The sequence below is a fragment of the Chthoniobacter flavus Ellin428 genome (assembly GCF_000173075.1).
GTDB classification, from domain to species: Bacteria; Verrucomicrobiota; Verrucomicrobiia; order Chthoniobacterales; family Chthoniobacteraceae; genus Chthoniobacter; species Chthoniobacter flavus.
Genome location: NZ_ABVL01000030.1, coordinates 1 through 56,406 on the forward strand (window position 1 = coordinate 1; position 56,406 = coordinate 56,406).

Annotated in this window: 51 protein-coding genes, 2 tRNA genes and 5 pseudogenes (1 of these 58 only partly in view); 34 read left to right on the top strand and 24 right to left on the bottom strand. The window is 60.3% G+C overall.

The window, feature by feature from the left end:
- The first annotated feature begins 189 nt into the window (after window positions 1-189).
- From CFE428DRAFT_RS34645 to nirD, 15 genes and pseudogenes are all read left to right on the top strand, one after another.
- The gene (locus tag CFE428DRAFT_RS34645) at window positions 190-1,233 is read left to right on the top strand and encodes a transposase (protein WP_006983160.1); all 1,044 of its coding nucleotides are present in this window, start codon (window positions 190-192) and stop codon (window positions 1,231-1,233) included.
- Window positions 1,234-1,266: 33 nt separating this feature from the next.
- On the top strand, window positions 1,267-1,449 hold the full coding sequence (locus tag CFE428DRAFT_RS28420) for a hypothetical protein (RefSeq protein WP_006983161.1): 183 nt from the start codon (window positions 1,267-1,269) through the stop codon (window positions 1,447-1,449).
- A gap of 235 nt (window positions 1,450-1,684) precedes the next feature.
- Window positions 1,685-1,873 (top strand): annotated as a pseudogene (locus CFE428DRAFT_RS41430) (helix-turn-helix domain-containing protein); the annotation flags it as partial.
- A gap of 176 nt (window positions 1,874-2,049) precedes the next feature.
- Window positions 2,050-2,649: a sigma-70 family RNA polymerase sigma factor gene (locus CFE428DRAFT_RS28425; RefSeq protein ID WP_157447664.1), complete on the top strand. Its 600-nt coding sequence runs from the start codon at window positions 2,050-2,052 to the stop codon at window positions 2,647-2,649.
- 96 nt (window positions 2,650-2,745) lie between these two features.
- Window positions 2,746-3,672: a class I SAM-dependent methyltransferase gene (locus CFE428DRAFT_RS34650; RefSeq protein ID WP_006983164.1), complete on the top strand. Its 927-nt coding sequence runs from the start codon at window positions 2,746-2,748 to the stop codon at window positions 3,670-3,672.
- A 288-nt stretch (window positions 3,673-3,960) separates the two neighbouring features.
- Window positions 3,961-5,064 carry a hypothetical protein gene (locus CFE428DRAFT_RS28435; protein ID WP_006983165.1) on the top strand — a complete coding sequence of 368 codons (1,104 nt, stop codon included), beginning with the start codon at window positions 3,961-3,963 and terminating at the stop codon, window positions 5,062-5,064.
- A 324-nt stretch (window positions 5,065-5,388) separates the two neighbouring features.
- Window positions 5,389-7,542, top strand: coding sequence for a patatin-like phospholipase domain-containing protein (locus tag CFE428DRAFT_RS28440; RefSeq protein ID WP_006983166.1), 2,154 nt, complete (start codon window positions 5,389-5,391; stop codon window positions 7,540-7,542).
- 85 nt (window positions 7,543-7,627) lie between these two features.
- Window positions 7,628-9,247, top strand: a complete 1,620-nt coding sequence (locus CFE428DRAFT_RS28445; RefSeq protein ID WP_042725992.1) for a patatin-like phospholipase family protein — start codon at window positions 7,628-7,630, stop codon at window positions 9,245-9,247.
- A gap of 220 nt (window positions 9,248-9,467) precedes the next feature.
- On the top strand, window positions 9,468-11,165 hold the full coding sequence (locus tag CFE428DRAFT_RS28450) for an esterase/lipase family protein (RefSeq protein WP_006983168.1): 1,698 nt from the start codon (window positions 9,468-9,470) through the stop codon (window positions 11,163-11,165).
- Window positions 11,166-11,905: 740 nt separating this feature from the next.
- The gene (locus CFE428DRAFT_RS28455) at window positions 11,906-12,985 is read left to right on the top strand and encodes a hypothetical protein (RefSeq protein WP_006983169.1); all 1,080 of its coding nucleotides are present in this window, start codon (window positions 11,906-11,908) and stop codon (window positions 12,983-12,985) included.
- A gap of 16 nt (window positions 12,986-13,001) precedes the next feature.
- Entirely contained in the window at window positions 13,002-15,221 is a 2,220-nt protein-coding gene (locus CFE428DRAFT_RS28460; protein WP_006983170.1) for a molybdopterin oxidoreductase family protein, read from the top strand.
- Window positions 15,218-15,919, top strand: a complete 702-nt coding sequence (locus CFE428DRAFT_RS28465; protein ID WP_006983171.1) for a 4Fe-4S dicluster domain-containing protein — start codon at window positions 15,218-15,220, stop codon at window positions 15,917-15,919. The genes CFE428DRAFT_RS28460 and CFE428DRAFT_RS28465 overlap by 4 nt, the downstream gene beginning before the upstream one ends.
- Before the next feature lie 9 nt (window positions 15,920-15,928).
- A complete protein-coding gene (locus CFE428DRAFT_RS28470) occupies window positions 15,929-16,414 on the top strand; it encodes a QcrA and Rieske domain-containing protein (RefSeq protein ID WP_006983172.1) in 486 nt (161 codons plus the stop codon).
- Between the two features lie 51 nt (window positions 16,415-16,465).
- Window positions 16,466-18,973: a nitrite reductase large subunit NirB gene (gene nirB, locus CFE428DRAFT_RS28475; protein ID WP_006983173.1), complete on the top strand. Its 2,508-nt coding sequence runs from the start codon at window positions 16,466-16,468 to the stop codon at window positions 18,971-18,973.
- A gap of 5 nt (window positions 18,974-18,978) precedes the next feature.
- The gene (gene nirD, locus CFE428DRAFT_RS28480; RefSeq protein ID WP_006983174.1) at window positions 18,979-19,287 is read left to right on the top strand and encodes a nitrite reductase small subunit NirD; all 309 of its coding nucleotides are present in this window, start codon (window positions 18,979-18,981) and stop codon (window positions 19,285-19,287) included.
- Between the two features lie 39 nt (window positions 19,288-19,326).
- On the opposite strand, the gene CFE428DRAFT_RS28485 is transcribed toward nirD, so the two are convergent.
- On the bottom strand, window positions 19,327-19,914 hold the full coding sequence (locus CFE428DRAFT_RS28485) for a DUF4202 domain-containing protein (protein ID WP_042725993.1): 588 nt from the start codon (window positions 19,912-19,914) through the stop codon (window positions 19,327-19,329).
- A gap of 265 nt (window positions 19,915-20,179) precedes the next feature.
- Here CFE428DRAFT_RS28485 and CFE428DRAFT_RS28490 point away from each other — a divergent pair, with 265 nt between their 5' ends.
- Window positions 20,180-21,091, top strand: coding sequence for a hypothetical protein (locus CFE428DRAFT_RS28490; protein WP_006983176.1), 912 nt, complete (start codon window positions 20,180-20,182; stop codon window positions 21,089-21,091).
- A gap of 363 nt (window positions 21,092-21,454) precedes the next feature.
- On the opposite strand, the gene CFE428DRAFT_RS28495 is transcribed toward CFE428DRAFT_RS28490, so the two are convergent.
- The 5 genes from CFE428DRAFT_RS28495 to CFE428DRAFT_RS28515 all read right to left on the bottom strand — a co-directional run bounded on the left by CFE428DRAFT_RS28495 (window position 21,455) and on the right by CFE428DRAFT_RS28515 (window position 23,851).
- The gene (locus CFE428DRAFT_RS28495; RefSeq protein WP_006983178.1) at window positions 21,455-22,021 is read right to left on the bottom strand and encodes a hypothetical protein; all 567 of its coding nucleotides are present in this window, start codon (window positions 22,019-22,021) and stop codon (window positions 21,455-21,457) included.
- The gene (locus CFE428DRAFT_RS28500; protein ID WP_006983179.1) at window positions 22,018-22,284 is read right to left on the bottom strand and encodes a LexA family protein; all 267 of its coding nucleotides are present in this window, start codon (window positions 22,282-22,284) and stop codon (window positions 22,018-22,020) included. The genes CFE428DRAFT_RS28495 and CFE428DRAFT_RS28500 overlap by 4 nt, the downstream gene beginning before the upstream one ends.
- Window positions 22,285-22,297: 13 nt before the next feature.
- Window positions 22,298-22,510 (bottom strand): hypothetical protein, encoded by a 213-nt coding sequence (locus tag CFE428DRAFT_RS28505; RefSeq protein WP_131989455.1) that lies wholly within the window; start codon window positions 22,508-22,510, stop codon window positions 22,298-22,300.
- A gap of 627 nt (window positions 22,511-23,137) precedes the next feature.
- A tRNA-Glu gene (locus CFE428DRAFT_RS28510) sits at window positions 23,138-23,213 on the bottom strand.
- A gap of 68 nt (window positions 23,214-23,281) precedes the next feature.
- A complete protein-coding gene (locus tag CFE428DRAFT_RS28515; protein ID WP_131989454.1) occupies window positions 23,282-23,851 on the bottom strand; it encodes a hypothetical protein in 570 nt (189 codons plus the stop codon).
- 23 nt (window positions 23,852-23,874) lie between these two features.
- Here CFE428DRAFT_RS28515 and pabB point away from each other — a divergent pair, with 23 nt between their 5' ends.
- The gene (gene pabB, locus CFE428DRAFT_RS28520) at window positions 23,875-25,164 is read left to right on the top strand and encodes an aminodeoxychorismate synthase component I (RefSeq protein WP_049975780.1); all 1,290 of its coding nucleotides are present in this window, start codon (window positions 23,875-23,877) and stop codon (window positions 25,162-25,164) included.
- Between the two features lie 153 nt (window positions 25,165-25,317).
- Here pabB and CFE428DRAFT_RS28525 read toward each other — a convergent pair whose 3' ends face one another.
- On the bottom strand, window positions 25,318-26,631 hold the full coding sequence (locus CFE428DRAFT_RS28525) for an acyltransferase family protein (protein WP_006983183.1): 1,314 nt from the start codon (window positions 26,629-26,631) through the stop codon (window positions 25,318-25,320).
- 206 nt (window positions 26,632-26,837) lie between these two features.
- On the opposite strand from CFE428DRAFT_RS28525, the pseudogene kaiC reads away from it, so the two are divergent.
- From kaiC to CFE428DRAFT_RS28545, 5 genes and pseudogenes are all read left to right on the top strand, one after another.
- Window positions 26,838-28,584 (top strand): annotated as a pseudogene (kaiC, locus tag CFE428DRAFT_RS28530) (circadian clock protein KaiC).
- A 138-nt stretch (window positions 28,585-28,722) separates the two neighbouring features.
- The gene (locus CFE428DRAFT_RS28535) at window positions 28,723-29,052 is read left to right on the top strand and encodes a circadian clock KaiB family protein (RefSeq protein WP_042726005.1); all 330 of its coding nucleotides are present in this window, start codon (window positions 28,723-28,725) and stop codon (window positions 29,050-29,052) included.
- 17 nt (window positions 29,053-29,069) lie between these two features.
- Complete coding sequence (locus tag CFE428DRAFT_RS28540) at window positions 29,070-29,495, top strand: circadian clock KaiB family protein (RefSeq protein ID WP_006983187.1); 426 nt, start codon at window positions 29,070-29,072, stop codon at window positions 29,493-29,495.
- Between the two features lie 374 nt (window positions 29,496-29,869).
- Window positions 29,870-29,962: pseudogene (locus CFE428DRAFT_RS41435) on the top strand (hypothetical protein); the annotation flags it as partial.
- A 43-nt stretch (window positions 29,963-30,005) separates the two neighbouring features.
- Complete coding sequence (locus tag CFE428DRAFT_RS28545; protein WP_006983188.1) at window positions 30,006-31,340, top strand: hybrid sensor histidine kinase/response regulator; 1,335 nt, start codon at window positions 30,006-30,008, stop codon at window positions 31,338-31,340.
- 114 nt (window positions 31,341-31,454) lie between these two features.
- Here the strand turns inward: CFE428DRAFT_RS28545 and CFE428DRAFT_RS28550 are convergent, their stop codons facing one another.
- The 7 genes and pseudogenes from CFE428DRAFT_RS28550 to CFE428DRAFT_RS28585 form a co-directional block, all read right to left on the bottom strand.
- On the bottom strand, window positions 31,455-32,318 hold the full coding sequence (locus tag CFE428DRAFT_RS28550) for a transporter (protein ID WP_006983189.1): 864 nt from the start codon (window positions 32,316-32,318) through the stop codon (window positions 31,455-31,457).
- 69 nt (window positions 32,319-32,387) lie between these two features.
- Window positions 32,388-33,185 carry a transporter gene (locus CFE428DRAFT_RS28555; RefSeq protein ID WP_006983190.1) on the bottom strand — a complete coding sequence of 266 codons (798 nt, stop codon included), beginning with the start codon at window positions 33,183-33,185 and terminating at the stop codon, window positions 32,388-32,390.
- A gap of 18 nt (window positions 33,186-33,203) precedes the next feature.
- Complete coding sequence (locus CFE428DRAFT_RS28560; RefSeq protein ID WP_006983191.1) at window positions 33,204-33,524, bottom strand: hypothetical protein; 321 nt, start codon at window positions 33,522-33,524, stop codon at window positions 33,204-33,206.
- Between the two features lie 28 nt (window positions 33,525-33,552).
- Window positions 33,553-34,008: a hypothetical protein gene (locus CFE428DRAFT_RS28565; protein ID WP_006983192.1), complete on the bottom strand. Its 456-nt coding sequence runs from the start codon at window positions 34,006-34,008 to the stop codon at window positions 33,553-33,555.
- An 18-nt stretch (window positions 34,009-34,026) separates the two neighbouring features.
- On the bottom strand, window positions 34,027-34,359 hold the full coding sequence (locus CFE428DRAFT_RS28570) for a PadR family transcriptional regulator (RefSeq protein WP_006983193.1): 333 nt from the start codon (window positions 34,357-34,359) through the stop codon (window positions 34,027-34,029).
- Between the two features lie 429 nt (window positions 34,360-34,788).
- Window positions 34,789-35,028 (bottom strand): hypothetical protein, encoded by a 240-nt coding sequence (locus tag CFE428DRAFT_RS28580; protein ID WP_006983194.1) that lies wholly within the window; start codon window positions 35,026-35,028, stop codon window positions 34,789-34,791.
- Window positions 35,029-35,034: 6 nt separating this feature from the next.
- Window positions 35,035-36,754 (bottom strand): annotated as a pseudogene (locus CFE428DRAFT_RS28585) (sodium:solute symporter family protein).
- A 265-nt stretch (window positions 36,755-37,019) separates the two neighbouring features.
- Here CFE428DRAFT_RS28585 and CFE428DRAFT_RS28590 point away from each other — a divergent pair.
- Entirely contained in the window at window positions 37,020-38,267 is a 1,248-nt protein-coding gene (locus CFE428DRAFT_RS28590) for a hypothetical protein (RefSeq protein ID WP_006983197.1), read from the top strand.
- 5 nt (window positions 38,268-38,272) lie between these two features.
- Here CFE428DRAFT_RS28590 and CFE428DRAFT_RS40110 read toward each other — a convergent pair whose 3' ends face one another.
- The 6 genes from CFE428DRAFT_RS40110 to CFE428DRAFT_RS28615 form a co-directional block, all read right to left on the bottom strand.
- Window positions 38,273-38,410 carry a hypothetical protein gene (locus CFE428DRAFT_RS40110; RefSeq protein WP_006983198.1) on the bottom strand — a complete coding sequence of 46 codons (138 nt, stop codon included), beginning with the start codon at window positions 38,408-38,410 and terminating at the stop codon, window positions 38,273-38,275.
- Between the two features lie 179 nt (window positions 38,411-38,589).
- Window positions 38,590-39,081: a response regulator gene (locus CFE428DRAFT_RS34655; RefSeq protein ID WP_006983199.1), complete on the bottom strand. Its 492-nt coding sequence runs from the start codon at window positions 39,079-39,081 to the stop codon at window positions 38,590-38,592.
- A 117-nt stretch (window positions 39,082-39,198) separates the two neighbouring features.
- The gene (locus CFE428DRAFT_RS28600; RefSeq protein WP_006983200.1) at window positions 39,199-39,912 is read right to left on the bottom strand and encodes a response regulator transcription factor; all 714 of its coding nucleotides are present in this window, start codon (window positions 39,910-39,912) and stop codon (window positions 39,199-39,201) included.
- On the bottom strand, window positions 39,909-40,931 hold the full coding sequence (locus tag CFE428DRAFT_RS28605) for a sensor histidine kinase (protein WP_006983201.1): 1,023 nt from the start codon (window positions 40,929-40,931) through the stop codon (window positions 39,909-39,911). Before CFE428DRAFT_RS28605 ends, CFE428DRAFT_RS28600 begins: the two co-directional genes overlap by 4 nt.
- Before the next feature lie 93 nt (window positions 40,932-41,024).
- On the bottom strand, window positions 41,025-42,263 hold the full coding sequence (locus CFE428DRAFT_RS28610) for an NnrS family protein (protein ID WP_006983202.1): 1,239 nt from the start codon (window positions 42,261-42,263) through the stop codon (window positions 41,025-41,027).
- Window positions 42,260-42,721, bottom strand: coding sequence for an RrF2 family transcriptional regulator (locus CFE428DRAFT_RS28615; protein WP_006983203.1), 462 nt, complete (start codon window positions 42,719-42,721; stop codon window positions 42,260-42,262). The genes CFE428DRAFT_RS28610 and CFE428DRAFT_RS28615 overlap by 4 nt, the downstream gene beginning before the upstream one ends.
- A 110-nt stretch (window positions 42,722-42,831) precedes the next feature.
- Between CFE428DRAFT_RS28615 and hmpA the strand changes: the two are divergent.
- The 4 genes and pseudogenes from hmpA to CFE428DRAFT_RS28630 all read left to right on the top strand — a co-directional run bounded on the left by hmpA (window position 42,832) and on the right by CFE428DRAFT_RS28630 (window position 46,234).
- Window positions 42,832-44,077 (top strand): annotated as a pseudogene (hmpA, locus tag CFE428DRAFT_RS28620) (NO-inducible flavohemoprotein).
- Window positions 44,078-44,438: 361 nt separating this feature from the next.
- A complete protein-coding gene (locus CFE428DRAFT_RS34660) occupies window positions 44,439-45,110 on the top strand; it encodes a hypothetical protein (protein WP_006983206.1) in 672 nt (223 codons plus the stop codon).
- The gene (locus CFE428DRAFT_RS34665) at window positions 45,107-45,400 is read left to right on the top strand and encodes a hypothetical protein (protein ID WP_006983207.1); all 294 of its coding nucleotides are present in this window, start codon (window positions 45,107-45,109) and stop codon (window positions 45,398-45,400) included. Before CFE428DRAFT_RS34660 ends, CFE428DRAFT_RS34665 begins: the two co-directional genes overlap by 4 nt.
- Window positions 45,401-45,415: 15 nt before the next feature.
- Window positions 45,416-46,234: a c-type cytochrome gene (locus CFE428DRAFT_RS28630; RefSeq protein WP_006983208.1), complete on the top strand. Its 819-nt coding sequence runs from the start codon at window positions 45,416-45,418 to the stop codon at window positions 46,232-46,234.
- A gap of 73 nt (window positions 46,235-46,307) precedes the next feature.
- Here CFE428DRAFT_RS28630 and CFE428DRAFT_RS28635 read toward each other — a convergent pair whose 3' ends face one another.
- Both CFE428DRAFT_RS28635 and CFE428DRAFT_RS28640 read right to left on the bottom strand, forming a co-directional pair.
- Entirely contained in the window at window positions 46,308-46,517 is a 210-nt protein-coding gene (locus CFE428DRAFT_RS28635; protein WP_006983209.1) for a hypothetical protein, read from the bottom strand.
- A gap of 80 nt (window positions 46,518-46,597) precedes the next feature.
- Window positions 46,598-46,671: transfer RNA gene (locus CFE428DRAFT_RS28640), tRNA-Pro, on the bottom strand.
- Window positions 46,672-47,323: 652 nt separating this feature from the next.
- Here CFE428DRAFT_RS28640 and CFE428DRAFT_RS28650 point away from each other — a divergent pair.
- Complete coding sequence (locus tag CFE428DRAFT_RS28650; protein WP_006983211.1) at window positions 47,324-47,758, top strand: hypothetical protein; 435 nt, start codon at window positions 47,324-47,326, stop codon at window positions 47,756-47,758.
- 234 nt (window positions 47,759-47,992) lie between these two features.
- Here the strand turns inward: CFE428DRAFT_RS28650 and CFE428DRAFT_RS34670 are convergent, their stop codons facing one another.
- Window positions 47,993-48,403, bottom strand: coding sequence for a type II secretion system protein (locus CFE428DRAFT_RS34670; protein ID WP_006983212.1), 411 nt, complete (start codon window positions 48,401-48,403; stop codon window positions 47,993-47,995).
- A 280-nt stretch (window positions 48,404-48,683) separates the two neighbouring features.
- On the opposite strand from CFE428DRAFT_RS34670, the gene CFE428DRAFT_RS39300 reads away from it, so the two are divergent.
- The gene (locus CFE428DRAFT_RS39300) at window positions 48,684-49,481 is read left to right on the top strand and encodes a sulfatase-like hydrolase/transferase (RefSeq protein ID WP_006983213.1); all 798 of its coding nucleotides are present in this window, start codon (window positions 48,684-48,686) and stop codon (window positions 49,479-49,481) included.
- Window positions 49,481-50,227, top strand: coding sequence for a sulfatase-like hydrolase/transferase (locus tag CFE428DRAFT_RS40660; RefSeq protein ID WP_202797524.1), 747 nt, complete (start codon window positions 49,481-49,483; stop codon window positions 50,225-50,227). The genes CFE428DRAFT_RS39300 and CFE428DRAFT_RS40660 overlap by 1 nt, the downstream gene beginning before the upstream one ends.
- 78 nt (window positions 50,228-50,305) lie before the next feature.
- Here CFE428DRAFT_RS40660 and CFE428DRAFT_RS28665 read toward each other — a convergent pair whose 3' ends face one another.
- Window positions 50,306-50,938, bottom strand: a complete 633-nt coding sequence (locus CFE428DRAFT_RS28665) for a hypothetical protein (protein WP_006983215.1) — start codon at window positions 50,936-50,938, stop codon at window positions 50,306-50,308.
- 193 nt (window positions 50,939-51,131) lie between these two features.
- Between CFE428DRAFT_RS28665 and CFE428DRAFT_RS28670 the strand changes: the two genes are divergently transcribed.
- The 4 genes from CFE428DRAFT_RS28670 to CFE428DRAFT_RS28685 all read left to right on the top strand — a co-directional run.
- Window positions 51,132-52,226 (top strand): beta-propeller fold lactonase family protein, encoded by a 1,095-nt coding sequence (locus CFE428DRAFT_RS28670; RefSeq protein ID WP_006983216.1) that lies wholly within the window; start codon window positions 51,132-51,134, stop codon window positions 52,224-52,226.
- A 265-nt stretch (window positions 52,227-52,491) separates the two neighbouring features.
- Complete coding sequence (locus tag CFE428DRAFT_RS28675; RefSeq protein ID WP_006983217.1) at window positions 52,492-54,858, top strand: alpha/beta hydrolase family protein; 2,367 nt, start codon at window positions 52,492-52,494, stop codon at window positions 54,856-54,858.
- 101 nt (window positions 54,859-54,959) lie between these two features.
- Entirely contained in the window at window positions 54,960-55,709 is a 750-nt protein-coding gene (locus tag CFE428DRAFT_RS28680; protein ID WP_006983218.1) for a LamG domain-containing protein, read from the top strand.
- 597 nt (window positions 55,710-56,306) lie between these two features.
- Window positions 56,307-56,406: the 5' end (the start) of an aspartate aminotransferase family protein gene (locus tag CFE428DRAFT_RS28685; RefSeq protein WP_006983219.1), read on the top strand. Its footprint extends 1,310 nt past the window's final position; 100 of the gene's 1,410 nt are visible here — the first part of the coding sequence; its start codon is at window positions 56,307-56,309; its stop codon lies beyond the right edge, outside the window.

The window sequence follows — 56,406 nt, forward strand, 5'->3', positions numbered from 1 at the left end:
CGAGGTTCCCAGCATCACCCCGCAGGCTTGGGCCAAGGCCCAGCGCCAAGCGCCCGACCTCAAGGCCGCATCATAAGTTGCATAGCGTGAAGCTATGCAATCTACGCGAGCCCGCCGATCGATTGCGTCGTCAACCAAATCCGCATGGAGCCACGGATACCGCTTACGATCCTTCGGTAAGGTCGTGGGATGGCGCGAAGCATTCGAATCCAGTATCCCGGAGCGTTTTACCACGTGATGGCCCGGGGAAATCGTCGGGAGGCGATTTATCGGGATGATGACGACCGGCGCTTTTTCCTCAAAACCCTGGGCGAAGCCTGTGGGCAGACGGGTTGGCGGGTGCATGCTTGGGTGCTGATGAGCAACCACTACCATCTTGTGCTGGAAACGCCGGAGCCCAATTTGGTGGCCGGGATGCAATGGCTGCAAAATACCTATACGCGGCGCTTTAATACCCGGCACCACCTGTGGGGCCGTCTGTTTGGAGATCGATACAAAGCGGTGATAGTCGAGGGGGCTGGATATTATTACGAGACGCTGCTCGACTATGTGCAGCTCAATCCGGTTCGGGCGGGGCTGATCAAGGTCCTGGCTGGACAGAGCGTCCTGGATTATTCTTGGAGCAGCGTGGCCGGTGGTCACGCTCTGGCCCCCAGGCAGCGGCCTGGCTGGCTGGCCAGCAAAGAGGCGTTGGCCGCCTTTGGCTTTGCCGATAGCGTGGCCGGCCGCCGTCGCTGGGTGGAGCGTCTCGACAAACGTGCGGAAAGCGAAGAGCGCGAGCGATGCGGAGTGCCCACGGCGGAAGCGGACCGGGATGCGCGGTGCAGCGACTTGCGCCGGGGCTGGTATTGGGGCAGCGAAGCGTTTGCGGAGCGGATATTGCAATGGGGAGACAAACTCTTGCGCCAGCCGCGCCATCGCAGCGCGAAGGCCAGTTTGGAGAAACGAGCGCACGGCGAACAGGAAGCGCGACGCTTGCTCTCCACCGGGTTGGCTGCGGCCGGACTGGGCGCGGCAGAACTGGCCCGCTTGCCCGGCAGCGATGCTCGCAAAGTAGCCATCGCGAGCGTCATCTGGGAACGCACTACGGTGAGCCTGTCCTGGCTGGCCACCGAATTGAATCTGCGCAGCCCCGCCAATGCCAGCCAGCAAATCCGCCGTCACCGCAGAGAACCACCTCCTTTGCCCAAACCATTGCGGCGCTGGGTCGACCTGTCAAAAAATGTCGCCTGACCCCTATTTCCTCTATTTCCCTATTTCCCCTACTTGGAAGACGCCACGGATCCGACCGGGCCGAAGGATGGTGATCCCAAAAACCATGTCGTCCGCGGCGGCGCCTACACCGCGAACGCCGCCGTCGGCGGGAACTGCCGTTCCGCCGTCCGTCGCCCGACCGAAGCGCTCATGATGAACGGCTTCCGCATGCTCGTGGCCATAGACAAGCCCTGACCAACTCGACGGACAGCCCTCCACGCGTGTGCGGCGCAAGTTCGTTTGCCTGCCAGCCTCAAAGGCTGCCAGCGCATCCGGGATTGCCGCCACGTCCCCTACGTCGCTAATCCTAAAAATATATACTCAGCTACTTACGACAATTCAGTTTTTGGGGTGGGCGCTAAGTGGGCAGTTTCGGAAGATGATCCCTGGAGGTTCTGTAAGTGTGATGTGACGAGACCTCACGCGATGGCGCATGCTGCTGGCCGGCCAGCGCCTGCGCGAATCTTCCGAAACCATTGCCCAAATCGCCGAGACTGTCGGCTATGAGTCCGAGCCTACCTTTTCCCGCGCATTCGCCCGCGAGATGGGTGTCGCGCCTGGAGCCTGGCGCACGAGGAACGACATTCGGCCGCCCCCGCAAGCTTCAGGTAATCGTTGATTTTCCCTGCGTCTTTTTCTCCTCTCATTCGTCATTTCTGATGAGCGGCTTGCTTTGCCTGGCCGTTCGTCGCCATGAACGAACTACAAAATACGCGCCAATCGGGATCGGAAACGGCCGCCGGGACTCGCCTCGACTGTGACTCCGTGCCGGTGAAACGTGAGTCCCATGACGCAATGAAAATCTCGGCTGAACAAATCTGGAATGAATTTTCCGGGCGACTCGGCCAGTTCATTCGCGGCAGAGTGAATGACCCAACGGTTGCGGAGGACATTTTGCACGAGGTATTCGCGAAGTACCAGGTGCGTTGTGACGAGTTTCGCGATCCGGCGAAGGTGCAGGGCTGGCTCTTTCTCGTGGCGCGCAACGCCGTAATCGATCACTACCGCTCGCGCAAGCCGACATCAGAAGTAACCGAGTCGCTGGCCGCGGAGCCGCCGCAGACCCTCGAAATCGCCGAACTGCATGCCGCCTTCCAGCAGCTCATCGATAGTTTGCCGGAGCCATACCGCGAGGTCATCGTGCTCGCAGAACTGGACGGTCTGACTCAAGCACAGCTCGCCAAGCGGTTGGGAATTTCCCTTTCCGCGGCCAAGTCACGGGTGCAGCGAGGGCGCGAGAAATTGAAGGAACTACTGCTCGACTTTTGTCAGCGAGAATTCCGCTGCTTTGGGAGGCATTCCCCCTGTCCGAACGGGCTCATTCCACCGCCGGAAGAGGCAAAAAAGATTCTCCAGCAAATGCGAGCGGAACGAAAAACCCGGTCGCGGGAGTGATCGCCGCGGATTGCCCTTTTTTTACCGAGCCAGACGAGCGTCTTCGGTGCGCTCGTGGCGGCCATACCAAATTCACCGAACAAAAAGCTACCGCTCATGTGCACGTCCAAGTCCTGTTCACGCGCTGAATTCGCCAAATCGAAATCCATTCACCGCATTCTCCTGGCATTGTTGCTGATTCTTCTCGGAGTGGGTGTTTCGCTCCATCTGCGCGCCAGTCACTTTGCCCACTGGTGGGTGCCGGCCGCAGTATTGCTGGTGCTTGGGCATGGGGTGATCCTGGGGGCGGTGGCATGGATGGTGTCGCGCCTGCGCCCACTGCATCCCGAGTCCGCCGCACAAACTCGAAAACATCCGCACGCACACCCGCATCCGTCCGAACACAGCAAGGTGCTGCACCGGCCCCGGCTCTACGATTGGCTGATGCGGGCGCACACCTTCGGCAATGAACGCCGTTTTAGAACCAGTATCCTCCAGATAGCGGAATTGCAGCCGGGTGAAACCGTGCTGGATGTGGGGTGCGGCACAGGCTCGTTGTTGATCGAAGCCGCCAGACAGATGGGTTCCGGCAGCCTGCTGCATGGCGTGGAGCCTTCGTCGGAGATGCTCGCGCATGCCCGGCACAAGGCAAAGGAGTTGATTTCCGAAACTCAATTTGTGCAGGGATCTGCCGACCAGATTCCGTTTCCTGGCAGGTCGTTCGACGTCGTTTTCTGCACCATGGTGCTCCACCATTTGCCCGCCTCCGTGCAAACCGGTGCCATCAAGGAAATGTGCCGCGTTGTCCGCCCTAACGGACGCATCGTCATCATCGATATGCAACCGCCCCGAACGGTTGCTGCCAAACTTTCGATCGTTACTCTCTTTCACAAATTCGGCACGGACGCGACCGCACCGGATTGGCAAAATATCGAACGGGTGCTGCAGCAACGAAACTTCCAGTCCGCGATTTTGCTCCCGATATGGAACGGAGCTGTGGGCGCCATGGTCGCACGGATGCAGACTTCCGAATCCAGGCCCTGATTGGGGCAATAAGCTGCGGGAACCCCGGCAAGGATTCCCGCTACGGGAAAAGGAAGTGGAAGCGCAACGGCTCGCCTCAGTGCACGCCGCCACCTTGCAGTTGCTTTTTTGCCATTTATTGGCGTGCGCTCCGTCTGGAAAGGCAGTATCTCTCGTGAACATCCCTGTGGACGTCTATCCGACAAGAGAAGAAGGTTCTCAGTTGCAAACAACCGCTGTTGGCGGCTTTTGCGTTCAAGGGGATCTGTCCATTGTTGCCGACTTCGAGGCTCAAGCCCTTCCGACGAGATGAAACAGATCAGGCCCATGGATGCGGTGGCGGCCCTCTATTCGGACGGCGATCACGCCCTTTCCGAAGCGATCATCGCCAGCCTCAGCCGCGCGATTTTCGTTGGCGGACATTTCAAACCGGCAGGCCCGGCCAAGAGGGCCCTGGCAAAGTTCAGCTACCGGGTTCTGAAATGGACCACGACGCGCCGGAAGGGCGATGCCGAAAAATACTGCGGGGGCGCCCACCACAACCCGATCCTGGAACGCACGGGGCATCCGTATGCCCGGGCTCTGCTGGACTCATCGCGCGAAGAACACGAGTCGCTCGTCGAGGGCGGCGATCCGATGAACGGCCCGTACATGCTGATTTCACCCGAGATCCGGAAGGCCAGCGATGCCTGGGATCGGATCTTTATGGATTCGGTGCAGAGCAGGGATGTGCAACTTCGATTCGCCTGGGAGACGCAGGCGACCTATGAGGTGGTCAAAAGCCGTCTGCAAAAGGGCGGGGTCGTTCGGGTGAAAGCGTTGGCCGCGGGCACCGGCTTGAGCACGATCATTGTCTATGACCGGCTGATCCGGGATGGGTGTGATCCAGCACGAATGATTTTCGAAATCACCGACCGGGACGAGGCCAGCATCGCCAAGGCCAGGCGGATCCTGACCAAGCTGGAGTCGACCCGTGGCCGCGCTCCCAGCGCGGAATCCGAGGGTGGAATCTCCGCGAGAAGCGAGGACATCTTTGCGGAATCGGCGGAAGAATTGGCCGTTCAGCCGAAGTACGACGTGGTGACGGCGGTGGGCATTCTGGAATATCTGCAAGGCTTCACCTGCGACACGACGGAGCGCTGTTACCGTCTCAAGCAACCCGAGGAGTCGGCGTCGGCGCCGATTTTTGCCACGAAGCTGGACGCCATGACCACGGATTCCGCGTCCCTCATCGTCAATACCTTCCGACCCGACCCCAGCACGCGCATTCTGGAGCTGTTTGGCCGGAGGTTCGATTACCGAACTCGGGAGAATCTGTCCGCGCTGCTGGCCGCCGCGCATTTTCGGGAGTCGCGCCTGGTGGGATCCGGGAACATCTACGACATTGAGGTTTACGAAAAGGCAGCGTCGTAAGCGACGCGCCATTTTGAAGCTCTCCGGGCGAAATTCGAGTGCGTCGGATTGGCTTTCGGCGGCACTTCCACGATGCCTTACAAAAGTATGACCCGCATCTCGGAAAGGCAGCGGAGAAGCCCGCGAATCAGGCAGATAACGCGAATGGGGAAGGGTTCCATTCGTGTCATCCGCGTGATTCGCAGGCTCTTCTTCTCTTGGCACAGAGTTTCAAAAAGATGTGGGTAATGCTGAGGGGGTGGCGGCGTTGGTGGGTTTAGAATTTGCCAGCCCGGGCCATTGGGGATTAGCCTCGGGACGCATTGAGGTTTTCCCTCAACCACCATGGTAACAGCGCCAAACCCGCCAGAAGCGAAGCCGGCTCCGTCAGCGGCGGATGCCAGTTCCACAACTCCGGGGATTTACCGGGTAGTCTCATTCCCGGGTGCGGGCCTGGACACCGTGCTGCAGATGGGCGTGATCCATGCGCTCCTGGTCACGCGGCGCAAGGCGCCGGACATGGTCGCCGGCATTTCCGTAGGCGCGATCACCGCCGCGGCCCTGGCCGAGGTTTTTCACGCCAGCGCGGGAGTGGGAGCGTCGGTCGAGGACGACGAGGAAGTGCGGGTGGCGCGTTTCAACGAGTTGCTCGAAGGGTTTCGCAACGCGCCTTCCACGGTCCTCAAGAGCTTCTTTCCAGACCCGCTGGAAACGAACGCCGCTCACGCGCTCAAGCCGGTGGAGTTGCCGCGCCATTTCAAGGAGGAGCGCGACAGCCGCCAGGAATCCGTGGCCGGGCGGACGGGCTTGATCCGCCTGTTCAATCGTCTCATCCGGCTGCGAGTCAGTGTGAAAGTATTCGCGCAATTGAGCCGCGTGCTGATGGGGTGGCGCGCCGTCAGCGAAGCGCCCTGGAGCCGGCGTTGGTTCATCCGCAGTCGTCTGGTGGTCCGGCTGTGGTGGATTGTTGCCCGAAACATTCTTTCCCTCAGCATGCCCACCAGCCTGCTGGTCAAGGTGGGGCTGAGCGCGATCCTGGGAGTCAATGGGCGCGCGCAGTCCAAGGGAGTGGAAGCCGGGGACATCATGTTCGATCGCTGGTTTTTGCTTCGCCAGTTTTGGGATTATGCCAGCCGGCTCTTCCTGGGAGTGGTCCCTCTGCTGTTGCTCCTGGCGATCGTGCCCGCGCTGCTCTTCCTGGCGCTCTCGGCGTGGTCCGCCATTCCACTGATCCCGCATGTGTCGATCGACGGAGGGGTGCTGTTTTTGCTCGTGCTCATCTGTGTGGTTGCGCTCGTAGCGTGGCTTTCCCTCTTGAGCCGGAAAACCGCTTTTGGCGACCTGCTGAAGCACTACCAGATCTTTGCCGAGCTGGGAGACTCCTACGCGTTAAAGGAGGCACTGGTGCAAAACTTCGACCCATCGTACTACGGCGAGTTTCGGTTTGATGCCAATGTCCGCCGGGCCTTGAAACAGGAGAAGCCCCTGCCGGGCGGATGCGCGAACAAAAAGCCGCTCAAGGCCTACGCCCACGACGTCCCACGCCAGCGCGGCATACGAGTGGTGCCGCTGGCGGCCAATTTGCGCACCGGCAAGCTGGAGGCCATTCCCGCGGGAACATCCATTGTCGATGCCCTGATGTGCGCCTGTGCCGCCGTGCCATTTTTCCGTGCACAAACCGTCAAGAACGGTGCGGAATCGACGACTTTCATTGATGGGACCAGCGTTTCGAATGATCCGATTGTCCCGCTATTCGAGGAGGCCTGCAAAATTCCGAGCAATCCTGCGGAACCTCGGCGGGATCGTCTGCGCATCATTTCGGTGCCGCTTTTGCCTTTAAGACAAGACAAGGATTCCGAGCGGAGGGAGCCCTATGCCGGCCTGGTGGAAGTTATGCTCCGGGCCAAGCGGCTGCTGCGCTTTCAGGACATGCTGGCGGACAAGGGCCTGATTGATCGCATCAACCGGGTGCTCAATGGGAGGCCCGCGACGATTTGCGATGAAAACTGCGAACCCGAGACCTTTCTTCCGACCAAGGTCCGCCTGGTGGCCCCCGACAATTTGCCGGATCTCGGCCTGCGCCTGATGCATGCGGGATCGGCCGGCGAACGACGCAAGCTCATCGACTCCGCCGTGGCCGATGGTTGCCGGGCGATGATGGAGCGTCTGGTGACCGATGCCTTGCCAGACACGCGGACGCTGGAGGAGCGGCGGTTTTTTCTGGAGCCCGATGAAGAGATGCCCGACGAGTGGCCGCATCGTGACGAAAGCAACACGTCCGCCCTTCGGGAGGCGGTCGAGAGCCTGCGAAAGTCCGCGAACACCGTCACCGGGTCCGATGGGAGGGAATACGTCTCCTGCCGGAAATTGATCGCCGCGTGGGGTGGAATGAAACCACTCCCGGGGAGGCGATCCCGTGGATGCGGCCCATCCCCATCCAGGGCCGGGGATTTCCGAGGTTTGCCGCTGCTGCATCACCCGTCACCAGCGAGCTGGTGAAAAAGGAGGCCAGGAGGAGGAGTTTCGACAACATGTGCGACTGCCGCGGAGCACACCGACCCCATTCCGTTCGGACCCGAAACCCGTGGAGGTCAAGAAAGGCCCCGCGGTCGTCTTCCTCTTCAGCGGTGGTGTTTTCCGTGGAGTCTTTCAAGTGGGATTCAGCAATGCCATGAGCGAACTGGGCATCCAGCCGGACGTGGTGGCGGGCGCTTCTGTCGGGACCATTATCGGGGCGTTGACCGGCCGGGTTTTTGAAAGACCGGCCGGGCAGGAGCTCGTGGACCGACAGCGCCAGACCCGGCGCCTTGCCGCGACTTTCCTCACCATCGACCGATTCGTGCTCACCGATCGATTTGCGGATTTCATCCGTCGATTTTCGATTCGCGCGGCGGCGGCCAATTTCTCACCGCGGGATCTGGATCTGGTTTTCCGGCGCTACGAGAAAGACAGCACGTTCACCTTTGGCCGTCGTGCCCGCCGGGTTTTTTCCGGGGTGGAGCGGTTGTTTCATCTCAGCCCTTTTGAGATGCTGCAGCTCGCGCAGATTATCCGGGCGGGCCACTGGCAGGCGGCGGCCAAACAGATCAAGAGGCTCATCCAGGAAATGGTCGATCGCTATGGGGTCGGGCTGGAATTGCTTGGCCCCGAACCGCTGCAACAGCTCATCGACGGCTTTGTTTTCGACCGGAAAACCGACCCGGGCGCCCGTCTCGATCACTTTGGTTTTCCCCTCATCGGCACCACGACGAATTTCACCGACGGCCGGCTCGAGATCCTCCGGCACACCAGCCCTTGGGACCCGCGGTTCACGCAAAGCTTGCTCGCCGGAAGCGCCTTCCCAATGGTCTTCCGTCCACGCTGGTCCTGGGAGGTCTATCGACGCCCCGACCATGTCGCACAGTACGCGGATGGCGGGATCATGGACAATCTCCCCCTTGGCGCCGTGGTCGAGTATCTTTGGGGCAAGGACTCCGCTTCACGCTATGAACGCCGCCCCGAGGTTCCCCATCTCATTCTGACCGCGACGCTCGAACCGGAGAAGGCGGACTGGAGCGGGAAAGAGGATCTCGAAAAGCTCTGCTGGACCGAGATTAGCGCCCGGGCAAAGCAACTGCGTTACAATGGCAAGATCGACAAATTCCAGCGCGGTCAGCGCGATATTCGGCGCATCATTAAACAGCGCGCCGCCGAGGGTGACCCTGATGTTTCTTCGCCCGATCTTCCGCTGAACCTGGACGTGCTCGCGGTGAAACCTCAGTGGCTTTGTGGTACCTTCGCCTTCCATCCGATGCTCGGGTTCAGTCGCAAGAGGCAGACGGAAAGCATCGCTCACGGATGCGCCTCCACGATCTGCGCGGTGGCCGATCATTTCGATCCCGAGAACACCGCTCACGCCATCAATGTCGATTTGCTGAGAAACTGGGCGAGAGGCCGGGGAATCGCCCTGGACCAACTCCCGGAACGGTCCAGCACAGCAGACCACGGAGCGCTCCGCTATGGTCCCGCCGAACTCTCCGCGGCCGAGCAGGAGGAGGGCGCCTGCTGGTTCCGCCGCGCGAATCCCGAGACCGGCCAGCGCCCCGTCTGCCCGTTCCATCCCCGGAGTTCCGCCTGCGGTGAAGGCGAAGAACTCGGCGACGAATTGCACAAGATCTACCTCGCCTGCGGGCGCAGAAAAACACACCAGGCACGCGGCGGCTGAGCCATTCTCAATCGTTAATCGTTAATCGTTAATCGTTAATCGTTAATCGTTAATCGTTAATCGTTAATCGTTAATCCCTCCAGCGTCAGGATTAAGGATCAAGGATTGAAAATTAAGGATTAAGGATTTGAGGATCGGGGTAATTCGCTGCCTTTTCCCCGCGCCTCCATTTCATCGACGGACACTTACTTTTTTGCCACAGTCTCCATCCATTGCGTCCATGAAAACGAGTTTCCGTCTTTGCCTTGCCGCAGTTTGTCTAGCCCTCGCGACGACCAGTTGTGAGAACTATTCCTCCGTCAGCGAGAGACGGCCAGGCTATCATTCGACCACTACCGCCGGTCATTTGATTACCAAGGCGCTCCGGCATTCGGTGAAACCATACGAGCCGCAGATGGGGCGCTACATCGACGCGGCGTCGGCGGCTGCGGCCGTCCTGGAGACAAATCCCGCGGATGCGCAGGCTCTCAAGGATTACAACTATGCGGTGGGCCGGCTGTTCGAGGTGCTTCACGAGTCGGGTTTGGAACCGTGGAAAGCTCCGGTGAAATGCCCAGGGGCCAGCGGAGAGTGGAGTTTCTCCGTCGTTACGGATGGAAAGCCGGAGCACGATCCGTCGCACTACCGCATTATTCCCGCCGACCGCTTCCAGTTCAAAGGCAAGCTGGTCAAGGATCGGACGATCAAAGAGGGGCTGGGCGCGCCGATGATCATCGCCAGCCAAGGCTTCGACCCGACGAAGTTCGACCCGTTCATCATGGGTAAGACGGTCTATTACGGAGTCACTGAAACGCTCCACTTCCAGGGCCGGAATTGCATCGCCTACTACCTCGATCCGCTGGCAACGGAAACTGTGAAGTTTGGCAATCACACCTATCCGGTCGCGGCGGATTTCACGGCACCGATCGGTCTGGCGCTCGCCGAGTTGAAGCCGCGGGGCAAGGAGATCCAGCACTTTTTGAAGCCCAAGGATTTCCTGGAATCGACCCGTCTGGCGAGATTGCAACCGTACGACCCGAAGAAGATTCCCATCCTCGTCATTCACGGTCTCGGAGATTCGCAAGCCACCTGGGCGCCCATGATCGAGGCGCTGCGCGGAGACCCGACCATTCGGCAGCATTACCAGATTTGGTTCTTTAGTTATCCGACCGGATACCCTTACCCTCTCATGGCGGCCATCCTCCGCGACAAGATGGATGCGATCGATGCCCGTTATCCCGATCACAAGCCGATTGTCGTCATCGGCCATAGCATGGGCGGAATGATCGCGCGGGAGTTGATGACGGATAGCGGCCTGGCCATTTGGAATTCCTTTTTTGATACCCCGCCGGACAAGACGCCTCTTTCGCCGGAGGCCCGCATGCTCCTGACCAAGACCCTCATTTTCCACCACCGCACGGATATCTCCCGGGTCATCTATGTCTCCGCTTCCCTCCGCGGCGCGTACCTCGCGACTGGATTCCTCGGCCGTCTGGGGGAGAGTATCATCGGCGCCCCTGCCGATTTAACCGGAGTCGGAAAAGAACTCGCCATGCTGTCAAAACCCCGGGCCACGGACGGCAAGAAGCTCAAACGCGCGCCGAACAGCATCGATGCACTGGATCCCAATAACCGCTTCGTGACCACGATCGACAAGATCCCTCTCGCCAAAGGCATCCCGTATCATTCGATCATCGGCGACCGGGGAAAGGGCGGCCATCTGGACAAGACCGAGCCGCAAAGCTCCGACGGCATCGTGCCGTACTGGAGCAGTCACCTCGACGGCGCGCAAAGCGAAGTGATTGTGCCCAGCGACCATTGGTCCAACCGCAGTCCCCAAGGGATCGCCGAGGTGCGGCGGATCTTGCTGGAACACCTGCAAAAGACGGGAACGGCGGTGGCACCGGCGAAACCAAACGCCAGCGTGGTCTCCCAATGACTTATGAAAGACAATTGGTGGTTGCGGAGTGGCGATGATGAGTTTTGGTCCATCGTTGATTTCGCCACGGCTTTTCCGGAGCAAACGTCCGGGCAATGAAATGATCCGGCAAATGGCTGGCGCGCGGGCGTGACGCCCGCGACATGACAGCCTCCTCTGCTCTCTGCCATTTGCCATCCGCCCCCCCGCTCTCCCCGCGTATCAAAACACCGCGGAGCGGACACAAGAGCGGCCAAGCGGCGGACTATCAACTCTCAACTTTCTGCCATCCGCCATCTGCCTCGTCGATTTCGCGGACCGTCGCGAACGGCCGCATGCGGCGATTTGTCCAATTTTCGTGGCTAAAAGAAGCCATAGGCCACACCCGTCGCGCGGCATTCGAGAAAACCGTCATCAGGGCTTTAAACCTTCGGGATTTTTTCCTCGACGACGACCATCCCACAAAATGCGGCTGTACATCTTCATTCTATGAGCCTCCAGTGTAGATTATGAATTCTGTTCATCATTGTCATTAGCACAATGATGAATTTCGATGCAGCGGAGCCGTTGCATTTGGCATGACGGAAGCTATACGGCCGCGTGATGAAATTTGCCGATCTCAAACGCGCCGGGCACTTCCCTACGCTGCTCGCTGCGTTCCAATGCCAAACCTCCCCGTCAAATCACCGGATGGCATGACCTCAACGCGCTCGAGGCGATTTCCAGCAATCGGGAATAACGGAGCGACACAGACTGTTTTGATGAGACTGCCCAACCGCAGTGCGGCCATCGCCGGCATGGTGCTGACGCTTGGGTCGGCCGCAGCGATTTTCCTCGGCTCCCACGGGCTTCGGGATTTTGATCCCGCTCTGACCGGCTACGCGATCGGCGCGCTCATGGCGGCGTTCGCAGTTGGGTATCGGTTCCTGATCTGGGCGCAGCGGCCGCCGGCGCGCATGTATTTCAAGCGTGGTCTCGAGTTGGTCTTCCGGCCCGCCGGTGCGGCGGCGCTGGCGGAGAAAGCGCCGCGCCAATCAATGCCGCTGCCCCATGGTGCAGGCACGCTCGGCTATGCGCTGGCCCGAAATTTCGTCGCGCAGGAGTTCATCCGGCGGCGCGGCGGGCTCCGTTGGATCATGCACCTGTGCCTCTCGGGTGGCTGCACGCTGGCCTTTGCCATCACGTTTCCGCTGGTGTTCGGCTGGATTCATTTTGAGTCGTTCGCGGACAACGCGGAGATGTATCGCGTGGCGGCATTCGGTGTGAACGTCGACAGCTTTAGCGTTCACAGCTTCAAGGCATTCGTGATGTTCAACCTGCTGAACATCTCCGCGTTGCTCGTGCTCGTCGGCCTTGTCCTGGCCGCTTTCCGGCGCCTGACCGATCCCGGCGAACGCGCCACGCAGAGCTTCGCTGAGGATATCGTGCCGCTGCTCCTCATATTGGCAGTCACCGCGACCGGACTCGCGCTCACGGTGAGCTACAAGTTCCTGGCCGGCCGGGATCACGCCATATGGGCGATCGTGCACATGGTGAGCGTCGTCTCGCTGCTGCTCTACATACCGTTCGGAAAACTCTTCCACATGTTCCAGCGCACGTGCTCGTTGTGCGTGAGCCGTTACAAAAGGGTGGGCGCCACCGGGCTCCGCGCGCACTGCCGTCGCTGCGGCGAGGATTACACGAGCGCGATGCACGTCGCCGATCTCAAGACCGTGCTTGATGAACTCGGCTTCGACTACCGTTTCTCCGGTCCGCAAGGCGAAGTCCACTATCAGGACATCTGTCCTGCCTGCCGTCGCGGCCTCCTGGCGCTCAACCAAGGCAGGACGATCGGTCGCTGACCCAATCCCTCCCTTCATGGCCAAACTCACTTTATCCGAGGAACAATATATCGAGCTTTACGGCCCGACGCCGAACCGCTCGCCAACCTACGATTTTCATGACGGCGAGCCGGACAAGCTCGTGAAAACCCATTGCTGCTTCTGTGGCGTGCAATGCGGCATTCAACTCAAGGTCAAATACAATAAGGTCATTGGGTTCGAACCGTGGGACGAATTTCCGGTCAACCAAGGCAAGCTCTGCCCGAAGGGCGTCCTGCGTTATATGCAGAATGACCACCCGGACCGGCTACTTTCGCCGCTCATCCGGACTGAGGACGGCTTTCGCGCAGCCGGCTGGTATGAATCGCTCAACAAGACGGCGGATTCGCTCAAAGCAATTCAGGACAAACACGGCAAGGACGCCGTCGCCTTCCTCGGCGGCGCCTCAATGACGAACGAAAAGGCCTATCTCAACGGCAAGTTCGCCCGCATTGCGCTCCAGACCGCAAATATCGATTACAACGGGCGTCTCTGCATGGTCAGCGCCGGCGCGGCGAATCGCATGGCCTTCGGCGTCGACCGCGCGGCGAATCCGTGGAGCGACATTTTGCTCGCCAAAACCATCATTCTCACCGGCACGAATCTCGCCGAGTGTTTCCCGATCCTCACCGACTATGTCTGGCGGGCCCGCGACAACGGCGCGAAAATCATCGTGATCGATCCCCGGATCACGCCGATCGGTCGCACGGCCGATCTTTTCCTGCCGGTGCGTCCGGGCCGCGACAGCGCGCTCGCCAATGGCATCCTGCACGTGATGATCGAGCGCGGTTGGACCGACGAGAAGTTCATCGCCGAGCATACGCACGACTTCGACAAAGTCCGCGAACTGGTAAAAAAATACACCCCCGAGGTGACCGAGAAACTTTCCGGCGTCCCGGCGAAAAACATCATCAAAGCGGCGGAGATGTGGGGTCCGGCGGAAACGTCGATGCTGCTGCACGCGCGCGGCATCGAGCACCACACCAAGGGGGTCGAGAACGTTCTCACCTACATCAACCTCGTGCTCGCCACCGGCCGCATCGGCAAACCTGGCTGCGGCTATGGCACCATCACCGGTCAGGGCAACGGCCAGGGCGGCCGCGAACACGGCCAGCGTTGCAATCAACTCCCCGGTGGACGCGACATCAACAAGCCGGAGCACCGGCAGTTCATCGCGGACTTCTGGAAAATCCCGGAACCCGAGCTGCCGAAGCAGGGTCTGACCGCGTGCGAAATCATCGACGCCATCGAGCGCGGTGAGATCAAGGGGCTGCTCTCGATCAGCATCAACCCGCTCGTCTCAATCCCCGACTCGAACCGCACGCGGGCTGCGCTGGAGAAACTCGAGTTCTTCGCGTGCATTGATTTCTTTCTCAGTGAGACGGCCCGTTACGCCGATGTGGTGCTGGCTGGCTCGCTGCAGGAGGAGGATGAAGGCACGGTCACGACCGGGGAGGGGCGTTGCGTGCGCCTGCGCAACTCCGTGCCCCCGCCCGTTGACGCCCGGGTGGACTGGTGGATCATTCGCGAACTCGCCAAGCGGCTGGGCAAAGAGAAGTGGTTCAATTATTCGAAGGCCGAGGAGATTTTCGACGAACTCGCGGCGGCGTCGAAGGGCGGGCCGATCGACTACAGCGGGATGACCTATGAGAAGATCGAAAACAACATGGGCATTTTCTGGCCGTGTCCAGCTCCCGAGCATCCCGGAACGCCGCGCCTGTTCGAGGGCGGAAAATTTCATCATCCCGACGGCAAGGCGAAGTTCCACGCTTACGAATATCGGCCTCCCGCCGAGGACGTGGACGTGGAGTACCCGATCTTTTTCACCACCGGTCGCGTAGTCTCGCAATACCTCAGCGGCACGCAGACGCGGCGCATTGGCGCACTGGTGGATCAGTATCCTGAACCGCTCTGCGAAATCCATCCCTTGCTCGCCACCAAACTCGGAATCGAAAATCGCGACATGGTGAAAGTGAGCACGCGCCGTGGCGAGATCACGCTGCCTGCGCTGGTAGTGCAGACCATCCGGCCCGACACGATTTTCATCCCCTATCATTGGGCGGGTAAGAAGGCTGCCAACCAAGTGACAAACCGCGTGCTCGACCCGATCTCGAAGATTCCCGAGTTCAAAGTCTGCGCCTGCCGTCTGGAGAAAGTCGCCGCCCCGCCGGCGAAGGCCAACGCGGCTTGGCCACCGGTCTCGTTGGAAAACAAATGAATACCGCGTTCCAAGGCAACGAATTCTTTCTCGATCCTTCGCGCTGCATCGGCTGCAAGGCTTGCGTGCAAGCGTGCGCGGAATGCGGCACGCATCGCGGGCAATCGATGATTCACCTGGAATACGTGCATCGTGCGACTGGCGTGCAGACCGCTCCAGTGGTCTGCATGCATTGCGAGGACCCGACTTGCGCGCGCGTCTGCCCGGCGGACGCGATCAAGCAGGATGACCACGGCATCGTCCACAGCGCCGCCAAACCGCGCTGCGTGGCGTGCTCGAACTGCGTCATCGCGTGCCCCTTCGGCGTGCCGAAGATGAAGGTCGAACTCGACCTGATGATGAAGTGTGACATGTGTTACGACCGCACGAGCGTCGGGAAGAAGCCGATGTGCGCAACCGTCTGCCCGAGCGGTGCACTCTACTACGGCCCGCGCGAAACGATCGGAAATCTCCGCCGCGAAACCCCCGTGAACGAATTCCAATTCGGCCGCCAGACGGTCCGCACGAAGGTCAACATCATGACCGCGCCGGACGTGAAGGCGCTTCCCTTCGAGGTGCTGGATTTCCTCCCGTGGGAAGGCAAGGACTTCGACCCCTTCGAACTCTCCCGCCCCGGCGCACCGGACGCCGCGAGCGCTGCCGTCTGGGACGATGCCGGCCTTGGCCCGCGCTGCTCCGGGAACTGCACCTGCCACTGATCACACACGATGTCCGACCAACCTCACTGGAAAGCCAACTTCCCCATCCGCCAGGCCGACGAGCATGAAGTCTCGCGCCGGCAGTTTTGCAAAGTCGCCTGCGGCTCGGCGCTCGCCGTCGGTGCAGGCTGGCTCGCCAGGGACAAACTCTTTCCCGTGCCCGCCGCTACGCAACCCAAACTCGTGGGGCGCATCGAGGAGGTGCCCGTCGGCGGCTACAAACTCTTCCGCTACCCGACTGAGCACCAGCCGTGCATCCTCGTGCGACTCAGCGAAAACCAGTTCGTCGCCTACAGCCAGAGTTGCACGCACCTCATGTGCCCCGTCAATTATCAGCACGAGAAGCGGCAGTTTTACTGCCCCTGCCACGAAGGATTCTTCAGCGCCGAAGATGGTCGCGTGCTCGCCGGACCGCCGCCGCGCCCGCTGCCGAGCTATCCCGTCGAAATCCGCGCCGGCGAAATCTGGGTTAATCCGGCAATCCGCGGCGCATAACTTTCCAGAACCTCGAAGCAACTCGAGTTAGCAACCGACCGAGATCTCCAAATGAACCAAAACAAAACCAAACTGGTAGTCGTGGGCAACGGCATGGCCGGCGCCCGCGTCGTCGAAGAGATATTGAAGCGCGCGTCCGACCGGTTCGAGATCGTGATGTTCGGTGCCGAGCCTTACGGCAATTACAACCGAATCCTGCTGAGCAACGTCCTCAACGGCAGCCAGGCCGCGTCGGAGATCTTCATGAATCCCCTCGCGTGGTATCGCGACAACGGCATCAAGCTTCACGCCGGTGTCCGAGCCACCCGCATCGACCGGCAGCGCAAGGTCGTCATCGGCGCGCCGCTCGAGAAAGACGCGTTGGCTTACGCGGCAGATGCAGCCGCAGTTCCTGACGCCGCGCTGATCGAGGAGCCTTACGATCACGTCATCATCGCCACCGGCTCGAGGCCTTTCGTTCCGCCGATGGAGGGGTTCGGCGGCCCCGGCACGTTCTTGTTCCGTACCCTTGACGATTGTGACCAGATTGCCAATTACGCGAAGACCTGCAAGGAGGCGGCGGTCATCGGTGGCGGGTTGCTCGGGTTGGAAGCGGCGCGCGGACTGCTCACCCACGGTGTGGAAGTCACCGTGCTCGAAGCCGCGCCGCAGTTGATGATCGCCCAACTCGACTTCGAATCGGGTAAGATGTTGCGCGACACCATGGAGGGAATGGGCATTCAGGTGATGTGCGAGAAAATCACGACCAAAATCGTCTACGACGATGGCCGCATCCGCCGCCTGGACTTCAAGGATGGTTCGACCCTCGAGACGGACATGGTCGTGGTGAGCGCCGGCATCCGGCCCATCACGGAGATCGCGGCCGCGTCGGGACTCACCGTGAACAAAGGCATCGTGTGCGACGACCAGATGCGCACCAGCGACCGCGATATTTTCGCCGTCGGCGAGTGTGTCGAACATCGCCACAAGCTCTATGGGCTGGTCGATCCGATCTGGGATCAGGCGAAGACCCTGGCCGATGTGATTACGGGCTTCAATCCGAAGGCCGAGTATCTGGGATCGAGGCTCGGCACCAAACTCAAAGTCATGGGCGTGGAACTGGCGTCGATGGGCGACACCAAGCCATCGCTTCCGGATGACGAAGTGATCGTTTACAGCGAGCCATCGCGCGGCGTTTATAAGAAGATGATCGTCCGGGAAAATCAGATCGCCGGCGCGATTCTGCTGGGCGAAACGGACACTGCGGGAGTGTTGATGCAAATGTTCATGACCGGTGCCGCGGTGCCTTCCCGCCGGGCGGATTTACTGTTCGGCACTTCCAGCGGCATGCCCGTCCTCAGCGTGTTTGACCTTCCCGACCATGCACAGATTTGTAACTGCAACGGCATCAGCAAGGGCGAGATCAAGGAGGCCATCGTAATTGGCAAGTGTCATTCCGTTTCCAAGGTGGGCGCCTGCACCAAAGCTGGGTTGGGCTGCGGCTCGTGCAAGGTGCTCGTCGCCCAACTCATCGAGGCCTACGCCGGCGAGGTCGACGACGATCCGACCGAAGATTATTACGTTCCCGGCGTGCCGCTGGAAAAAGCGCAACTCGTCGCGGAGATCAAAAGGCGCGGCCTCAAGTCGGTCAGCGCCGTTTTCCGCGAACTGGCCGGTGACAAGGAAGATCCCGGCAGCAAAGTCGGCCTCGCCTCGCTGCTGAAAACGCTTTGGCCCGGAGAGTACGACGACGAGCGCGACGCCCGCTTCGTCAACGATCGCGTTCACGCGAACATTCAGAAGGACGGCACGTTTTCAGTGGTTCCGCGCATCTACGGCGGCGTGACATCGCCTGCGGAATTGCGCCGCATTGCCGAGGTCGCGGAAAAATACAACGTGCCGATGGTGAAATTCACCGGCGGCCAGCGCCTAGACCTGCTCGGCGTGAAAAAGGACGACCTGCCGAAGATGTGGAAGGATCTCGGCATCCCCAGCGGGCACGCCTACACGAAGGCGTTCCGCACTTGCAAGAGCTGCGTCGGCACGGACTTCTGCCGTTACGGGGTGGGGGATTCCATCAAGCTTGCCCAGGAAATCGAGCACCGCTTCCAGGGAATCGAATCGCCGCACAAAATGAAACTGGCTACTGCGGGCTGCCCGCGGAATTGCTCCGAGGCTTATGTAAAGGATCTCGGCGCGGTCGCCATTGAGGGCGGCAAATGGGAAATTTATATCGGCGGTGCCGCTGGCGGCAGCGTCCGCAAAGGCGACCTGCTGTGCACCGTCGCAACCCACGCGGATGTGCTCAAATACATGGGCCGGTTCATGCAGTATTACCGCGAACACGGAAAGTACCTCGAACGGACCTACGGCTTCGTCGAGCGCATCGGCATCGAGCCCTTGAAGATGATTCTCGTCGAAGACAGCGAAGGCATTTGCGCGCGTCTGGATGCGGAAATCCAAAAAGCCGTGGATGCTTACAAGGATCCGTGGAAAGAAGCCGAGTTGCCCGCCTATCCCGGCCAATTCAACGGCCCTGAACTGGCTCACGCGCTGGAACTCGCAGAGAACAACGGCTGATTCCCATGAGCACCACCACCATCAATCTCGGCAGCATCGAAAACATTGCGCTCGGCCATGGTCGCTGCTACCTCGTCGGCGACGAAGAAATCGCCGTCTTCCGCCAGCGCAGCGGTCACCTCTTCGCCATCCAGAACCGCTGTCCGCACCGCAACGGCACCCTTTCGGAAGGCGTGATCGGCGCCGGCAAAGTCATCTGCCCGCTGCACTCGCACAAGTTCGACCTGGCCAGCGGAGCCGGCAGCGAGGCTGACGAGTGCGTGAAGGTTTACACCGTGCGCGAACTGGATGGAGATATCGTTCTGACCGTGTGAGCCTCCGGTTCATCGGCGCGCCGGCGGAGGCAACCGGACTCAAGCCAGGGCGCGTTGGAGCAATTCCTTCTCGCGTTCGGAGAATTGCAGCGCGAGGGCCTGTTCCCGTGCTGCGGGTGACATCTTCTTCCACGTCTTTTGCAGGATGCTGACCATTTTTTCGCCCTCGGTTTTGTCGATCAGTTCGGTGAGCTGATGTTGCAACGTCACCAGACAAAGCGCGTCTTCGAGCACCTGGCATTCGGGATCGTGCGCCAGATTCTTTTTTAGATTCAGCTCCTGGACGCGTTCCACCAAGTCTTCCGTATAGCCGACTTCGCGAAGTATCCCGGCGGATTTCGCCGCGTGGAACTGTTTCAATTCCGCGCGCCACTGTAGGTAGCCAGCGCGCGTCATCGGGTAGGATTTTCGCGGTATTACCCATCGGCAAATGTGTTGGCAGCGCGCAGCCAGCAGCAAAGCTTCGGAGGGCGATGAGCACAAACGCCGCACCCAATCAGTGATCCATTTCGAGTAGAGCAATTCGTATGGCAGCGAAGCGCCATCGAAGATCACTAGGTGTGGATCGCACGCGTTTTCGTGATCGAATCTGCGCAACGCTTCGTCAAATCGAGGGCCGTAGTTCATTGCATCGGCCTACGCAATTTAGAGAGGCAGGACGAGCGCTTTCGCGGTCAATGAACCGCACCCAGCCGGGCAGCAGCCTTGGTGAAGCTCAAAGCATCACCAACGGCGAGGAAATATCGAAAATGGCGAAGTTCCATGTAGAGGTCATTATGCCGCAAAGGCATGACCGCTCAACCAATTCGGTATTGGGGATGAACGAGAAGTGGGCGGACAATGCACCGTTCGAAAACTTCGAACCTCTTCCTGTCCCCAGTCCAACCAACTTATGTCCATCTACGACTCTTCAGCTCCGACCCGCCGCCACTTTCTACGCCAACTCGGCTTCGTTACAGCCGCGTTTACTCTCCACGGTGCCTTCGCTCAACAACTCGGACTTCCCGCCGTGGTGCCCAAGGGCCAGCGTGTCTTCTATGTCTCACATAGCCTGATGTGGTATGTGCCGCAGCCCCTTGCCGAAATGGCCGTAGCAGCGGGGATTCGGGGCCATGAAGTGACAGGCGTCCAAGCTATCGGTGCATCCAGAACGTTGCAGCACTGGGACAAGCCCGAACCGAATCAGGCCAAACAAGCCCTGCTAACGGGCAATGTGGACGTGTTCGTGATGTCGCCCATTCAATTTCCCGACGAGGGCGTCGAGAACTTCGTGAGGCTGGGATTGCAGCACAATCCCAACATGCGGTTTGTCGTTCAGCTTTCCTGGGGCGGAGGTGATACGGACAACCAAGATTTTCCCAGGGGGGCGTGGGAAAATGTGGACCGCAACAAAACTCCTGAGCAACTCCAGAGACTCTACGAGCGCAACATTCAAGCGGGGCAAGCACAGGCCGATGAGATCAACAGAAAGTATGGCAAAAACAGGCGGATAATGACTCTGGTGCCAACCGCTCAGGCCCTAGTGGTTTTGCGAACCAAGATATTCAGAAAAGAGATGCCTGGCTTAAATAGTCAAAGCGAACTCTTCGTAAACCCGGCCCACCCTTCACCGCCACTGGAGGCGCTCAATACATACTTGCACTTTGCTGTCCTCTACGGCCAGAGCCCCATTGGATTACCTGTCACGGACAAGCTGAAAAAAGCCAACCGACCAGCGTGGGATGAAAAGTTCGCCAGGAACTTGCAAGAGATCGCGTGGCAGACGGCAGCAAACTATTCCTACAGTGGTATTCATTCCCATTAGCGGAAGGGGCACTCAGGAAACAACACCTCGTCCCGATTCGAGACGGCGACTCAGATGCCTGCAGACGGCATAGAGCTGGCCAGCTTCATGATCGCATCACGATGCCGCTCTAGACATCCATACGGGTGCGGGCGGGTGGTGTGATTCAGATCCGAGATTCTGAAAGAGATTCGATATAGAACTGGCCATCGGTCGCCTGAAGAAGCGCACAACGAATGCGCCAACCCTCGAACATTTGCAGGGCCGCGTGGCGCTCCAAGCGGCGACCACGCCGCGCGCACAGACGAGGTTCTGGCGCTCGCTCACGCCGCTGCAACGGCCGAGCTGTTGAAAGGGAAGTAGATCCCGCCAAACTGCCGCTCATTACGCTCCTCCGAGTTCTTCAGCCAATTGGCGGACGACATCGGAAATGAAATCGTGAAAGCCCCAGCCGATGCCAGCGGTTCGCTCCTCAATGCGAGCCAGCCGATCTGCAAATTGCGGATACAGGGGCCGCGCCTCGCCGCGCAGGAGGACGGCCAACTCTTCCAGGGCTGATTCGATGCTGCTGTAAAACCGCTGGTCAATATTCCCAAACTGGGCGGTGAATTCCGCGCCATTCTCGACATACGTCATCAGCAATTCCGCCGTGCCGGCGGTGTTGCCGGTGGCCTTGCGGTAGTCGCGGATGGCCTTGCGAGCCTCGCCCAGCTTGAGTTCCCCCATGAGGCGCCGGCGGGGAAAGAATTGCTCCACGATCTTCTGCCGATATTTCTCCACGGCCAGGCCGCCGCTTTCTTCGGCCTGACATCGAGCGAGGAGGAAGTGACGATTCTCAGCAGCCGCTTCGTAAAGGTCTTTCACCAAAGCCAGCAACGCGGGCTTCTCCCACGTGGCGAGATGCTGGCGGATGGCGCTCCATTCGCCGGGTTTCTTGCCGGTGGTTTTCATGTTTGGCCTGAGGTGGGTTGAACGCGTAGCAATGAGGGCAAGGATTCAGGCGCGATGGCCAGAGTGATGCTGCGAGCCTGTCCCGCCACTCGGCGGATGAAGCCGCGCCGCTCCAGCGTGAGCACCATCGAATGCACGCTCGGCGGTGTGATCTGGAAAAACCGCTGCATATCCGCTTCCGCCGGGGTGCAGCCGTTCACTAGACTGTATTGGTGAATGTAGGCAAGGAACTGTCCTTGACGTTCGGTAAAAGTGAGGTTCATCGTTTCCGCGAGCCTAATCAGGTTCGTTGAGGGGATTATTGATGTGAGGAATCACCTTCGTCCAGAACAGCGGGACGAGGAATTGATCGAGTTCTTGCTCGTGCTTGGTGGTCCATTGATCGCCGCCGAAAAAGCGGGCGGCTTCGGTGAAGCGGGCGAATAGTTCGGGAGCCAGGGAAAGGACACGGTGAACTCGTCGATCTCCGTGCTGAGCCCTGGAGGGCACGAGCGCTGTCGGCGAGAGCTTGCATTTCAGACACCTCTCCTCGGGGTTGCGCATGCGCCGCTCCTGGTAACGACGTCGCCAGGGCGCTTGAATTCACGCATCTCGCATGAAATTCGGTGCGCGGTTTCGGCGGATGTATTGGCAAAAAAGTGTCGGTAATCAGGGCCAACTCCTGACTATGGATTCGCTCGTGAAGCGGGCATCAACGCAGGTGAAAGGCCCATAGGTACCCAAACACCGCGGAGCGGACACAACAGCGGCCAAGCGGTGGTCTATCAACTATCAACCATCGACTTTCTGCTCTCCGCCCCCCTCCTCCCCGATAGCGATTAATAGTGATTCACAGATCACTGGATAAGACCGTCAATCTTGATGATCCGAATCGAAGGAGATCGGTGCAAAACAGCCAGAAGGTTGCATTTTTAAAGCGCGTTGTCGATGAGTACCAAGGCATGCGCCAATGAGTAACGCTTGCCGCCGCGCTGCGCGGTCTGGCAGCGCATACGGGATTGCCGCCACGTCCCATACGGCTCTGCGGAGTGCGCCTCCGGCGAATTGGAGTGACGCTTCGCGTTAAGCAGTCGAACTGCGTTCTCATCCCGTCTGCTCGCCAGCCGCTGCGCGGTCTGGCAGCGCATACGGGATTCGAACCCGTGTACCAGCCTTGAGAGGGCTGTGTCCTAGGCCTCTAGACGAATGCGCCGTGGGTGAGGGGCCGGAAAGTAGACATACTTCCCCGACTGCACAACTGCTATTTCCGCGGTTGGCGGATTATTGCTTGCGGAAGGTGGCGGGATCGATCGTCGGGGCGATCCGCGTCTGGAAGAAGCGGCCGGTATACTGAGATCTGAGCGCAGCGACCTCTTCCTTGGCCAGTTTCGGGTTGAACTTCGCCATGCGGTCGACGAGGCCGTTGTAGTAATCGATGAAGAGTTTGCGCTGTTCGAAATCAGTAGGGGCGGCGAGGGCCTGCTTGTAGATGGCCTGGAGCTCCGGGTCACGCGCGGCCTTTGTCTTGGCCTGCTGGAGAGCGATCTTTTTCTTCAGCTTATCCTCCTCCGCGGCGGTCTTGTCGCCCAAGGACTTGGCCGCTTTCGTCGCGGCATCTCCCGTGGCGGTAGCGGCCGGGTTCGTGGGTTTTTCCAAGGACTGCTGCGGGGCTTCCGGAATGAGCGGCAGGGAGGTGGCGGGCGCGGGAGCAGGGGCGGGGTTCACCTGGGGAAGCTGCGGCGCGGCTGAGGGCGCCAGGCCGAACGCACTGTCCGGGTCGGCAGCGGTGAGGCGGCCGGCGGCGGAAAGCGCGAAAAGCGTGGCAAGCAGGGGTGTCGTCAGTTTCTTCATGGCGATGAAAGGGGCACGGTAGCGTGAATTTTTCATTTGAAAAGAGCGGCATTCTCCCGCAAGCGGAGGACATGCCGATTCTTGCCCGCGCGCCACGGCCTTTGGCGCTGGATCTCACGCCCGCCGAAGTGGCCGCTGCCTGCGGGCATCTGCCCGGGCGCGTCTTCTTCGATACGGCGCTGGAGGGGGGCGAGGCGGATCGTCTTTCGATCGTGACGGCCGAACCGCGCGAGGTCATTCGTGGCGATGGCGGCAATTGGGGGGCGTTGCAGGAAGCGGTGGGGCGCCGCGCGGGGGGGCCGCATTGCGACGATGGATTGCCGGCCGGCTTGGCCGCCGGTTTCGCGGAATACGACGGCACCTACTGTTTTGGCATTTACGAGGACGTGCTCATTTTCCGCCACGCGGAACAGCGCTGGTACGAGGTGGGCGATTTCGCTTCGCGTTTGCGTCCCGGTGACGACGTACCGCAAGGGAGTGGCCCGGTTTTCGTTCCGCAAATGGCCCGCGAGACCTATTGCCAACGCGTCGCGCGCGCGCAGGAGTATATCGCGGCCGGCGATATCTATCAGGTCAACCTCGCGCATCGCTTCGTCGCGGATTGGGAGGGAGACGCCTTCGCTTTGTACGAATCGCTCCGCCATTACTCGCCCGCGCCTTACGGGGCGTTCCTCGACCTCGATGGCCGGGCGATCCTTTCCACGTCACCGGAATCGTTCCTGAAAATTTCCGGTCGCGCCATCCGCACGCGTCCCATCAAGGGTACGCGCCCGCGCCGGGGGGAGGCGACCGCGGATGCGCTTTCGGCGTACGATCTGCGCTGTTCACCGAAGGAAACTGCCGAGTTGGTGATGATCACCGACCTGGAGCGGAACGACCTGGGGACGATCTGCGAATACGGCAGCGTGCAGGTGAAGGAACTGCTCAAGCTCGAGAGCTACGAGCACGTGTTTCATTTGGTTTCCACGGTCGAGGGGCGTCTGCGCGAGGAGATCGATCATGTCGCTGCTCTCCGCGCTTGTTTTCCGGGTGGCTCGATCACCGGCGCCCCCAAGAAGCGCGCCTGCGAAATCATCGCTGAACTCGAGCCGGAGCCGCGCGGCATTTACACCGGAGCGCTTGGCTGGTTTGGGTTCAACGGTGAGAGCCAGTTCAATATCGCCATCCGCTCGGTCATCGTGGAGAGCGGCAGCGCGCATTTCCATGTCGGTGCCGGCATCGTCGCGGATTCCGTGCCGGAGAAGGAATGGCAGGAAACGCTGGATAAGGCGGCGGGAATTTTACTCGCGGCGGAGCGCTTTGGCGAAGCTTAGACTTCGCAAACATCCAACATCGAACATCCAACGCCCAACATCCAATGGATGGGACCGAACGTCATCGTTGATTGAATGTCGGGTGTTCTGTCTTCCCCTTCGCAAACCACCGGCGGCTATCAACCCTCAACTATCCACTATCAACTGCCCCCTTCACACCCGCAGGAAAATCTTCCGCTGGTATAGGAACCGTGCGAAGAAGATGGCGATGCTGAGACTGATCAAGTCGATTACCAGATCACCGCAGCCGGAGGCGATGTGCGTGTCAAAGAAGTCCTGCACATCGCCGCCGGCAAAGCGCTCGGCCATGGTGTCGAAATTCAGCACCTGCGCGGCCACGTAGACGGTGAGCGCGTTGCAGCCAATCCAGATGAAAGGCTGGCACCATTTGCGCCACTGCTTCACGTCGACGATGTAATAAAAGAGCGCGAGCATCAGCGCGCTCCAGCCGGTGGCCACGAGGATAAAAGACGAGGTCCAGATGCGCTTGATCAATGGGAGGTCGATGGCCCAGACGCGGCCAAGAACGATGAACGCCACGCCCGCTCCCACCAGCCAGGCAATCTTTCGCCGCGGCAGGACTTTTTGGTTTTTCAGCAGCAGCCCGGCCACGGCGCCGAAAAGCGAGAGGGCGATCGAAGGGATCGTGCTGAGCAGGCCTTCGTTGATGAAATAGAACTGCGCCTTCCGGCCGGGCATGTAGAGAAAGTCGACGTAGTTGGCCAGGTTGCGATATTCCTCGTAAAGGCCATGGACGCGTTCCGGGACGGCGGCGGCAATGGCCGCGGGTGAATCCGAGCCGATCCGCTCGGCGATTTCCTCCACCACCGGCTTGCGCAATTGCAGATCTGGGAAAGGGACAAAAGCCAGCAGCGCCCAATAGCCGATGAGCAATGCCGCCGCAGCCGCGAGCAGCCCGCGCGTGCTGCGGATGAAAGTGTAGATGAGCGCCGCCGCCAGGTAGCACAGCGCAATGCGCGGCAGCACCCCGCCGAGTTGCACATTCGGCCAGGGCTTCATGAACCCGCCATAATAGAGTACGCCCAGAGCGAAGAGCAGCACGCTGCGGCGCGCCACGCGCGTGAGGACCTGGGCCTTCCCTCCGGTCGCGAGCGCCTTGTCGAGCGAGAAGACGATCGAGATGCCGATGATGAACAGGAACAGCGGAAAGATGACGTCGTAACAGTGGAGCCCTTTCCAGTGGACGTGTTTGAACTGCCAGGCGAGCCCCGCGGTAAACGGGGTGCGGCACATCTTATCGAGCGACTGGATGACCGCGCCGGCGCCCACGATCCAAAACATGTCGAACCCGCGCAAGGCGTCCAGGGAGACGAGCCGCCCGGCGGGTTGGCCGGTCTCCGGTGAGACCGGGACGTTCGGAGAGGGAATCTGGGCTACTTCCTCGAGACTGGCGCCGCTGGCGGCATCGAGGTTCGCCTTGGCAAAGATTCGGGCGTGGTCAGACACGGGGAGGGGGGACGGATGGGACTTGGGCGGGCGAGCGCTCAATGTGCCGCCGCTTACTTTCGCTGGCAACCAGCGAAATCGGCGCCCGCTTTCGCGATGCTAGTTGGGCTGCAACGCGGCGATTTTGCCCATCCCGCAAAACTACATACATCCACCTACGCCCACGTTGACGAAAGCGCGGAGACCAAGCCAGAATGAAACCGTCGATGCACGCCAAGCGCCCCCCAGCCGTTTCCCGTTCCAAACCGCGTCCCCTTGCTCAATTGAAGAAGGCTCCGACAGGGATCGCGGGGTTCGACGAAGTGACCTTGGGTGGCGTGCCGGAGGGACGGCCGACTCTGGTGTGCGGCTCCGCCGGTTGCGGTAAGTCCCTTTTCGGCGTCGAGTTCCTCATCCGGGGCGCGGTCCAGTACGGAGAGCCGGGCGTGCTCATGACTTTTGAGGAAACGGAGGACGACATCCGGAAGAACGTGGCGTCGCTGGGGTTCGACGTGGAGAAACTGATCGCGCAGAAGAAGCTTTATATCGACTTCGTCCGCGTCGATCGCGCCGAGATTGACGAAAACGGCGAGTACGATCTCGAGGGAATTTTCGTCCGCCTTGCGCATGCCATCCATACCGTCGGAGCGAAGCGCGTGATGCTCGATACCATCGAGACGCTGTTCTCCGGCTTTTCCAACCAGGCGATCCTGCGTTCCGAGCTGCGGCGGCTCTTTGGCTGGCTGAAGGACCGGAACCTCACGACGGTTATCACCGGGGAACGTGGGGATGGCAGCCTCACCCGCCAGGGATTGGAAGAATATGTGTCGGACTGTGTGATCCTGCTGGACCACCGCGTCACCGGCCAGATCTCCACGCGTCGCATGCGTGTCGTGAAGTATCGCGGCTCTACCCACGGGACGAACGAGTATCCGTTCCTCATCGATGAACAGGGCATCTCCGTCCTGCCGATCACCGCCTCGGGCATGGACTATCCTGTCTCGAATGCGCGGATTTCCAGCGGGATTGCCGAACTGGACGACATGCTGGATGGAAAGGGTTATTTCCGCGGCAGCACCGTCATGGTCACCGGCACCGCCGGGACCGGCAAGAGCAGTGTGGCGGCGCACCTCGCGGAGGCGGCCTGCCAGCGCGGCGAACGCTGCATGTATTTTTCTTTCGAGGAATCACCCGCGCAGATCGTGCGCAACATGCGATCCGTGGGCATCCATCTTCAGCCGCATGTCGATCGCCACCTGCTCCAATTTCATTCCGCGCGACCGACCATGCACGGGCTCGAGATGCACTTGGTGAAGATGCACAAGATGATCGAAGCCTTTCAGCCCAAGGTGGTGATCGTCGATCCGATTTCGAACCTCCAGTCAGCGGGATCCCTCGATGACTCCACCAGCATGCTCGTGCGGTTGATCGACTTCCTGCGGAAGAAGCAGATCACCGCCTTTTTCGTCTCGCTGGCTTCGGCCGGCAGCGCTTCGACGGAAATGACCGACGAGGGGATGAGTTCGCTGGTCGATACCTGGCTGCTGGTGCGTGACATCGAACTCGGGGGCGAGCGAAATCGCGCGCTTTACGTCCTGAAATCCCGCGGTATGGCGCATTCGAACCAGGTGCGCGAATTTCTCATTACCTCCAGGGGCATTCGACTCCGGCCCCGCGTATCTTGGGCCCTCCGGGGTGCTCACGGGTTCGGCGCGGCTCAGCCAGGAGGCACGCGACGAGGCGGAGATTCGGATGGTCAAGGAAGAGTCGGAGCGCAAGCAAATGGCGCTCGAACACCGCCGCAAGGCGATTGAGGCGCAGGTCGAGGCGCTGCGTGCCCAATTCAAGTCCGAAGAAGAAGAATTTGAAAGAGCTGCCCTGAGCGCGAAGTTGCACAGCGACCTCCTCGCTGTGGAGCGTGCGGCCATGGCGAAAAGCCGTCGATCGACCAAAAGCAACGGAAAGAAGGCCTAAATGAAAGCTACCAAAGCCAAGCCGCCCACCTCCAAAGCCAAAGCCGCGGCCAGGAAGAAATCCGCGTCCACCGCCGCGACCGGGAAAAAGCCCGCCGGCCCGGCGAAGACGACCCGGAGCAAGCCCTCCAAATCGGGGCTGAAGCGACCAGCGGGTGGTCAGGCCGGCAAGACCGGCAAAACGGCCGAGGAACGGTGGAACCTCCGGCTCTACGTTGCCGGCCAGACGCCGCGTTCGCTGACCGCCTTTGCCAATCTCAAGCGCCTGTGTGAGGAACGCCTGCCGGGACGTTATCTCATCGAAGTGGTCGACCTCGTCAGCCATCCCCAACTGGCGCAGAGCGACCAAATCATCGCCCTCCCCACACTCGTGCGTAAATTGCCGGAGCCGATCAAGCGCGTGGTCGGCGATTTGTCGAATATCGAACGTGTGCTGGTCGGCATCGACCTGGCTGCCGTGGAAGGTTGAATTGGAGGATGCACGCCATGGGTGCCAAAAAAACGGTTAAAAAGCCTGCGAAAAAGTCCGGGCCAAAGCGTGCGCCGATCGATTCTTCCGCGGAGTTTGAAAAGCTTTTGCGACAGGCCGCGAATGGCCAGCGGTTCGTGCTGCGGCTGTATGTCACCGGCAGCACCGTGCGCTCGAGCCATGCGGTGGCGAATGTGCGCTCGCTTTGCGAGGAATATCTCCCCGGGCGCTACGACCTGGAAGTGGTGGACATTTACCAGCAGCCGAGTGAGGCAGCGAAGGATCAAGTGATTGCCGCCCCCACGCTGATCAAAGAATTGCCCACGCCGGTCAAGCGCCTCATCGGCGATCTTTCGGACCGCGACAAGGTCATCGTCGGACTGAACCTGGCCGGTGGTGGCGATCGGCCGAAATCCACCGAAACTCATTGGGCGAAGCTGTGAAAACGCGCCTCAAAAAGAAGCCGCCGGTGAAAGCGACACGCGGAGCTAAAAAAGCCTCCGCGCACCGGCCGTCGAGCGCGGCGAAGCGGAAGCAGCCATCGAAAAAGCCGAGCCGGAAGACGCCTTCTCGTTCGGCGAAGAAAACACCGGTGGCGAAAAAGAAACAGGCCACGGAGGGGCCGGCGGGAGCGGGCGGACACTGGGTGAGCCAGGAGGAATTGGATCGGGTGCGAGACCGCCTGCGAGAAGCGCAGGAAACGCTCGATGCCATCCGCACCGGCGAAGTGGATGCCGTGGTGGTCAGCGGTCCGAATGGCAGCCAGGTCTACAGCTTGAGCAGCGTCGAGCAGCCCTACCGCGTTTACGTCGAGCACATGCAGGAAGGAGCGGTCACCATTTCCGCCGATGGTGTGATCCTGTATGCCAACCAGCGTTTTGCCGGGATGCTGAAAATGCCGTTGGAGCGGGTCATCGGTTCACACGCCGCCGACCACCTGCCCGAGTCGGCCCGTGACGGTGATCTCGAGCGTGATCCGGGACGGTCACGATGTCGTGAAGCACGAGTGCCAGTTGCAGTGCGGGGAGGGCAGTGTGTTGCCGGTCCACCTGGCTGCGAGTGTGTTGCCGCAGGAGGATCAGATCGTCATTTGCCTCGTGGTGACGGACCTTTCGCTGCAGCGCGGGCAGGAGGAACTGCGGATGGCGAAGGAAGTGGCCGAGCGGGCCAACGTGGCCAAGGACAGTTTTCTCGCGGCGTTGAGCCACGAGTTGCGTACGCCGCTCACTCCGGCACTCATGTCTTTGCTCGCCTTGGAGCGTGAGGAAGGCCTGCCCGAATTTGTCCGCGCCGAACTCGCGATGATCCGGCGTAACATCGAGCTGGAAACGCGCTTGATCGATGACTTGCTCGATCTGACGCGCATCGCCAACGGCAAACTCGAGCTGCATACTGCGGCGGTCGACCTGCACGCGATCCTCGCTCGCGCGGTGGAGATTTGTCGCCCGGCGATCGATGCCAAGCAGCAGCGGCTCGTCTTGCACTTGCACGCCCAGCAGACTGGCTCCGTCGGCGATGCAGTGCGGCTGCAGCAGGTGCTTTGGAATCTCTTGCGCAACGCGGTGAAGTTTACGCCGACCGGCGGGACGATCAACGTGACGAGCGAAAACCTGGATGGCGGGATGTTGCAATTTGAAGTGCGCGATACGGGCATCGGCTTCGAGCCCGAAGCGGAGTCGAAACTGTTTCAGGCTTTCGAGCAGAGCGGCCGCGGCATTACGCGGCAGTTCGGCGGGCTGGGGCTTGGGCTCACGATTAGTCGCTCCATCGTCGAGGCGCACGGAGGAACGATTTATGGCCGCAGCGACGGTCCGGGAAGCGGCGCGGTTTTCACGGTGACGCTTCCCCTCCGGAATGGCGCCGTGTCGAAACCGGTTCGACCGGCGGCTGCGGACGGAGTGTTGGAGTCTCGCCGCGGGCTGGAAATCTTGATCGTGGAAGATCACATGGATACCCGGACCACTTTGCAGCGCCTGCTCGAACGGCGTGGTTACAAGGTGACGGCAGCCACTTCGGCGGAAGAAGCGCTCGCCGCCGCTGGCGCGGCGCAGTTCGATCTCGTGATCAGCGACCTCGGGTTGCCGGATATGACGGGCAATGAATTGATGGCGCTATTGCGGGACCGGCACGGGCTGCTGGGAATTGCGGTCAGCGGTTACGGCATGGAGGAAGACGTCAATCGCAGCCGCGACGCTGGGTTCGTCCATCACCTTACCAAGCCGATTCAGCTCGATCGCCTGACCGAGTTGATTGCGACGACCTTGGAAAAGGTCGCGGTTGCCCGCTGAGGGCGGTGGTAGGGATTTAAACGCTGAGCCGCAACAAAGATCCACCCATTTAAAGAAGCGTTGGAGGGCACCGCGCCGGCGGTGCGGAAAGAACGTGTTCAGACGGAAAACGCCTTACTTCTTAAGTTTGTCGTCCTTCCCGTCCTTCGGACCAAAAGTGATTTGCAGGCCCAGATAACCTTGAAATTGTGATTGGCCCTGCACCGAGTGCCCGGCTGAAAAGAGAATATGATAGGTGTCAGAGAGGTCCAGGGTGCCGCCGGCATTGAGCACGGTCGAGGTGCCCAGGCCTTCCCCGCTAGGGGTGTGAAACTGGATTTCCATACCGGCGGTGAAGTTCTTGGTGATCTTGCGTTGCACTTCCCAGCCCAGAAACAAGTAGTCGCGGTTGCCGGGACCAGGATTGAACCAGTAACCACCGCCGCCGTAGGTCGCCCAATCACCGAAGTTTTTCTGCAACCAAACCGGGAGATAGACCTGCGCCTTGCCATTGCCCAAATCTTCGTTTCGGTTTCCGGTGGGCAACTCGATGGCCGGGTAAATCGCAATTTCCGGGCGGTGATCAGTTTCGTGCAGGAAGCGGTATTTGACGCCGAGCTCCGTATCGCCGTAGCCGAAATGGGCGGGTTCGCCCGGCGCGTTGTTGTAGGTGTTCGACACGAGCAGGTGCAGTTGCACGTCGGGGACCACACCATAATTGATCTCCATGTGCGGGCTCGTCCCGGACCAGCCGCCCACGTCGCGGAATTGCTGTGTCGCCAGGATGATTTCCCAGTGACGGTAGTCCACCGGCTCAGGATCATCGGTTAGAAACGGCGGGCCGGCCTGCGCAGTCCGGACGAGCGCGAAGAGCGCGAGGCCAATGAAAAAGCAGGAACGGAGTTTCGGTCGCGGCATGTCGTGCGGGTTAATAGCCAGAGCGAGGAAGCCCGTCGAGTCCACTTGCGGATTCGACCGGCAACCCAGAATCGATGGCATAGGTCAATGCGCGCGTATTGTGCGCGGGCCGTCGCGATTAATCGCGTCTGGCGCTACGCGGCTCTCCCGTTATTTCTTCGACTTGCCGTCTTTATCGTCCTTCTCCTCCTTCGGCCCAAAGGTGATTTGGAAGGCGAGATAGCCTTGGAATTCCGACGGACCCTGGACGGTGTGGCCGGCGGAAAAGAGGATGTGATAGGTATCCGAAAGGTCCCAGATGCCACCGGCGTTGAGCGCGGTCGAGGTATGGCCATCGACGCTGTCCGGGGTGCGGAATTGGATTTCCATGCCCGCCGTGAAGGACTCGGTGATTTTGCGCTGCACTTCCCAGCCGGCATACCAGTAGTCGCGATTGCCCGGGCCGGGGTTGAACCAGTAGCCGCCGCCACCGTAGGTCGTCCAGTTACCGAATTTCTTCTGCAGCCAGATCGGCAGAAAGACCTGGGCTTTCTCCGTGCTCAAGCCTTCGGCGCGATTCATCGTGGGCACTTCGACGAGTGGGAAGAAGCCGACCTGCGGGATGCTATCGGTCTCGTGAAGGAAGCGATATTTCACGCCGAGCTCGATGTTGCCGATGCCGAAGTGGGCGGGTTCGCCGGGCGCTTTGTTGTAGGCCAGCGGGGTGATGACGTGGAGTTGGACGTCGGGGATGACGCCGTAGTTGATCTCGAGATGCGGCGCGGTGCCGGACCAGCCATCGGCATTGTGAAATTGCTGGGTGGCGAGCATCACTTCCCAGTGGCGGTATTCCACCGGTTCGGGATCGTCCGTGACGAAGGGCGGTCCGGCGTGAGCGGTGCCGGCGAGCGACGCGGTCAGAATCGCGAGGCCGGTGAGAAGGGGAAAGCGTTGGGTAGAAGGAAGCATAGGTGGGTGTGTTGGCGATCAGTCGACGAACAAATAGAAGCCGATAATGATCAGCGCCGCGGCGCCGATGGCGGAGACCAACGTGGTAATGAACCGGCTGGTGGTGATGGCAATCCCGCGGCCGCCCCGAGCCATGCCTAATAGTCCGCCTAACACGAGAAAGAGCACGACGATGAGGGCGCTATGGGTGGTCCAGTGATGGCCGAGGACTTTCTTCATGGCGCCCATCACGGCGTCGCTCTTTTCCTTCACGACGACGATGATGGCATTGATGACGCAGGCCGCGGCGAGTGCGAGGCCGAAGGAAACGGTGCGTTTGGAGAGAGTGGTGTTTTCCATGGCGGTTTTCCAGTTGGGGGAGAAAGAGTTAGTGATGCATGAGGGCGACCTTCACGCCCATGGAGATGATGGCGCCCTCGCCGTCCATGGCCAGGGCCAGCACGGCGATGGCCGCCGTGACCCAGAGCATGAGTTTGCGCGCATCCTTGCTCTTCGCGAGATTTTCGCTGGCGACGATTGGGAGATAAGTGGCCACGAGAAGGAGCAGAATCACGAGGTGCTCCTTGGTTTCCATGACCATGTTATGCGCGAATGGCCACGGACCCTTGAGGATGATCGCTTTGTCCACCTTGTAAGAGGTGACATACCAGTAGCCGCCAATGAGAAAGGCCAGCCACATGAAAACGGCGGCGCCCAGGCTGGTCCGGCGGATGCGGGCCAGATTGATCTCGTTGACATTGAGAACGTCCACAAACAGCCAGACAGCGGTGATAAGGCAGGCCACGCCGAAAAGGACGTGGGCCATGAGGATGATTTCAGTCATAGGGGGAGGGATGGTTGGCTAAGTTTTTTTTCGTCGGCCTTGGGCTCCGACTTCGTGGAAGAGTTCCTGCAAACGCGCGCGGACTTCCTTCAAGGCCACGCGGCCTTTGGGCGTAATCCGGTAGAGACGTCGGCGCGTTCCGTCGCTGGCGTCGCGACCTTTGATCCAGCCGTCTTTCTCCATCGTGCGCAGCATGGGGTAAAGCGTGCCGGCGCTGATCTTATAACCGTGATGCCGGAGTTCCTCGATCATCCAGTTGCCGCACAAATCGCCCTCCTCGGCATGATGGAGGACGTGCATCCGGATGAAACCGGCGAGCACGCGCTGGAGGGGTTTGTCGATGGAATCCATTATCGAATTTCGATTACGAAATCCGTGCATACCGAAAACGTTTTCGGCGCGGCAAGGAATATTTCGGTTTTCGGCAAAGGAAGGCTCTTGAACAATGGACGCCGGGCACAGATACGCGTAGCGTTCCAAAAAAGCCTGTCATCCTGAGCGAAGAGAGGGAGTGTAACGACCGAACGCAGCCGAAGGACCTCCAACATCCGCGGGCGAAGGTGGAGAGAAGAGCGGGCGGATGGCATTGCGCACATGGTGGAAGCTCCGCGCGAAACCCCACGGATATTTGAGGTCCTTCGACTCCGCCCATGCTTCCCCGCTTCGCTCAGGATGACAGGCTTTTTTGGAGCGCTTCGCGCCTTCCTGCACAGCGCTGCATGACGGCGGAGTTTTCCCGCGGTCGATTAACCGACAATGGTTTTCAGCAATCGTTTCCGCCTAAAGATTTTCTCTCGAGGCGGTCGGGTTGGCGTGCCGGTGTTTGCGCTTTTGGCGGTGGGCGAGCCAGAGACAGATGAGTCCGAACGCGACCATCACTGCACCCCACAGAAGATTGATGTTCACGCCTGGCGAAATGCCTTCCGAAGTGGGCGCGGGATGCAGGCCGGCGATTTCCAAAAGGATACCGAGGATGAGGAAAAGCCATCCGAGAGGACGACGGAGATCGAAGAAACTCATGACAGGTTACCAGAAGATGACGTTGAGGATCAACGCTAACACCAGGACCAGGACGCCCATGGTGGCTGGCCGCTGATACCAGACGACGTGTTCCTCACTGGCCCGTGGGGTCAGCGAGGAAACCAAGCCGGTGAGCTCCGTGTCGGATTTCTGCTGGCGGGTGACCAGCGAGATCAGGATCGTGACCAGAAAACAGACGGCCCAGGCAAAGATGGCCGTCCAGAAATTCTGCGCCATCTCGCTTGGGTAAGTGCGCCAGACATGCCCCAGCCAGCCGCCCTTGACCAGCGTCGTGGCGCCGTGCGGTTGAGTAAGTCCATGATGGACGGCGGCGGCCAAGATGCCACTGATCAGGCCCCAGAATGCGCCATGCCCTGTGGCCCGTCGCCAGAACATGCCGAGCAGGAACGTGGCGAAAAGCGGGGCATTGACGAAAGCAAAGACCAACTGGAGCAGGTCCATGATGTTATTGAAATGCGCTGCGAAATAGGCGGCGCCCACGCTGATCGTGATGCCCACCACCGTCGCCGCGCGCCCCATCCACAGCAGCGCAGCATCGCTGGCTTTCGGACGCAGATAGGCCTGGTAGATGTCATAGGTCCAGACGGTGTTGAACGCGGTGACGTTGCCGGCCATGCCGGACATGAAGGAAGCCATGAGCGCCGTCAGCCCCAGCCCCAGGATGCCCGAGGGGAAATAATGCCGGAGCATGAGCGGGATCACGAGGTCGTAGTTCAGCGAGCCGTCCGGCTTGGCCGGCAGGGAAAAGGTGCTCGCGCCATGGTGTTGGGTGAGCGCGATGGCGATCATCCCCGGCAGAATGACGAGAAAGGGAAACAGCATCTTGGGCACGGCGGCCACGAGCGGAGTGCGTCGCGCGGCCATCATGGATTCCGCGGCCATCGCGCGCTGCATCACGAGGAAGTCGGTACACCAATAGCCAAAGGAAAGAACGAACCCGAGACCCATGAGCATGGCGAGCCATTCCACCCCCATGGGATTCGATGTGGCGCTACCCATGAACTGCCACGAGTGTGAAAAGGCGCCAGGCGCGTAGCCCTGAGCGGTCGAGACTTCCGCGAGGCGCGCGGTCAATCCGCTCCAGCCGCCCACATCGCGCAGCCCCAGATAGACGAGCGGAGCGAAGCCGGCCACGATGAGAAAGAACTGCATGACTTCGTTGTAGATCGCCGAGGTCAGGCCTCCCCAACGAGATGTAGAGCAACACGATGCCGGCTGACAGCCAGACGCTGACGCTGAAATCCCAACCCAGGATGAGATTCAGCAGGAGCGCCATGGCATACATGGAAATTCCGGAGGAGAAAACCGTCATCACGGCGAAGGTCACGGCATTCAGCGCCCGCGTCTTTTCATCGAAACGCAGCTTGAGATACTCGGGCACCGACCGGGCTTTGGAGCCGTAATAAAACGGCATCATGAAGATAGCCACGAAGACCATCGCCGGGATGGCTCCCACCCAATAGAAATGGCTGGTCATGATGCCGTACTTGGCGCCCGACGCCGCCATCCCGATGACTTCCTGGGCGCCCAGATTGGCCGAGAGAAAAGCCAGGCCTGCGACCCACGCGGGGATGGAACGGCCGGAGAGAAAGAAATCGTTGCTCGAACGCATGTAACGCTTGAGCACGAAACCGATTCCGAGAACGAAGGCGAAGTAGACGACAAGGATGGCGATGTCGATCCAGTCGAGATGAATCGGTTGCATTGGGGGTTGGTGAGGGACGGTGATCCCGCGGCCGGAAGTTACAGTAGGGAGGAATCCGATTGCAACGATCGGGTCGGGTTTCCTTCCAACGCTGGTCAATGAAAGCTCGCCTTTTGAGGCCAGGCTGACATCCTTTCTCTTCGAGATGACTTATCGCATCTACGATGTTCGGCATGGAGGATGGAACGACGTCCTCACGCACGGTTTCGAGCTTTCCGCTGGCATCATTTTCTGAAGCACCCAAGTTTCCTACTCATCCCACCCTATGAAACCTCTTCCCATCCTCGCTGGCCTCATTCTCGCTGCCTGCACTTTGCAGGCGCAAAACGATGACGCGGCCTTTCTCGCCAAATTTGAAAGCACCTTTGAAATTCCGGATACGGTGAATACGAAGGATTTCGTGCCGGAGAATTTGCTGAATGGACGCCTGCACCGGGTGCGCCCGCTGGCCACGAACGATGGGTTGCGTAATATTTACTACCTGGACACGCCATCGGGGGTGCAGGAAATCACTGGCACGCCGGCGCTGACTGAGCGCATCCGGGAGATTTATGCCATCGACTACCTGCAGGGAGTGAGCAGCAGCGATGAATTTGGCAAGGCGCTGGCCAATGCGGGCAAGGCGAAGATCGAAAGCGCCGGGCAAATTTTGAGCGACCCCTTCGGCACGATCAAAAATGTGCCCAAGGGCGCATCGCGTTTTTTCGGGCGCATCGGTGAGGGCATGAAAGGTGGTGGGAGCAAGAGCGAGGATAAGGGATTGGCCGGCGTTCTCGGCATTACGAAGGCCAAGGTCCAACTGGCCGCCAAACTCGGCGTCAGCCCATACAGCACGAACGAGGAGTTGCAGCGTCAATTGACCAGAGCCGCCCAGGCGACCGCAGGCGGTGGCTTGGTGCTGAATGTGGCCACTTCCTTTGCCACGGGCGGTGCGGGAGCTGCGCTCACGGTCGTCGGGGCAAATGAGACGCTGAAGGATACGCTGACGAATTCCACGCCGGAAGATCTGCGGATCATCAATCGGAAGAAGCTCTTCGCGCTGGGCGTGGATCGCGAACTCGCCGACGAATTTCTCATGCACCCGTGGTTTTCGCCATGGCATGAAACGATCATCACCGATGCGTTGAGTCGGATCGGCGTGAATCCTTCGTCGTTTTTGACGACTGCGGTGCGCGCCCTGACCGCCGAAGACGCGTTTTATTTCCAGCGCGTGGCGCAGATCCTGGCCAAATACCACGCCACGACGGCGCCGCTCCGCAGTATTCAGACGCAAAATGGCCTCATCGCCGCAATCGATCGCGATGGTGTGCTCGTGGTGCCGGTGTCGCTCGACTATGCGATCTGGGCGGAACGCACCGCGCGTCGGACGGAAGAGTTTGCCGCGCTGGATCGGGCGCATGACCACATCACCGGCCTCGCTCTTTGGACCGATGGACGCCTTTCCGATCGTCTTTCCCAGGAGCTGAAACAGCGCAACATCGGCTTCCGCACGGAAGTGCTTTCGACCAAGTAAGGCGTCTAACGGGAAAGAAGGGTCGCGGCGCGGCGGGTGAACTTATCCCGCGAGAATTTCCGATAGGCTGCCCGCAGAATCTCGCTGACCGAGATGCGCTTGGGCCGCCGGATGCGGCCATTTTTAGCCGACGACATTTTCATGGTTGGCTGTCGTTCGGCATCCGGCTTCGGTTCGCGCGAGGTAAAAGGCGGTAACAGAGGGCCGCGAGCCACTCGAAGGGGACCGGTCCCACCATATGCGAGAGCATGCCGGCGACCGCTCCTCTCGCGGTACGCCACTTTGGATGATCGCGAAGCATCGGGGTCGCCGATTCGGCAGGTTAGAAGCGCACGATGGGCGCTGAGGAATTGAATGCCGGACTCCGGCTTCCGCATGTTGGATGCGTCTTGAGCACTTGCGCGACTGCTTCGACGATTTCTTTCGGGTGCGCCGGTTTGAGTAGCGCGATATTGACCTCGCGGGCCACGGCCGGCGGCAAAGGCGACAGTGCGAGCGAACCGGAAATCATGATCACCGGAATGCGGCTGCCCGCGGAGCGCAACGCGAGCACCAGGCTGGCGCCGTCGAGGACTGGCATCGAGCGATCGGTGATCATGAGATCGAAGTGTCCGAAGGACAATTGAGTCAACGCGTCTTCGCCGTTTTCGGCGGTCACGGTGTCATAGCCGTGCCGCTCGAGAACGAGGGAATGCAATCCGCACAGCAGGTGATCGTCATCCACGATCAAGATGCGCGCGGGCGGGTTGGGCGAGGCGGGAAGGGCCGGCGTCGGATGAGCCGTAACCGGGGATTGGGAAAGCCTTTGGTTCATGGAATGCGTTTTTCTTGTTCAACCCACCCATTCCACGCCTGTTGCGGCCGCGGCATCGCCCGCGGGTCCGATTACGCATAGGCGTTGCGCCTATGCTCTGTCGTGCGAACAACGACGCTACCCGGAGGAATTCTGCTCCCCCTTCACCGGCTGCGACTCCACCCAGCGCACGGCCTGGCGGATCATCTCGGCACTCGTGCCAAATTCCATCTTCTGCTTGATGTGATCCCGATGCACCGAAACCGTCTTCGGGCTGAGGTTGAGCTTGGCGCCGATTTCCTTGGCCGTCTTCCCTTCGCCGAAGAGCACGAAGACTTCGAATTCGCGGTCGCTGAGCTTTTCCAAGGGCGAGTGCGAGCCGCGCGGCCGCGCGCCGGCAAATGCTTCCAGGACGCGCACGGCCAGTCGTTCGCTCACGTGAATGTTGCCGCCGAGCACCCGCCGGATCGCGGTGAGCAGGAGAGCCGCGGAGCAGTCCTTGGTGACATAGCCTTTGGCGCCGGCGCGGAGCGAACGCTCGGCGTAGAGCATTTCGTCGTGCATCGAGCAGACGAGTACCCGGGCAGATGGCTCCAGCGCGAGGAGGTCCTTGACGAGATCGAGCCCGCTGCGGCCGGGAAGATTCAGATCCATCACCACGAGGTCAGGGTGTTCCTTCTCGAAGAGTTGCACCGCATCGCCGGCGTTCGTCGCCAGGCCGCAGATGTCCAGGTCGGGCTGGGACTTGAGCATGAGGGAATAGCCGTCGAGCACCACCGGATGGTCGTCGACGAAAAGCAGCCGATACTTTGCCGGAGACGGGCTCGGCTTTTTGCTTTTCGATTCGTTCATAAAGGAGATTGGGCGCGGCAGGAAACGCGCGTGCCGCCGGCGGGAGAAGAGCCGATTTCCAGCGTGCCACTGATGAGCTGGGTGCGGTGGCGCATCACCCGCAGGCCGATGCCTTTGCTCGCGGGGACCGGCTCCGGCAACCCCGTGCCATCGTCTTCCACTTCCACCGTGATCGTCTCTCCGTGTCGCTCGAGGCCGATGCGGATCTCGCTGGCGGTGGCGTGCTTCACGGCATTGTTCACTGCTTCCTGGGCAATGCGGTAAAATTGGAAGGCGATCGTGGAATTCGTCACCGGCACGGGTGCCGGGCAATCGAAAACGCAACGCACACCGACGGCCTGGGTAGTGGAATCGGCCAGGGCGTGCAGGGCGTGCATGAGCCCATCATCCTGCAGGGAAACGGGAGCAAGGCCATGGGAAAGGGTGCGCGTTTCGGCGATCGCTTCGCGCAATTGGCGGCCGAGGCCTTCGGCCAGTGAGGTGAGTTCCGCCGTGGTCGATTCGAGAACGAGCGCATTGGCGGTGAGCGAGGCGGCGGTTAGCTTCTGGCCAAGACTGTCGTGCAAGTCTTCCCCGATGCGCTGGCGTTCGCGTTCGGTGATCTCCATGACCTCGCGCTCCATGGCCTTGAGTTCCACGTTGGCGTTGGCGAGCGCGGAGGTGCGTTGCGCGACGCGCGCCTCGAGCTCCATCTGCAAGGCATGCAGCGCGCAGAGGAGATGGACGACGATGCCATAAATGGCGGCCAGAATGGCTGCATTCCAGTAAGGCATGAGGGGATGGCCATAGACGCGCCCCATGCCGAAATCGCTGAGGACCCAGGCCGCGACGCTGAACAGCGCGATGAAGTGGCCGACGGACCGTCCCGCCCGCCAGGCCGCAAAACAGATGGGCCCGAGATAAAACACTGCGAGAGAGTACTCGCCGGTGAGGTAATCGATCCAGCCGATGATGGCCACGGTGACCATGGCGATGGCCGCGGTGGCGACGGAGGAACTGGCTCTGGGTTGGGGCTTCATGCAACCAATCGTACCTTATACCTCACGGCAAGGTGCGGCCTGATTCAACCCGGGATGGCGGATGAAGTTTTCCGCGTTGTGTGAGGAAAAATGTCAGGAAGCCGCGCGCCGCCGGCGGGCCGAGCAGGAGAGGTCGCTGTCGGGATCGGGAATCCGCACCTTCGGCAGGATGTTGAACGCCCAGACCGCTGCCGCCACCAGCCACACGTAGCTCGCATGGCTCAGCCAATGAGGACGCGCCGGCGAGAAGTCCCCAAACGCGCGCATCGCCGTACCCAGGAGGAGCAAGAGCGTGGTGATCTGCAGCGACGGCAGGCGCGTGTCGAAAAGCGCTTCGTGGCCGGAATGTCCGAGGATCACCCGCGTGGCGACGGTGAAACTAATGAGGCTGAAACCGCCGAGAAAGACGATGTGCAGGCCGGCGAGGTGTTGCGTGGGCCAAAAGAGCGGGAAGAGCAAACCGGCGAGCACGGACAGCAGGGCCATTTGGATGGCGAGCGGTGCGGTGCGGATCGGGAACGATTGACGCTGAAACGGCACCATTGTGCCGAGATAGACGATGGCGGCGAGGCTGCGCAGCCACGCGGGAGCCGGTGCCATGGGATTGTGCGCTTCCAGCCAATAGCTGACGAGAAAGAGGATAGCGGTGAGCGCTGAGAAAACGGCGCGCCACCGCCAACCGGCCGAAGCGGTGCGCTCCTCGGCCATCGTGCGGATATCGCGCAGGCGAAGAAAACGCGGGAGAAGGAAGGTGCCGACACCGAGCAGGAGGAAGAGCACGAAGGCCTGGTTCAGCAGCATGCCGCCGAACAACAGCCACCTGCCGGGAATCCAACCCTGCAGTCCGCACAACCACAACACTGGTCCGACGAGTCCGCTGAGATAGCCAAAGGCCACGAGCACGAACCCGGGCGGCGGAAGTTCCGTTCGGGCATGGATGCGCCGCAGCAGGCACGCGCCGAAAAACAACATGAGGACGATGAAAGTGCAGTCGCCCAGTCGGGGTTGCTCACCGATGTGCAGACCGGCGGTGAGCACATAAAGCAAGAGCGAGAGACGCAATTCCCAGGGGCGCAAAGCTGGCGCGGAGAGCAGCCGCGGTAGCGCGGTGCCGAGAAAGCCAATGACGAACCCGGCGAGAAAGCCTTCGATCATCAACCGTGCATGCATCATGCCCGGATAGAACTTGTGCAGGCCCGAGAAAAAGAGCGGCCACAGCGAAACGCCGGACATGCCGAGCAGGGTGGCCAACGGGAAGAAAATGCGGAAGGGTTCCGCGAGACACATTTCGAAGAACTTCGGCTTCCCGCCGCTGGGCTGGCCGGATGTCATTTCGCCCGGACCTTTTGCTTCGGGCGTGGACTTTCAAAGATCGCGTTCAGCTCCCCCGGGTTGCGCGCGATGTCCTCGATGGTGGCGGTGTCCAGCACATCGAAGAACGCCTTCTGTGCCCGGTAAAGAAGCGGTTTGAGCCGGCAGACGCTGGTGATTGGACAGGTGTTCGCTTTGGCGTCGAAACATTCCGCGACGTCGCAGGTGTATTCAGTATAGCGCACGATCTCGCCGACGCGTGCCTCCCGGGTGTGGGGCGCCAGCGTCAAGCCACCACCGCCGCCGCGAGCGGCGAGCAGCCAGCCCGCCTTGGTCAGCGACTTCGCCACTTTGGTGAGATGGTTCAGCGAAATGCCATAGGCATCGGCGACCTCGCGGGTGCTCACCTTGCGAGTGCTGTGGCTGGTGAGGTAGATCAGCAAACGGAGGGCGTAATCGGAGTGGGTGGTAAGTTGCATTACGTGCGGGCGGCGAACGCGGAAAAGAAAGAAACGGTAGCGGAGACCGGATTTTTCTTGAATAGGTATAATAAATACCTATTTAACGGGTTGAGCAACTACAAACCCACATGTTAACCGATCAAACCATCGCCACCGTCAAAGCCACCGCTCCCATCCTCGAACAACATGGAGAGTTGCTCACCCGCCATTTCTACAAGCGGATGTTCGAGAAAAACCCGGAAGTCGGTCCGTTGTTCAACCGCACCAACCAGGAAAAAGGCTCGCAGCAGAAAGCCCTTGCCGCCGCGATCTGCGCCTATGCCGCGAACATCGACAATCTCGAGGTGCTCGGCGGCGCCGTCGAGCTCATCGCGCAAAAGCATGCCTCACTTCAGATCCAGCCGGAACATTACCCCATCGTCGGCGAGAATCTGCTGGCCTCGATTCGCGAAGTGCTCGGGGAAAGGCGCGACTGATGGCGTGATCCAGGCCTGGAGCGAGGCCTACGGCTTCCTCGCGAATATCCTCATTGGTCGCGAACGCGAGATTTATCATCAGCACCAGATCGCGCCGAATGGCTGGGCAGGGTTCAAGAAATTCCGCGTCGCGCGCAAGGAAATGGAAAGCGAAGTGATCACCTCCTTTTATCTCGAGCCGCAGGAAGGCGGCGCGGTGCCGGCATTCATGCCCGGCCAATACATCACCCTGCGCGTGCCGAGTCCCTGTGGCCACACGACCATGCGCAATTACAGCCTTTCCGATAAACCCGGCCAGCCGCATTTCCGCATCAGCGTGAAACGCGAGACCGGTCCGGAAGCCGGCACGCCCGACGGCTTTGTTTCCAATTTCCTGCACCAGGGTGTGAACGTCGGTGACTCGCTGGAAGTCGGACCGCCGTGCGGCGAATTCTTCCTCGATCTCACGGAGAAACATCAGCGTCCGCTCGTGCTGATCTCGGGCGGCGTGGGTATCACACCGACAATGAGCATGCTCCTCAGCGCGCTGGAAGTGACGCCGGATCGCGAAATCTATTTCATCCACGCGGCGCTGAATGGCCGAACGCACGCCTTCAAGAACACGCTGCGCGACCTCGCCGCTAGTCGCAAAAATCTGAAAGTGCACACCCGCTATAGCGAAGCCACCGATGGCGACCGCGCCACGAACGGCTTCGATAGCGAAGGTTTCGTGGATGGTCCGCTCATCGAGTCGCTCATCCCGAGCCGTGACGCGGATTATTATTTCTGCGGCCCGAAGCCGTTTATGGTAAATATCTACCATCAGCTCCTCGAATGGGGCATCCCCGCCACCCAGGTGCATCTCGAGTTTTTCGGCCCGCGCCAGGGATTGCAAAAGCCAGCCACATGTCCCGTGTAACTTCATCTCCTTCTCTCTGCCTTCGCCGCAGTGGGCCTCGCCGGCCCACTGCTGGCGGAGGATTTTCAAGGCTCGACGCACACGCTGGCGTATGAGGACCCGCCCATCTCGTACAGTGCGCAGAAGCCGAATGATCGTGTGGCAAAGCTCCAGGCGCAAATTGCCAGCGGCGAAGTGAAGCTGAAGTGGGACGATCAATTTGGCTGGCTGCCTGCGCTGCTCGATGCGTTGAAAGTTCCGAAATCCTCCCAGATGCTCGTCTTCTCGCAGACCTCGCTGCAACGTCACGCGATCATCCGCGCACCCGCGCGCGATTTACTACGACGAGGATGTCTACGTCGGTTACATCCCAAATGCACCGATGATGGAAGTCTCCGCGGTCGATCCGAAGCTCGGCGGGATCTTCTACTCGCTCGACCAGGAGCGGCAGGACAAGCCGACCTTCACCCGCAACCAGGACTGCATTCAGTGCCATGTCTCTGGCCGGTCGCTCGGCGTGCCGGGCCATTTCGTGCGCTCGCTGGAAACCGATGGGAGTGGTGACATGATCAGCGGCACGGACACGAGCGAGGTCGACCAATGCACGCCGATCGCCGATCGCTGGGGCGGATGGTACGTCACCGGCCAAAGCGGTGCGCAGACGCATCTCGGCAATCTCGTCGGCGTGACTGCGTTTGAGCGGCACAAGACCGAGCCGACCCTTCGGGATAATCTCACGGAACTCTCGCAATTCATCGACCCGCAGAAATATCTGCGTCCGCATAGTGACATCGTTGCGCTCATGGTGCTCGAGCACCAGACGCACATGCATAACTACATCACGCGGCTGAATTACGAGACGCGCATCATGATGTCGATGTATGGGCACATCCGCTATCTCAAGAGTCAGGAGGATGCCTTCCTGCGCTATCTGCTCTTCACTGAGGAAACACCGCTGACCGCGCCCTTGGTCGGTGATCCGCATACGTCAAAGACTTCCTGGCCGAGGCGAAACGCGATTCGAAAGGACGCTCCTTGCGCGACCTCGACATGAAGACGCGCATGTTCCGCTACCCGTGTTCGTATCTCATCTACTCCCCGGCCTTCGACGCTCTCCCCACGGTGATGCGCGATCACCTGTTGCAGCGACTCTACGATATCCTCACCGGCAGCGACACGAATCCGCAGTTCGCGAAAATCGCGGCCAGCGATCGGCAGGCAATTCTCGAAATCCTGCGGGAGACAAAGCCGAATCTACCCGACTATTGGCGGGCAAAAACGGCGGAGCGTGCGAGCGATCCTGCGATCACGGCCCCGGCCAAGGTGGCTAGCAGCGCGCCTTAGGGTAGTGTTCCCGCTATGCGCCGCCTGCTCCAAATGATCGCCACAGGAATGGCCTGCGTCGCCTTCCAATGGGGCGCGAGTGCCGGAGCGTGGGCATCGTCTCTGGATGCCGAACACGAGCCGAAGCGTCCGGTTGTGGAGGACGAGGCGCTATTGCAAAAGGGTCGGATCCACGCCCAGCAAAAGGCGCTCGTGCGCCTGGGCGATCAGACGGATTCCGCGGCGGACAAAGTTTTGCTCGAGCAGCTGGACCGTTACGAGGCGGGCGATCTCCCAGCCGAATTGTGGCTGGAACTGTGGGAGGCCGCGGCGAAACGTAGCAACCTCGAAATCAAAGCCCGGGTTGCGAAACACCAGGGTGAAGTCGATCAATCCGGGGATCCGCTCTACCGCTTTCGCGAGTGCTTGAAAGGGGGCGACGGCGAAGCCGGCCGGCAGATTTTTGCGAAAAAGCCGGAGGCCGGCTGCATCCGCTGCCACTCGGTAAATGGAGAGGGCGGCCAGATCGGGCCGGAACTCGTCTGGCTCCGGCATTCCGCCGAGCGCATGAATATCCTCGAGTCCATCATCCTCCCGAATGCGGTCATCGCTCCCGGCTACGCGAGCGCCCTCCTCAAGCTCAAGGGCGGCGAGGAAATCTCCGGCGTGATGCAGCAGGAAAACGCCCACGACGTCACCGTCACGTCCGTGGTGGATGGCAAGAAACGCAAGGTGCTCATCGAAGACATCGTCGAGCGCACCCCGCTCCCCAGCCCCATGCCACCGGCCTTCGGCTTGATCCTGAGCAAACGCGAAATCCGCGACCTGGTAGAGTTCATCGCGGCGGGAGAATAGAGCGTTTCTGGAAAGTAATTTCCCGAATCACCAAGGTGTCAGGAGCGATCAGAACGGTTTTTGCCACAGCTCTTTAAATGCTCCTTGTTGGCGAAAGATCCTTTGGCAGTTCGTCGCCTTCGATCACTAGATCTTCCATCTGATCCCACAAGGAAGCAGATGGGCGAGCGGTTTGCGCCAACCGCTCGCGCACGATCACCGATTTCGATGTCTTGCGAGCTTTCGCCGCGCTGGCGATTTCCACGAACAGGGGAGAAGGGATCTTGACCGTCAACGTCTTCATGGGAAGAAGGTAATACGCTTGGTGCAAAAGCGCGATACGCCGGGCGCGCCCCAGGCCTGCCCGGCGCAGTTCGACGAAAATCGGGGCGACAGGATTCGAACCTGCGACCTCTTGGTCCCAAACCAAGCGCTCTACCAAGCTAAGCTACGCCCCGTTTTTCGAGAAGGCATCACTATCCGGGGATTTCGGCGGGCGGCAAGCAAATCCGCCGAGGCCGGCAAAGGACAGGTCGTCATCGGGGCCATGCCAGCGGCGAATTCCCGTTGGCACCCTGGAGGGGATTCGCTAAAAGGGGCGCTACGTTCCTCGCGATGGGTTGTGTTGAACAGCAATTGTTGAGGAGCTTTCCCCATGCAAAACAAACTCACTTCGGAATGTGATTCTCTCCGGAAGGCTCTCGAGCTGGGGCAAAAGGAAGTCGCCAGCGCGCGGAAAATGCAGAAGGAGGCCGAAGGAAGAGTCGCCACGATCGAGGGCCAGATCCGCGCGCAGGAAGCGAAACTGGAATCCATGCGGCGCCGTCTGGAGAAGCCGGGCAGCGGGGAGCAATCCGAAGGAACCGAAAAAGAGGAGCGAATCAAATCCCTTCAGGCCCTCTGCGCGCAAAAGCAGGAGGAAAATCGGAGGCTGAGAACCCAACTCGCTGAACGCGCCGCGAAGCAAGCTGCCGCGGCACGTGTGCGATGGAGGGGATGAGGGGCAAAGATGACACCTCTCGGCGGACATTTAGGGGGGATCGGGCTCATGGATAGTGCCTCAGGGTGGCATGAGCACTGCTCGATTTTTTAGCCATCTTCCCCAAAACTATGAGCGAGCAATTTACTTCGGAACGTGACTCCCTGCTGGAGGCCATCCGACTCGCGGCGAAGGAAGTGGCGGAAGCGCAGGAGGCACGGCAGCAGGCCGAAGGGAAGGTCAGCGCGTTGCAGGTCCAGATGGACCGGCAATATACGGCATTCGTTTTCATGCGCAGCCGGTTGGAAAAGATGGGCGTTCCGGTTGATTCCTGGGACGAGGATCTGGACAAACAAATCAAGTTGCTGGAAAGCCAATACGAGCAAAGCCTGGCCGAGAATCGGCGGCTGAGAGAACTGCTCGAGGAAACGGTCACGGAAGATGTTTCCCAGCCTGCTCCCGAAGCCACGCCGATGCCGGCTGAGCAGGTTGAAGCTCCGGGGGAACCCGAAATGTTGATTGATATTGAGGCTTCGCCCAGACACACGAACCGGTTTCGTAGATGAGCGGACGCTGGGTTTGAAGAATGCGGTTGGCCGGCGCTGGTGGCGTTTCCAGAGCCGATGTCCCCCTCAAAGAACATGCCCACCCCCGCGGAGAGGGTGGGCACGAAAACCGAAGCTGTGGTTTGTCAGGAGATCGATGGCGCAAAACCACGCGCCACAGATGTCGACCTGCGTTGCAGATACGGACTGCGAAACGGGCTCAACAAACCCCCTTCGAAATCGAAGTCCGTGAGATCAGGGATAGAAAGGCGACCAGAAGTCGCTTGGAGCGACGTCGGACAGCTTGCCGAAGGTCGTGGAGTTGAGTTTCGGCAGATTATCGACCGAGAAGGTGCCCCCGCTGTATTGGCCGCCAAGGAGGTCGGTGCCACCGGAATTGTAGAGGACCGAACCGTTCTTCAGGTATTTCTGAATGTCGGTCCAGCCGACGGTATCGCCGGAGGACTTGTTGTTTTCGATGGCGTACTGGTCGATCGCGGAGTCAATGATGCGAAGGTCTTCGAGGATGCGGGTGGCCTGCGAACGCTTGCGGGCGCGCAGGAAGTTCGGCACCGCGATGGCCGCGAGGAGGGCGATGATCGCGACCACGATCATAATTTCCACGAGGGTGAAGCCGCCGCGGCGTTTATGGAGTTGGATATGCATTGCGATGGATTGGTTTAAACTACGTGGTGTTACGCGATATGAGTTGTGTAGCGTACTACACTACAGCATTCACCTTGCCATCTGGTCCTTTTATCGACGCGAATTTTGACAACGGGGCGATAGGTTCGGTTGCTCGGAAGCGGATCAACCGGCATCGCTGAGAAGCGGATGAGCGTGTTTTGCGGATCGCAAACCGTTCCGCGGATGGTATAAGCAAGCCACCGTGAGCTTGGGCCGACGGTGATCCCCCTGGCTCCGGACGCTGTTTTCCCTCAATCCCATGTTTCCCTCCATTGTCTTCCGCCACGTCCATCGATCCCTATGGGTCTTTCTCATCGCTGTCGTCTTCCCGGGCATTTTGCGGGCCGCCGATGCGAAGCGCCCGAATGTCCTCTTCATCATCGCCGATGATCTGAACAACAGTCTCGGCTGCTACGACCGGCCGGAGATGAAGACGCCGAACATCGACCGGCTGGCCGCACGTGGGGTGCGTTTCGATCACGCCTATTGCGCCTTTTCCTTGTGCGGACCGAGCCGCAATTCCTTCCTCACCGGTCTGTATCCGAACAGCACCGGGATCCTCGCGAACGCGCAGATTTTCCGGCAGACGATTCCCTCGCAAGTCAGCCTGCCACAAGCCTTCCGGCAGCAGGGCTATTTCGCCGCACGCATCGGCAAGCTGTTTCACTACAACGTGCCGGCTTCCATCGGGACCAATGGCCACGACGATCCGGCATCGTGGGAAGTGGAGACCAATCCTGCCGGCGTGGATCGTCTCGACGAGGAACCGCTCATCTACAGCCTCACGCCCGGCAGCTTTGGCGGAACGCTGAGCTGGCATGCGTCGGACAGTCCCGACGAAAAGCATACCGACGGCATAGAGGCGGCCGACGCCGAGTGGATCCTCGAGCGTTGCGCGAAACATCCGGAGCGACCGTTCTTTCTCGCGGTTGGCTTCTTCCGTCCGCACACGCCGTATGTCGCGCCGAGACGTATTTCAATTTGTATCCGAAGGAGCAGGTACCGGTTTTGCCGGCGCGCGTCGAAGACCAGAAGGACGTGCCGAAGGCGGCTCTGATGAGTTACAAGAAAGAGCAGGACAAGCTGACCGACGATCTTCGCCGCCAGGCGCGGCAGGCCTATTACGCGAGCGTGAGCTTCATGGATGCGCAGACGGGACGCGTGCTTGCTGCGCTCGACCGGCTCGGTCTGCGCGATAATACCATCGTCGTCTTCACCAGCGACCACGGCTATCATCTCGGCGAGCACGGCTTGTGGCAGAAGCAGAGTCTTTTTGAGGAAAGCACGCGTGTGCCGCTCATCGTCGCTGGACCGGGTGTCACGAAGCCCGGCGTAGCTGTTTCGCCCGTCGGGTTGATCGATCTTTATCCCACGCTTGCTGGCCTTTGCGGGGTGAAAACGCCGGTCAATTTACAAGGTCAGAACCTCGCGCCCACTCTTCAGGATGTGTCGGTCGAGGGCCGCGGCTGGGCGCTCACGCAAGTGGTGCGGGGTGGCGGTTTCAAGCGCTTCGGCGCCAGCCCTTCGGTCGGGGACAATGTCCACCGTTTCTTCGGCTACAGTCTTCGCACCGATCGCTGGCGTTACACCGAATGGGACGAAGGCAAGGAAGGCCGCGAGTTGTACGACCACAAAGCGGACACCAAAGAGATTACCAATCTCGCCGACGATCCCAGCGAGGCCGCAGTGGTCGCGGAGCTATCTGCGAAATTGCACGAAGCGGTGAAAGCGTCCTTCCCTGCGGATGGCAAAACACCCGAGCTGCGCCCGGAAATGTGGGCGCCGAATCTTACCAATCCGTAGTAAATGAATCAGGGTGAAACGAAAACGCGCCATGGCTGGGAAACCATGGCGCGGTTTGAGTCGAAATGACGACGCGAGTTATTTAGCCGCACCGGAAGCCAGCGGCTGGCCTTCCGTGACCTTCACGTTGCGGATCTGCACGGTATCCGCGGCGGCGAACCACCAGCGGACCTTCGGCGTGGCGAGATATTCGTGCTGGGCGGTGAGGTCCTGACCGTCGAGGCGGGCGGCCATCTTGTCGCCGGCGTATTCCACGCGCAGTGTGTGCCAGGCGTCGGGCTTCAAGTCCACGGCGGTTTCCTGCAACGTGTGACTCGGGGTCTTGCCTTTCACTTCGGTCGAGTCCTCGGCGATCCTGAAGCTCTTCGGCGCGATGATCACGCGGCCGACGTGCTTCTGCGCGTCGCAGCCGACGAGAAAGGATTTGCCGTCGTTGAACTTGAATTCGCATTCCCAGATGAGCGGCGTCGGGCCAGTCTTGAGATGCAGGACGGGAATGTGTTTTTCGTCGGGAATGTTGGTGACCTTGAGCACGCCGTCGGACGGATCCCATTTGCCTTTGGCCACGGACCATTCCGGACCGAGTGGTTGTTTCAAATCGGGAGCGCTGATCACTTTGCCGGGAGTGTTGAGCAGCGGCTTGGCGTCCTCGGCCGAGAGCGGCAGGACGAGAACGCTGAGCAGAGCGGCGAGGGAGAGGAGGGATTTCATGAGGATGTGAGGGGATAACTCGCGGAGAGGCGATTTATTGGGGAATGACGAATGACGAATGATCCCGCGGGGTGGGAATGAATGCGCGATTGCCATCGTGCGCGGTCAGAGTCGACAATCTGCCATCGTCCATCTGCCATTCCGCACTCCGCATTTCGTTCCCGCTCCGCGGGATCATTTCCCCCACCTCACAATGAAACTGCTGCTCTTCCTTCTTTTCTGCGCCCTCGCCCCATTTCCCATCCACGCTGCGGAAGGCGAATCGCATTTGCTCTACGTCGCGACACCGGGCATTCGCAACGACCTCTCCTGGGGCGGCCACGGCGTGCTCGTGTTCGACATGGATCACGAGTACCGCTTTGTCCGCCGCATCCCTTTCGGCGGTCTCGATGAAAAAGGCCTGCCGCGCAACGTGAAGGGCATCTGCGCCCATGCAGCCACGAAGCGGCTTTTCATCTCCACCACGCACACACTCTCCTGCCTCGATCTCGTCACGGACAAAGTGTTGTGGGAAAAGCCCTACGAGGGTGGCTGCGATCGCATGTCCATCACGCCCGATGGCAAGGACATCTATCTCCCGTCGTTCGAGAAAGATTTCTGGAACGTCGTCGACGCAGCCACCGGCGACATCGTCAAGCATCTCGATACGCCGAACGCCGGCGCGCACAACACCATCGTCGACGCCACGGGCCGGCACGCCTACCTCGCGGGCCTGCATTCGCCGCTTCTACGGGTCGTCGATACTGCGACGCGCGAAATTGTGAATGAAGTCGGGCCATTCGCCTCTGCCATTCGTCCCTACACGGTGAATGGCAAAGGCACACTCTGCTTCGTGAATATCAATGGATTGCTCGGCTTTGAAATCGGCGATCTCGTCACGGGCAAGAAACTGTATCGCGTGGAGGTGCAGGGCTTTTCCATGGGTCTGGTGAAACGGCACGGCTGTCCGAGCCACGGCATCGGCCTCACGCCGGATGAACGGGAGCTCTGGGTCTGCGATGGGCACAACCAGCGCATGCATTATTTCGACGCCACCGTCATGCCGCCGAAACAACTCGGCAGCATCGAGGTCCGCGACGATCCCGGTTGGATCACCTTCAGCATCGATGGAAAATACGCGTATCCCTCGAGTGGCGAAGTCGCCGACGTCGCCACCCATCGCGTCCTCACCACACTCGAGGATGAGCAAGGCCATCACGTGGCCAGCGAGAAATTGCTGGAGATCGATTTTGCGAATGGACAACCGGTGCGCAATGGCGACCAGTTCGGCCTGGGGCGCGTGCCGTAGGTGGCCCCCCGACCAAAGAATTTTTTAACGCAGAGGCCGCAGAGGCGCAGAGAAGAAGTGAAGAGGGGCTGGGCTAAAAAGCCGCGAAGGGACGCGCATAGGAAAACGCAGTCATCGTCCTCCTCTATTCTTGCCCGTTCGCGTCCATGCGTGATTCCTCTCCTCCTCAATCGGAAACCGTTTGGCTGCGGTTCTGCGTTTTAAATCCGCTCTATTTTTGCAGTCGCCGCCGCGCTGCCCGCCCGGCAACCTTCCCGTCCCTCCCATGAAACTCTCCGTTCTCCTTTCCGGACTGTTCGTCTTCGCGTTCGCCGCCCTGGCCGACGACATCGTCACGCTCCCCGGCACGCCACCACTCACCTGGACCGGCGATCTCTCAGCCAAGATGCACGAGGCCGCCCTGCGCGACATGGACAAGCGCATCGAAGACTCCGCGGCGCAGCGGGCGAAATACTGGCCGCTGCACGCCGTGAACGATTCACTGCGGGCCGATTTTCGGAAGCTATTGAACGTGCCTCCAATCAAGGAACCCGTGCAGATGGAGCGGTTCGGGGACGATGCGAGTCCGGCGGCGTTCAGCCAGGACGCCTCGCCCGGGCTGGTCGCGGAAACGCCGCGCTATCGCGTGTGGCAGGTGCGTTGGCAGGCGACCGAAGACATCCACGCGGAAGGGCTCCTGCTCGTGCCGCGCGAAAAACCGCGCGCCTACATCATCGCTCTGCCGGACGCGGATCAGACGCCCGAGCAGCTCTGCGGTCTCGCCGCGGGCGTACCGCCGGAATCGCAGTTCGCCCGGCGTCTCGCAGAAAATGGTTTCGGCGTCATCGTGCCGATGTTGATCGATCGCAGCGATGCGGGCTCCAATACCCCATGGATCGACGCGAAGACGAACGAGCCGCATCGCGAATGGATCTACCGCCAGGCGTTCATGATGGGCGAGCACATCATCGGCTACGAAGTAGCCAAGGTCCTCGCCGCGGCAAAATGGGCGAGTGCGCAGGGAGTACCGGTGGGAGCAGTGGGCTATGGCGAGGGCGGCCTCGTTGCCTTCTATAGCGCCGCATCGGTCGGGCAGGGCGGGGAACTCATCAAGGCCACGATGGTCAGCGGCTATTTCAAGTCGCGGCAGCAGACTTGGGAAGAGCCGATCTATCGCAACGTGTGGGGACTGCTGAAGGAATTTGGCGATGCCGAGATCGCCGCGCTCATCGCGCCGCGCGGCCTGGTAGTGGAATACAGCGCCGAGCCGGCCGTGGATGGTCCGCCGCCGGCGCAAGCGGGGATAAAAAACTGTGCCGCCCCGGGCAAGCTCACCACTCCATCCGCGAAAGAAGTGGAGGCCGAATACCTGCGAATCAAGGAGCTCGTTCCCCCTGAGACTCAGCCGCGCCGATTGGTCTCCGGCACCGAGGGACGGGCGGTGAAGACCATGGGTTCCGATTCCGCCCTGGGGGGATTGGTCAAAATGTTGGGCGCGCCGGTGGATTGGATGCAGCTCTCCAAAGAAATGCCCCACGATCAGCGCCAAGGTTTCGATCCGGCGGCGCGGCAACTGCGACAGGTGAAGGAACTCGAGGCCCACGTGCAGGGATTGGTCCGTCACTCCGGATGGGTGCGCGATCGCCTGTGGCTCTCGCAGCTATTGCCCGAATATCAAAACGAAGCCTGGACGCTGGCCTACGGGTTCGAGCCTTTCTCACCCGAGCGGCCGTTGCCGATTACCGCGAAGATGCGCGATGTGTTTTGGCGGGACGTTATCGGCAAGATCGATGAAACGCTACCGCCGCCGAATCCGCGCACACGCAAGATTTACGATGAGCCGAAGTGGACGGGATACGAGGTCGTGGTCGATGTCGGTGGCGAAGGTTTCGCCTGGGGCATCCTGTGCGTGCCGAAGGACTTGAAGCCCGGCGAACAACGGCCGGTCGTGGTCTGTCAGCACGGACGGCATGGCATCCCGCAGGATACCATCGCGGGCGACAAACCGGCGTATCGCAACTTCGCCGCGCGCCTAGCGGAACAAGGATTCATCACCTTTGCGCCGCACAATTTGTATCAGAAGGAAGCGTATTACCGGACGCTCTCGCGCAAGGGCAACACCATCGGGTTGTCGATGTTCTCGGTCATCATCCGGCATCATCAGCAATGGCTGAACTGGCTCGGGTCGCTGCCCTTTGTGGATGCAAAGCGTATCGGCTTTTACGGACTCAGCTATGGCGGCGAATCGGCGGTGCGCATCCCGACGGTGCTGGAGGGCTATTGCCTGTCGATCTGCTCGGGCGATTTCAACGACTGGCCGCGCAAGGTGGCTTCGACCGATGACAAACACAGCTTCATGTTTACCGACGAGTGGGAGATGCCCTACTTCAACATGGGCAATACCTTCAGCTACGCGGAGCTCACCTATCTCATGTTCCCCCGGCCGTTCATGGCTGAGCGTGGCCATCACGACCAGGTCGCGCCGGATCCGTGGGTCGCTTCGGAGTTTGCCAAGACGCGCTGGTTCTATGATCAATTCGGCCTCGGCGATCGCACCGCGATCGAGTTCTTCAACGGCGGCCACACGATCCATGGGCAGGGGACGTTTGAGTTCCTGCACAAGTATCTGAACTGGCCGGAGGAGAAGCGGTAAGGCGGATGGTCCTCGATCTTAATCCTAATCTTAATCTTACTCTTCAGAGATGGGATTGAGATTAAGATTAGGACTACGATTAAGATTAAGAATTCAATCCCATGAAATCCGCTCTCCCACTCCTTTTGACTGCCGTCCTTGCCATCAGCGTCCGCGCCGAGGATCTGCCCGCGACGCTCATGACCAAGCCTGGCAAGCTGCTGGTGAGTGAAGACTTCACCAAACCGCTCCCGCCGCCCGAAGGCAGCACGGCAGCGTTTGCCAGTGGATTCAAAGGCTGGCGCTGCAATGTGGTGCCGCGAGGCGGGCACTGGGAGGTGGTCGACGGCCTGTTCCGGGGAACGGAGAATCCGGAGATGCATCACCCGGCCACGGCGTCGATCGGGTTTGATTTCAAGGACGTGGTCATCAGTTGCGAAGTGCGCATGCACAACGTGCCGCTCGACGGACGCAAGAGCCGCTCCTTCGCCATCCGCACCACGGACAACAAGGATTACGTCTGCAGCATTCTCCTGAACGAAACCGGGATGCGCATTCAGAAGGACGACAACGACCACGCTGGGCCGGACGTCGCCGTGCCGCTCGGCGCGCTGAAGACGCCGATCCCGCTCGATGAATGGCAGAAGGTCACGTTTGAGATTCTCGGCGACGAAATGGTCGGCACGTTGAATGGGAAGAGCCTGACCGGCGAGCACCCGCTCATCGGGGAGCAGAAGCGCAGCGTGATGTTTGTCTCCGGTGTGGAGGGCGCGGTGCGGCACCTGCGCATTTGGGAGGCGACGGCAAATCCGGATTGGGCGAAGAACAAACTGACCCTTCCGCCAGCGCTGAATACAACAGCGCCGAAGTGAAGCGCGCCACGCGGCAAATGCCGCCAAAGGAGTTAAACGCAGAGGCCGCAGAGGCGCAGAGAAGAAGTGTAGAGGCGCAGGGGGCTGAAAAACCGCGAATGGACGCGAATCAACGCGACTAGAAAGTCGCGTTTGCCGCCTTATTCGCGTTCATTGGCGTCCATTCGCGGTTCTCTTTGGTTCCTTCTCTGCGTCTCTGCAGTGCTAACCCGAAAAGTGTCCGCAGCTTGCGGAAATTTTTTAACCGCGAATGGACACGAATAAACGCGAATAGAAAACTGCGTTTGCCGCCCTATTCGCGTTCATTCGCGGTTTTACTCCACCTGCCCCTCGACACTTCTTCTCTGCGCCTCTGCGGCCTCTGCGTTTAAAAATTCTTTGGTTGCGGCTTCGCCGCGCTGGGGCCTCTGCGTTTAAAAATTTCTTGGTTTGGGGTGCGCCGGGTTGAGAGAGGCGTGCCGTGTTCTCCGCGTGAGCCTGGACGGGTCCTCGGCTCTCTCGCCGCGCGGAAACTGAATTTCCATTCATCTTAAACACCCTGCAGAAAACAGACTTTCGCTCGCCATTCGGCAAACACCGCGTATTGTGCGCGCCGACATGCCGCTCGACCTGAAGAGCCTCATCACCGCTCGCCTGGGTGAAAACTACAAACTGCACGAGAAGCACCTGAACCCCACTCTGGTGCGGGTGCAGCAGA

Coding starts and splice junctions, on each gene's coding strand:
- CFE428DRAFT_RS34645 (WP_006983160.1), top strand. CDS start 190: ATGGCGCGAAGCATTCGAATCCAGTATCCCGGAGCGTTTTACCACGTG.
- CFE428DRAFT_RS28425 (WP_157447664.1), top strand. CDS start 2,050: ATGAAAATCTCGGCTGAACAAATCTGGAATGAATTTTCCGGGCGACTC.
- CFE428DRAFT_RS34650 (WP_006983164.1), top strand. CDS start 2,746: ATGTGCACGTCCAAGTCCTGTTCACGCGCTGAATTCGCCAAATCGAAA.
- CFE428DRAFT_RS28435 (WP_006983165.1), top strand. CDS start 3,961: ATGAAACAGATCAGGCCCATGGATGCGGTGGCGGCCCTCTATTCGGAC.
- CFE428DRAFT_RS28440 (WP_006983166.1), top strand. CDS start 5,389: ATGGTAACAGCGCCAAACCCGCCAGAAGCGAAGCCGGCTCCGTCAGCG.
- CFE428DRAFT_RS28450 (WP_006983168.1), top strand. CDS start 9,468: ATGAAAACGAGTTTCCGTCTTTGCCTTGCCGCAGTTTGTCTAGCCCTC.
- CFE428DRAFT_RS28455 (WP_006983169.1), top strand. CDS start 11,906: ATGAGACTGCCCAACCGCAGTGCGGCCATCGCCGGCATGGTGCTGACG.
- CFE428DRAFT_RS28460 (WP_006983170.1), top strand. CDS start 13,002: ATGGCCAAACTCACTTTATCCGAGGAACAATATATCGAGCTTTACGGC.
- CFE428DRAFT_RS28465 (WP_006983171.1), top strand. CDS start 15,218: ATGAATACCGCGTTCCAAGGCAACGAATTCTTTCTCGATCCTTCGCGC.
- CFE428DRAFT_RS28470 (WP_006983172.1), top strand. CDS start 15,929: ATGTCCGACCAACCTCACTGGAAAGCCAACTTCCCCATCCGCCAGGCC.
- nirB (WP_006983173.1), top strand. CDS start 16,466: ATGAACCAAAACAAAACCAAACTGGTAGTCGTGGGCAACGGCATGGCC.
- nirD (WP_006983174.1), top strand. CDS start 18,979: ATGAGCACCACCACCATCAATCTCGGCAGCATCGAAAACATTGCGCTC.
- CFE428DRAFT_RS28485 (WP_042725993.1), bottom strand. CDS start 19,914: ATGAACTACGGCCCTCGATTTGACGAAGCGTTGCGCAGATTCGATCAC.
- CFE428DRAFT_RS28490 (WP_006983176.1), top strand. CDS start 20,180: ATGTCCATCTACGACTCTTCAGCTCCGACCCGCCGCCACTTTCTACGC.
- CFE428DRAFT_RS28495 (WP_006983178.1), bottom strand. CDS start 22,021: ATGAAAACCACCGGCAAGAAACCCGGCGAATGGAGCGCCATCCGCCAG.
- CFE428DRAFT_RS28500 (WP_006983179.1), bottom strand. CDS start 22,284: ATGAACCTCACTTTTACCGAACGTCAAGGACAGTTCCTTGCCTACATT.
- CFE428DRAFT_RS28515 (WP_131989454.1), bottom strand. CDS start 23,851: ATGAAGAAACTGACGACACCCCTGCTTGCCACGCTTTTCGCGCTTTCC.
- CFE428DRAFT_RS28540 (WP_006983187.1), top strand. CDS start 29,070: ATGGGTGCCAAAAAAACGGTTAAAAAGCCTGCGAAAAAGTCCGGGCCA.
- CFE428DRAFT_RS28550 (WP_006983189.1), bottom strand. CDS start 32,318: ATGCCATCGATTCTGGGTTGCCGGTCGAATCCGCAAGTGGACTCGACG.
- CFE428DRAFT_RS28555 (WP_006983190.1), bottom strand. CDS start 33,185: ATGCTTCCTTCTACCCAACGCTTTCCCCTTCTCACCGGCCTCGCGATT.
- CFE428DRAFT_RS28560 (WP_006983191.1), bottom strand. CDS start 33,524: ATGGAAAACACCACTCTCTCCAAACGCACCGTTTCCTTCGGCCTCGCA.
- CFE428DRAFT_RS28565 (WP_006983192.1), bottom strand. CDS start 34,008: ATGACTGAAATCATCCTCATGGCCCACGTCCTTTTCGGCGTGGCCTGC.
- CFE428DRAFT_RS28570 (WP_006983193.1), bottom strand. CDS start 34,359: ATGGATTCCATCGACAAACCCCTCCAGCGCGTGCTCGCCGGTTTCATC.
- CFE428DRAFT_RS28580 (WP_006983194.1), bottom strand. CDS start 35,028: ATGAGTTTCTTCGATCTCCGTCGTCCTCTCGGATGGCTTTTCCTCATC.
- CFE428DRAFT_RS28590 (WP_006983197.1), top strand. CDS start 37,020: ATGAAACCTCTTCCCATCCTCGCTGGCCTCATTCTCGCTGCCTGCACT.
- CFE428DRAFT_RS40110 (WP_006983198.1), bottom strand. CDS start 38,410: ATGAAAATGTCGTCGGCTAAAAATGGCCGCATCCGGCGGCCCAAGCGC.
- CFE428DRAFT_RS34655 (WP_006983199.1), bottom strand. CDS start 39,081: ATGAACCAAAGGCTTTCCCAATCCCCGGTTACGGCTCATCCGACGCCG.
- CFE428DRAFT_RS28600 (WP_006983200.1), bottom strand. CDS start 39,912: ATGAACGAATCGAAAAGCAAAAAGCCGAGCCCGTCTCCGGCAAAGTAT.
- CFE428DRAFT_RS28605 (WP_006983201.1), bottom strand. CDS start 40,931: ATGAAGCCCCAACCCAGAGCCAGTTCCTCCGTCGCCACCGCGGCCATC.
- CFE428DRAFT_RS28610 (WP_006983202.1), bottom strand. CDS start 42,263: ATGACATCCGGCCAGCCCAGCGGCGGGAAGCCGAAGTTCTTCGAAATG.
- CFE428DRAFT_RS28615 (WP_006983203.1), bottom strand. CDS start 42,721: ATGCAACTTACCACCCACTCCGATTACGCCCTCCGTTTGCTGATCTAC.
- CFE428DRAFT_RS34660 (WP_006983206.1), top strand. CDS start 44,439: ATGATGGAAGTCTCCGCGGTCGATCCGAAGCTCGGCGGGATCTTCTAC.
- CFE428DRAFT_RS34665 (WP_006983207.1), top strand. CDS start 45,107: ATGAAGACGCGCATGTTCCGCTACCCGTGTTCGTATCTCATCTACTCC.
- CFE428DRAFT_RS28630 (WP_006983208.1), top strand. CDS start 45,416: ATGCGCCGCCTGCTCCAAATGATCGCCACAGGAATGGCCTGCGTCGCC.
- CFE428DRAFT_RS28635 (WP_006983209.1), bottom strand. CDS start 46,517: ATGAAGACGTTGACGGTCAAGATCCCTTCTCCCCTGTTCGTGGAAATC.
- CFE428DRAFT_RS28650 (WP_006983211.1), top strand. CDS start 47,324: ATGAGCGAGCAATTTACTTCGGAACGTGACTCCCTGCTGGAGGCCATC.
- CFE428DRAFT_RS34670 (WP_006983212.1), bottom strand. CDS start 48,403: ATGCATATCCAACTCCATAAACGCCGCGGCGGCTTCACCCTCGTGGAA.
- CFE428DRAFT_RS39300 (WP_006983213.1), top strand. CDS start 48,684: ATGTTTCCCTCCATTGTCTTCCGCCACGTCCATCGATCCCTATGGGTC.
- CFE428DRAFT_RS40660 (WP_202797524.1), top strand. CDS start 49,481: ATGAGTTACAAGAAAGAGCAGGACAAGCTGACCGACGATCTTCGCCGC.
- CFE428DRAFT_RS28665 (WP_006983215.1), bottom strand. CDS start 50,938: ATGAAATCCCTCCTCTCCCTCGCCGCTCTGCTCAGCGTTCTCGTCCTG.
- CFE428DRAFT_RS28670 (WP_006983216.1), top strand. CDS start 51,132: ATGAAACTGCTGCTCTTCCTTCTTTTCTGCGCCCTCGCCCCATTTCCC.
- CFE428DRAFT_RS28675 (WP_006983217.1), top strand. CDS start 52,492: ATGAAACTCTCCGTTCTCCTTTCCGGACTGTTCGTCTTCGCGTTCGCC.
- CFE428DRAFT_RS28680 (WP_006983218.1), top strand. CDS start 54,960: ATGAAATCCGCTCTCCCACTCCTTTTGACTGCCGTCCTTGCCATCAGC.